Below are 46,300 nucleotides of genomic sequence, written 5' to 3' on the forward strand. Positions count from 1 at the left end.
CCGGGCAAAGCCGACCGGGGCGGACAGGCGCAGCTCGCCGCTGGGCTGCTGGCGTTCGGCCACTAGCTCGGCCCGGGCGCGCTGCGCGGCATCGGCCAGGGTGGCGCACTGCACGTAAAAGCGCTGGCCGGCATCGCTCAGGGCGATCTGGCGGGTGGAGCGGTGCAGCAAGGTGACGCCGGCCTGCCGCTCGAGCTGGCGGATGTGCTGGCTCACGGCCGAGGGCGTCATGCCCAGTTGCTGGGCGGCGGCCGTCATGCTGCCCGCCTGCACCACGGCGGCGAACACGGCCATGCGTTTGAGGTCTTCCATGCCGCTATTGTGAAGCTGTGCTTCAAAGTGTTGGTGCAATCTGCGTGGTTTTTGCCGGTTTCAGGCCTTTAAGCTTTAGCCATTGTTCAATTGCTAGGAGATAGCACATGCAAGTTGCTCTGATTGGTGCCACCGGTTTCGTGGGCTCGGCCCTGCTGGAAGAATTGCTGCAGCGCGGCCACGACGTGGTGGCCCTGGTGCGTGACCCCGCCAAGCTGGCACCGCGCCCGCACCTGAAGGTGGTGCAGGCCGATGTGCTGGACGCCGCCGCCGTGCGCGAGGCCGTGCGTGGCACGCAGGCCGTGCTCAGCGCGTACAACGCGGGCTGGACCAACCCGAACATCTACGAGGATTTCATGCGCGCCAGCCGTGCCACGCTGCAGGGCGTCAAGGACGCGGGCGTGTCGCGCTTTCTGGTCGTGGGCGGCGCGGGCAGCCTGTTTGTGGCGCCTGGCGTGCAACTGGTCGATACGCCGGAATTCCCCGCCCCCATCAAGGCCGGTGCCACGGCGGCCCGCGATGTGCTGACCCTGCTGCAGACCCAGGACACGGGCCTGGACTGGAGCTTCCTGAGCCCCCCCATCGGCTTCCACGGTGGCTCGGCCGCCCAGTCCCAGGGCCGCACCGGCCAGTACCGCACTGGCCAGGATGCCCCGCTGATGCAGGCCGATGGCACACCGGGCGACATCTCGGCCGCCGACCTGGCCGTGGCCCTGGTGGATGCGCTGGAGCAGCAGGCGCATGTGCGCCAGCGCTTCACCGTGGCCTATTGATGATTGCTGCCGGCCACCGCGCGGGCCGGTCCCTGTGTTTGGCGCACCGCAGCGGCCCGCACCCTGTGGCCGTGTGCGGGTGCGCGTCCCCTGTTTGAACCCATGAATCTCTCCATGATGCAACGTCGCCATTTCCTGCAAATGACCGCTGTGGGCCTGGCGGCCCCGTCGCTGGCGGTGCAGGCGGCCCAGCCGGCTGCCCTGCAGTGGACCCACTTCCCCGCCGATGAACACGGCTTCTCGCGGGCGCCCGTGCTGCTCAGCGGGGCCCGGGACGCCATCCTGGTGGACGGTGGCTTCACCCTGTCCGATGGCCGGGCCGTGGCCCAGGCCATCGCGGCGACGGGCAAGACGCTCCAGGCCATCTACATCAGCCAGAGCGATCCCGACTATTACTTTGGTCTGGCGCCCATCCGCGACGCCTTTCCCCAGGCACGGATTCTGGCGGCCTCCGAGACCATCGCGGCGATTGCGGCGAATGTCGATAAGAAGCTGGCCATCTGGGGGCCGCAGCTCAAGGACAACGGCCCGCAGACCCGCGCCGATGTGGTCTTTGCCCAGCCGTTCGATGAGTCGGTGCTGATGCTGGAAGGCCAGCGCATCGAGATCGTGGCCGCGCAGGGCCTGGCCAACCGGCGCTACCTGTGGGTGCCGTCGCTGCAGGCCATCGTGGGTGGGGTGCTGGTGTTTTCGGACCTGCATGTCTGGACGGCCGACACCCCCAGCGCTGCGGCACGCCGGGCCTGGCGTGACAACCTGGACGCCATGCTGGCGCGCCAGCCGCAACGGGTGGTGCCCGGCCACATGGGGCCCCAAGGCGTACTGGATGCCGGGGCCCTGCGCTTCACGCGGGACTATCTGCTGGCGTTCGAAGAAGCGCTGGCCCAGTCCTCCGGCAGTGCCCAGTTGATCGCCTACATGCTGCAGCGCTACCCGCACCTGCAGGGCAAGGTCTCGCTGGAAATCGGCGCCAAGGTGGCCCTGGGGGAAATGGCCTGGGGCTGAACAGGGGGTGCGCAGGCCAGCACACCCGGCGCCCGGCACAATGGCTAGACTGCGGGACCGGGCGCCTTGTGGACAAGGCCGCTACGTGTTGACCATCAAGCACCCTGCGGGGTGCGTTTTCATTTCTGTCCTGCGCATGTCTTCCCCTGTTTCCCCCGCTTCCAACCTGCGCGCCTGGCTGAGCGTGTGCGCGCTGGCCTTGGGCGCCTTCATTTTCAACACCAGCGAGTTTGTGCCGGTCGGCATGCTCGGCGACATTGGCGCCAGCTTTGGCATGCCGGCCGAGCACGTGGGCCTGATGCTGACCATCTATGCCTGGATCGTGGCCCTGGCCTCGCTGCCCTGCATGCTGCTGACGCGGCACATGGAGCGGCGCAAGCTGCTGATGGGGGTGTTCGCTGTGTTCATCGCCAGCCATGTAGTGTCGGGGCTGGCGAACAGCTTTGCCATGCTGGTTCTCAGCCGCGCGGGCGTGGCCTTCTCGCACGCGGTGTTCTGGTCGATCACGGCGGCCCTGGCGGTGCGCGTGGCCCCGCCGGGCAAAAAGGCCCAGGCCCTGGGCCTGCTGGCCACGGGCACCACGCTGGCCATGGTCATGGGCATTCCGCTGGGGCGCGTGGTGGGGGATTGGCTGGGCTGGCGCACCACCTTCTGGGCGATTGGCGCACTGGCGGTGGTCGTCATGCTGGCGCTGGCGCGCAACCTGCCGCAGCTGCCCAGTGAGAACGCAGGCTCGGCCTCCAGCATTCCGGTGCTGCTGCGCCGCCCTGCGCTGATGGCCCTGTACCTGCTGCTGGTGTGTGTGGTGACGGCGCAGTTCACGGTCTACAGCTACATCGAGCCTTTTGTGCAGGTCGTGGCAGGCCTGGACGCGCATGTGACCACGGTGGTGCTGCTGCTGTTTGGCGGCATGGGCATTGTCGGCAGCCTGCTGTTCAGTGCCTACGGCCTGCGCTTGGCGCGCAGCTTCCTGCCGCTGGCGATTGCCGGCATGGCGCTCAGCCTGGGCCTGCTGGGTCCTGCCAGCGCCCACGTGCCGCTGCTGTACGCGGTCTGCGTGGTCTGGGGCATCGCCATGATGTGCATGGCCCTGGCCATGCAGGCCAAGGTGCTGAGCCTGGCCCACGATGCCACGGACGTGGGCATGTCGCTGTTCTCGGGCATCTTCAACATCGGCATCGGCGCCGGGGCGCTGCTGGGCAGCCAGGTGAGCCTACATGCCGGCATGCAGCACATCGGCTGGGTCGGCGGTGCACTGGCCACGCTGGCGCTGGTGTGGTGTGTCTGGTCGCAGCGGCGCTGGTCGGGCAGGTCTTAATCCTTAATCCGGTCCAAGGGACCAGCGGTTGCTTTGCGTCAACTAATGAGAATTATTCTCATATAATGCGCGCACAGCCAGCCACCCCCAGGTCGTTTCGTTCTTCCGAGGTTCGCCAGCGTTTGGACATCACCAAATGAAGGAAGAGAGAACGAGCTATGACACAGTTGTGGGGAGGCCTGCGCCCAGTGGCGTGCGCGGCCATGTGGGCCGGGGTGTGTGCAGCGGCGCAGGCGGCCGAGCCGCAGTTGCCGACGACGGTGGTGACCGAGCAAGCCTCGGAGCTGTCCACCACCTATGGGGTGGAGTCCCTGAACCAGGCCGATCTGGAGCGCCAGCAAGTACTGGACATCCGCGATGCGACCCGGGACATGGTGAACGTGGAGGTGCCACGCCAGCCCAAGCGCGGCACCGGCATCTCGGGCACCACCGGGCGCGAGGGCAATACCGGGTTTGAAATCCGCGGCCTGGGTGGCAACCGGGTGCAGATGCTGATCGACGGCATTGCCCAGCCAGAGGCCGACAGTTTCATGAACAGCCACAGCTTCGGCCGCGACCATGTCGACCCGCTGACCCTGTCGGCCATCGAGGTGCACAAGGGCGTGTCGCCGGTCAGCCTGCCGGCCGGCGGGATTGCCGGGGTGGTCCATATGCGCACCCTGCTGCCGGCCGACCTGCTCAAGGACGGTAAGACCCTGGGCGGACGGGCCCTGCTGGGCTGGCGCAGCGAAAACCAGGGCCTGACCGCTGGCGCCGCGCTGGCGGGCAGGGCCTCGGCGCAATGGCAGTGGCTGCTGTCCGTCAACGGCGAGTGGAGCGATGAGATCGACAACATGGGCACCGTGGGCGGCACGGGCCTGCAGCGCACCCAGCCCAATCCGGAAGACAACCGCCGCCAGTCGGTGCTGGCCAAGCTGGTCTTCCAGCCCGATGCCGACCAGACCCATGTCCTCACGGCCGAACACCGCCGCCAGGACGTGCATGTCAACAACCTGCACGACTTTGCCAACGGCACCACCCGCAGCCACATTGACGACAACGACAGCACGCGCAGCCGGGTGTCGCTGAAGTCGGACTTCCGGGTGCGCAGCGCGGCCGCCGACCTGCTGAGCAGCTACCTGGCCTGGCAGGACAGCAGCAGCCGCCAGCAGCTGCGGCTGGACACCAGCACGGCGAATGGCATGCGTGTGCGCGACCACCATTACGACGAACGCATGCTGCAGGCCGGCGTGCAGGCGCGCAAACAGCTGGGGGTGCATGCGCTGCACTATGGGCTGGACCTGAGCCGCCTGGACAACGATTTCGACAGCCTGTCCACCGACAACGGCGTGACCACCTCGGTGCCCAAGGGGCCGGACACCCGCACCACGCGCTGGGGCGCCTTCGTGCAGGACAACATCGAGCTGGGCGCCTTCTTGGTCAAGCCGGGCCTGCGCTACGAATCGGTCGATATCGACGCCGACGCCGGCAGCATCCACATGGGGGCCTCTGGGGCCACGCCGGTGTCCAGGCGCTTCGATGCCTGGCTGCCGCAGCTGGGCACGCAGTGGAACCTGGTCGGGGGCCTGCAGCTGTATGCCAACTATGCGCGCGGCTTTCGTGCACCCACGGCGGGTGAGCTGAACAACTTCTTTGGCAATGTGACGCCGTTCTATGGCTACTACATCCTGCCGAATCCCAACCTCCAGGCGGAAACCAGCAACAACTTCGACCTGGGCCTGCGCCAGACCGAGGGCGCCTTCCAGTGGGAGGCCGCGGCGTTCTACGGGCGCTACCGCAACTTCATCGAACGCTATGCCAACGCCGGCTCGGTGGGCACCGCCCCGGTGATCAGCCTGCAACAGTCGCGCAACCAGGCGCAGGCCACGATCAAGGGCGTGGAGCTGAAGGCCAAGGCCGAGCTGGGCCAGGCCTGGGGCGGGGCCTGGCATCTGCGCGGTGGCTATGGCTACACCAAGGGCACGGGCGAGGACGGCCAGGGTCTGGAAAGCATCTCGCCCCACCAGCTGAAGCTGGGCCTGGGCCAGAAGGCGGCGCGCTGGAACTGGGAACTGGCGGCCACCTACACCGCGGCCAAGAAGCCGCGCGATGTGCCGTCCAGCAGCACGGCCCTGTTCCTGAGCCCTGCGTCCACGGTGCTGGACCTGAGCGGCCAGGTCGAGCTGCGCAAGGGCGTGCGCCTGAACCTGGGCCTGTTCAACCTCACCGACAAGAAGTACTGGAACTGGTCCGATGTGCGCGGCGTGACGACGGCCACCGAGCGTGCCGCCATCGACGCCTACAGCAACCCGGGGCGCAACCTGCGCGTCTCGCTGGTCGCCGACTTCTAAGGCCGGTTCGGCCAGCACCCCTCGCCATGCCGCACGGTCGGCATGGCGCCCGTTTTTTCCAAACCAGGAGCAACACCATGAACGCCGTAGTGGAACAACCGTTGGCCGATCACGCCGCGATACGCCAGGCCTTTGCCCAGGCGCGCGCCCAGGGGCTGCGCGCCAAGGATGCCGCCCAATCCGTGGGCCTGAGTGAGGGGGCGGTGGTCGCCGCCCACGTGGGGACGCATGCGCAGCCCCTCAAGGCCCTGGCGCTGGCGCCGCAGTGGTTCGAGATCCTGTCGGCGCTGGCGCCTTGCGGCACGCTGATGGCCTTGACGCGCAACGAGTCCGTCGTCCACGAGAAGGATGGCATCTACCAGGGCTTCAGCCGCGAGGGGCAGGTGGCCCTGTGCAACAACGACGACATCGATCTGCGGCTCTTCTTCTTCCAGTGGCATGCCGGTTTTGCCGTGACCGAGCCGGGCCAAGGCGGGGCAGTGCAGCGCAGTCTGCAGTTCTTCAACCAGCACGGCGTGGCGGTGCACAAGATCTATGTGCGCCCCAGCACCGACCTGCAGGCCTGGGAGGCTGTGGTGCAGCGTTTTGCCGATGCGCAGCAGGACTATAGCTTTGTGTCGGCCAAGCCGCGGGCCGTGGTCAAGGACGATGCCAGCATCGACGCTGCGGGCCTGCGCCAGGCCTGGGCGAACATGCAGGACACGCACGAGTTCTTCGGCATGTTGCGCCACTTCGAGTGCGAGCGCCAGCAGAGCTTTCGCCTGACCCGGGGGGAGTTCTGCGAACCGCTGCACCTGGGGGCCGTGACCCCGCTGCTGCAGCAGGCCGCGGCGGCGGCCGTGCCCATCATGGTGTTCGTCGGCAGCAAGGGCTGCATCCAGATCCACTCCGGGCCCGTGTACCACATCAAGCCCATGCAGACGCCCGGGGGCGCGGACTGGATCAATGTGCTGGACCCCGGCTTCAACCTGCACTTGCGCCGCGACCTGATCACGGCGGCCTGGCTGGTGCGCAAGCCCACCAGCGACGGCGTGGTGACCTCGGTGGAACTGTTTGATGCGTCCGGCGATGTGGTGGCCATGTTCTTCGGGGTGCGCAAGCCGGGTGAGCTGGAGCTGCCCGCCTGGCGTGATCTGGCCGAAAGCCTGCCACGTGCCTGAGGGGAGACGGGAAATGCACCCACAGTTCGCACCGCAGACCTGGCCGCGCCGCCAGTGGCTGGCGGCCCTGGCCGCCTCGGGCATGGCGGCGGCCTGGCCGGCGTGGGCGCAGCAGCGTGGCCGGCCCGTGCGCCGTCTGATCAGCGTGGGCGGCGCTCTGACCGAAGTGGTCTACGCCCTGGGGGCGCAATCGCTGCTGGTGGCCACGGACACCACCAGCCTGTACCCCGAGGCCGCCACCCGCACGCCCAAGGTGGGGTATTTGCGCCAGCTGTCCGCCGAGGGGCTGCTGTCCCTGCAGCCGGACGCCCTGGTGGGCGCGGCCGATGCCGGGCCGGCCGTGGTGCTGGAGCAGGTGCGCGCGGCCGGGGTGCGGGTGGAACTGGTGCCTGCGCAGCACAGCTTCGAGGAAGTGCTGCGCAAGGTCGAGACTGTTGGCCGGGTGACCGGGCGCGAGGCCCAGGCTGCGCAACTGGCCCAGCGCCTGCAGCAGGAATGGGCCCAGGTGAGCCGGCAGGTGGCCCAGGCCACGCGGCGTCCGCGCGCCCTGTTCATCCTTTCGCACAATGGATCGCCCATGGTGGCGGGCACGGACACCGCCGCCCATGCCCTGCTGACACTGGCCGGCGCCGACAACGTGGTGACGGCATTCGCCGGCTACCGGCCCCTGACGGCCGAGGCCATGGCCGCAGCGGCGCCGCAGGTGATCATCAACAGCACCCAGGGGATTGAAGCCCTGGGCGGGGTGGTGGTGTTCTGGCAGCGGCCGGAGCTGGCCCTGACCCCGGCGTTTGCCCGCAAGGCCCTGGTGACGATGGAGGCCAGCCATCTGCTGGGCTTCGGTCCGCGCCTGCCTTCGGCCGTGCAGGCCCTGCACCGCCAGATGCTGCAGGTGACGGCATGAGGCCGCATGCGGGCGTGGCCGGGCGCCTGCCGCCCGCGCTGGCGGTGGGCGGTGGCGTGGTGCTGGCCTTGCTGGCCTTGCTGTGGGGCGGCGCGCAGGGGGCGTATGCCATCAGCCCACTGCAGATTCTGGTGGTGTTGCGCGATGCCCTGGGTGGGCACGCCGCGCAGGGGCCGGAGCACCTGGTGTTCCTGAACATCCGCCTGCCCCGCTTGCTGCTGGGCGCGGCCGCTGGCGCAGGCCTGGGGGTGGCCGGCGCGCTGATGCAGGGCCTGTTTCGCAACCCGCTGGCCGACCCCGGCCTGATCGGCGTGAGCAGCGGCGCGGCCTTGGCGGCGGCCGGGGCCATCGTGCTGGGGCCGCAATGGTGGCCCGACCTGGGGTTCAAGCTGGGCAGCTGGACCCTGGCATGCAGCGCCTTTGCGGGCGGCATGCTGGTCACCGGGCTGATCTATGGGCTGGCGCAGACCCAGGGCAGCACGCGCATTGCGCTGATGCTGCTGGCCGGGATTGCCATCAACGCCCTGGCCGGGGCGGGCCTGGGGTGGCTGAGCTATGTCTCCAACGATGAGCAGTTGCGCAATGTGCAGCTGTGGCTGATGGGCAGCCTGGGCCAGTCGCGCTGGCCCACGGTGCTGCTGGTCGGTGCTGCCGTGGCGGTGTGCCTGGCGGCAGCGCTGCTGCTGGCCCGGGCGCTCAATGCCCTGGCGCTGGGCGAGGCGCAGGCCCAGCTGATGGGCGTGGCGGTGGAGCGCACCAAGCGCTGGGCCATCGTGGTCGCGGCGCTGGCCGTGGGCGTGGTGACCTCGGCGACCGGCGTGATCGGTTTCATCGGCCTGGTGGCCCCACACGGGGTGCGGCTGCTGGCCGGGCCGGACCACCGGGTGGTGCTGCCGTGTTCGGCCTTGCTGGGGGCGGCCCTGGTGCTGGCGGCCGATGCCCTGGCGCGCACCCTGGTGCAGCCGGCCGAGATGCCGCTGGGCGTGCTGACGGCCTGCATCGGCGTGCCGCTGTTCCTGTGGATGCTGCGCCAGTTCCGGGGGCGGGTATGAGCGGGCCGGTGGCATCGCAGGCGCTGGTGTGCGCCGGACTGCAGGTGCGGGCCTCGGCCCACGGGCCGCTGCTGGCGACCGTGCAGGCCGCGCTGGCACCGGGGCGGCTGACGGCCATCGTCGGGCCGAATGGGGCCGGCAAAAGCACCCTGATGGCCGTGATGGCGGGTTTGCGCCCGCCGGCGGCGGGCCGGGTGTGCCTGGGAGCGGAGCCCTTGCACCGGCTGCCGGCGGCCCAGCTGGCGCGGCGCATGGCCTTCATGGCCCAGGAAACCCAGGTGGCCTTTGCCTTTTCCGCCCAGGAAGTGGTGGAGATGGGGCGCTATCCGCACCGCCAGCAGCCTTCGCACCAGGAGGCGCAGATCGTGCAGTCCGCCATGGACAGCATGGGCGTGGCCCACCTGGCACGGCGCGAAGTCACCACCTTGTCCGGCGGCGAGCGCGCGCGCGTGCAGCTGGCGCGGGTGCTGGCCCAGCTGTGGCAACCCCACGACCTGGGCAGCCAGTGGCTGCTGCTGGATGAACCGACCGCCGCGCTGGACCTGCAGCACCAGCACCAGGTGATGGCCTTGCTGCGCATCCGGGCGCAGACCCAGGGCCTGGGGGTGGTGGCGGTGCTGCACGACCTGAACCTGGCGCTGCGCTATGCGCACGAGGTGCTGCTGGTGCCCGGCCAGGGCCGTGCGGCCGAGCTGGGCGCCGTGGCCGACATCCTGACGCCGGACTGCATGGCCCGGGTCTGGGGCATCCACAGCGAAGCGGTGCGCATGCAGGATGGAGCACTGCAGTACCTGTTTGCCCCGGCGCCACGTCCCGGGGCCGAGGTCTGCTTGTAAAAAAATAGCTGCCAGTGCTTGCTGTATGAGCGCTGGCAGATTTTTTCATGCGAAATGTGAAGGCGGCGGGGCCGGGCAGGGCGCCGCCTGCGGGCCTCAGCCGTGGCCGTGTCCCATGCCCAGGCGGTGGGGCAGCACTTCCTGCAGGATGGTGGTCGAGATTTCCTCGATCGACTTGGTGGTGGTCGACAGCCAGCTCACGCCGGCGCGGCGCATCATGGCCTCGGCCTCGTGCACTTCGTGGCGGCAGTTCTCCAGGCTGGCATAGCGCGAATTGGGGCGGCGCTCGTTGCGAATGCTGGACAGGCGCACGGGGTCGATCGTCAGGCCGAACAGCTTCTTGCGGATGGGCTCCAGCGCCGGGGGCAGCTTCTTGCGCTCGAAGTCCTCGGGGATCAGCGGGTAGTTGGCCACCTTCAGGCCGAACTGCATGGCCAGGTACAGGCTGGTCGGGGTCTTACCCGAGCGGCTCACGCCCACCAGCACCACGTCGGCGCCGCTGAGGTCGTGGTTGGTCTGGCCGTCGTCGTGGGCCAGCGTGTAGTTGATGGCCTCCATCCGGTCCAGGTATTCCTTGCTCTGGCTGATGTCCGAGAAGCGGCCCACGCGGTGCTGGCTCTTCATGCCCAGCTCGTCTTCGAGCGGCTGCACAAAGGTACCGAACATGTCCATCAGCAGGCCCTTGCAATGGGCGTTGATGATGGTGACCACCTCCTGGTTGACCAGGGTGCTGAACACGATCGGCTTCTTGCCTTCCACATCCCCTGTGTGGTTGATCTGGCGCACCGCCTGGTGGGCCTTGTCCACGGTGTCGACAAAGGGGATGCGCACGATGCGGGGCTTGATGTCGAACTGGGTCATCAGGGCGGTGCCAAAGGTCTCGGCAGTGATCCCTGTGCCATCCGAAATAACGAATACGGTGCGCGTGTGCATGGGCAGGCTTATCCAATCAGATCAAACACCCGGGGTCACGGCGGAAATCGTGCCCCGGGCCTACAATGGCGCCCATTATTCCCAAATTTCGCTCGCATGCAGGTCGACCGCCGACAACCAGAACATCCAAGATGTGGTGGGCAGGCATGCGGGACATACCGGTTTTTAACTTTGGAGCCTCCCCATGTCTAACCGTTTCGAAGCGACCGCTCTGGTCGTGCCTTTCGAACAACTGCGTATGAGCGACGTCGAAGTCGTAGGCGGCAAGAACGCCTCGCTCGGCGAAATGATTTCCCAGCTGCCCCAGGGCGTGCGCGTGCCCACGGGCTTTGCCACCACGGCCCACGCCTTCCGCGAATTCCTGGCCTACGAAGGCCTGGCCGACAAGATTTCCGCCAAGCTGGCGGCGCTGGACGTGGAAGACGTGCGCGCCCTGGCCCAGGTGGGTGCCGAAATCCGTGCCCTGGTGGAAGCCCAGCCTTTCCCAGCCGACCTGGAAGCCGCCATCCGCGCAGCCTTCATCACGCTGCAAGGTGGTAACGACGCCGCTTCGTTCGCCGTGCGCTCTTCCGCCACCGCGGAAGACCTGCCCGACGCCTCGTTCGCCGGCCAGCAGGAAACCTTCCTGAACGTGGTGGGCATCGACGACGTGCTGCACAAGATGAAGGAAGTGTTCGCGTCGCTGTACAACGACCGCGCCATCTCCTACCGCGTGCACAAGGGCTTTGCCCACGACGTGGTGGCCTTGTCCGCCGGCGTGCAGCGCATGGTGCGCTCCGACCTGGGCGCGGCCGGCGTGATGTTCACCATCGACACCGAGTCCGGCTTTGAAGAAGTGGTGTTCATCACCTCCAGCTATGGCCTGGGCGAAACCGTGGTGCAAGGCGCCGTGAACCCCGACGAGTTCTACGTGCACAAGCCCATGCTCAAGGCTGGCAAGAGCGCGCTGATCCGCCGCAACCTGGGCTCCAAGCTGATTCAGATGGTGTTCTCCTCGCCCGAAGAGAAGGCCGCCTCCGGCAAGCTGGTCAAAACCACCGACGTGGCCCCCGAGCTGCGCAACCGCTACTCGCTGACCGACACCGAAGTGCAGGAACTGGCCAAGTACGCGCTGGTGATCGAGCAGCACTATGGCCGCCCCATGGACATCGAATGGGGCAAGGACGGCACCGACGGCCAGCTGTACATCCTGCAGGCACGTCCCGAAACCGTGAAGAGCCAGTCCAAGGGCCAGGCCGAACTGCGCTACAAGCTCAAGGGCACCGGCAATGTGCTTGCCGAAGGCCGCGCCATTGGCCAGAAGATCGGTACCGGTCCCGTGCGTCTGGTGTCCGACATTTCGCAGATGGACCAGGTCCAGCCCGGTGACGTGCTGGTGACCGACATGACCGACCCCAACTGGGAACCCGTCATGAAGCGCGCCTCCGCCATCGTGACCAACCGTGGTGGCCGTACCTGCCACGCCGCCATCATCGCGCGTGAACTGGGCATTCCTGCCGTGGTCGGCTGCGGCGATGCCACCGCCCGCCTGAAGGACGGCACCCTGGTGACCGTGTCCTGCTCGGAAGGCGACACCGGCAAGATCTATGACGGCCTGATCGAGACCGAAGTGACCGAAGTCACCCGCGGCGAAATGCCCGAGATCAAGACCAAGATCATGATGAACGTGGGCAACCCCCAGCTGGCCTTTGACTTCGCCCAACTGCCCAACGGCGGCGTGGGTCTGGCCCGCCTGGAATTCATCATCAACAACAACATCGGCGTGCACCCCAAGGCCATCCTGGACTACCCCGCCGTGGACCCCGACCTGAAGAAGGCCGTGGAATCCGTGGCGCGTGGCCATGCCTCGCCCCGCGCCTTCTACGTCGACAAGGTCGCCGAAGGCGTGGCCACGATTGCCGCCGCCTTCTGGCCCAAGCCCGTGATCGTGCGCATGTCGGACTTCAAGTCCAACGAATACCGCAAGCTGATCGGTGGCAGCCGCTACGAGCCCGAGGAAGAGAACCCGATGCTGGGCTTCCGCGGTGCCGCGCGTTACATCTCCGAAGACTTCGGCGAAGCCTTCAAGATGGAATGCGAAGCCCTGCGCCGCGTGCGTGAGGACATGGGCCTGACCAACGTGCAGATCATGATCCCCTTCGTGCGCACCCTGAAGCAGGCCGAGCGCGTGACCACCATGCTGGGCGACAACGGCCTCAAGCGCGGTGAGAACGATCTCAAGCTGATCATGATGTGCGAGGTGCCTTCCAACGCCATCCTGGCCGAGGAATTCCTGGAGTACTTCGACGGCTTCTCCATCGGTTCGAACGACCTGACCCAGCTGACCCTGGGCCTGGACCGCGACTCCGGCCTGGAGCTGCTGGCCGCCGACTTCGACGAACGCGACCCCGCTGTCAAGAAGATGCTGGAGCGCGCCATCGACGCCTGCCTGAAGCAGGGCAAGTACGTCGGCATCTGCGGTCAGGGCCCTTCGGACCACCCCGACTTCGCCCAGTGGCTGGCGGACAAGGGCATCGTCTCGATCTCGTTGAACCCCGACACCGTGATCGACACCTGGCAGCAACTGGCGGGCTAAGACCGCGAAAGGCCTGTGATGCAGTTTTCTCACGACGATGTGCATGACAGGCCGGCGGCAGGCGGGGGGCAGATGCCGCCCGACCTGCACGACACCCACCACCTGTGGCTCAAGGCAATCTTGCTGGCGGTCTGGGTGGTGTTTTCGTTTGGCGTGTGCTTTTTTGCGCGGGACTTGCAGGCATGGGTGCAAGGCTGGCAGCTGGGCTACTGGATGGCCGCCCAAGGGGCTGTCCTGATGTTCATGCTGATCGCGCTGGTTTACTGTGTGGTCATGGACAGGTTCGAGAGCCACAGCGCCTCGGCACCTGATGCCACCTTGCCAGTTGCCCGTACCACCCATGCCCACCCCCTCCGGCGTTAGCGCCACTTCCTCCTCCTCGCGTGCCCGTGCCTACCGGTGGCGTGTCCACCGTTGGGTCGCACTGTACAGCCTGGCCGTGATCGGTTTTCTGCTGCTGATGGCCTGGGCCGAAGAGCACGGCCTGTCGCGCCACTGGATCGGCCCCATCTTCCTGTTCGTCCCGGTCATGGTGTATGCCGCCATCGGCATCTGGGGGCGCACCAGCGATGCCGACGAATACTATGTCGCCGGCCGCCGCATTCCCCCGGTCTACAACGGCATGGCCGCCGCCGCCGACTGGATGAGCGCCGCCTCCTTCATCAGCCTGTCGGGCGCGCTGTACCTGCAGGGCTTTGGCGGCAACGCCGGCCAGCCGGGCGGCCTGGCCTATCTGCTGGGCTGGACCGGGGGCTTTTGCCTGGTGGCCATGCTGGTGGCCCCGCACCTGCGCGCCATGCAGCTGTACACCCTGCCGGATTTCTTCCAGGCCCGCTTCGGTGGCCGCTGGCCGCGCACGGTGGCGGCCCTGGCGTCGGTGCTGTGCGTGTTCACCTATGTGGTGGCGCAGATTTACGGGGTGGGGCTGATTGCCTCGCGCCTGACCGGGGTGCAGTTCGAGATCGGCATCATGCTGGGCCTGGGCGGGGTGCTGCTGTGCTCGTTCCTGGGCGGCATGCGCGCCGTGACCTGGACCCAGGTCGCGCAGTACGTGGTGATCCTGCTGGCCTTCCTGATACCCGTGTCCTGGTTGGCGTACAAGCAGCTGGGCAATCCGGTGGCGGCCGTGGCCTATGCCAGCCAGCTGCAGAAGATCACCGAGCTGGAGGATGCCCTGCTGCAGTCGCCGCAGGAGCTGGCGGTGCGCCAGGCCTACCAGGCGCGGGTCGAGGCCCTGGAGGCCAAGCTGGTGGATGTGCCGCTGTCGCTGGAGCGCGACCGGCTGGTGCTGCACGAACGCATCCGCTACCTGCGCTCGGTCAACAGCGATGTGGGCCAGATCGTGGCCACCAGCCGCGAATACGCCAACCTGCCGCGCAACGCCCAGGAGGCCGAGCTGCGCTGGCGCCAGCAGCTGGAGGAGTACCGCGAACGCGCGCGGCCGCTGTCCGGCCTGCCGCGGCACAGCCAGCCCTTCGGGGGCGATCCGGACGGCACGCCCGAGGAGCGCGCGCAGTTCAACGACGAGCGCAACAACTTCCTGGCGCTGATGTTCTGCCTGATGGTGGGCACGCCGGCCTGCCCCACCTGCTGGTGCGCTACTACACCGTGCCCTCGGTGTCGGCGGCGCGCACCTCGGTGGCGTGGACGTTGTTCTTCATCGCCCTGCTGTACCTGACGGCGCCGGCACTGGCGGCGCTGATCAAGCTGGAGGTGATGAACAACCTGGTGGGCGTGCGCTTTGACGAGCTGCCGAACTGGATCGCGCAGTGGGCGCGGGTCGACGCCTCGCTGCTGTCGGTGGAGGATGTCAATGGCGACGGGGTGCTGCAGTTTGGCGAGCTGCGCCTGGGCGCCGACCTGATCATGCTGGCGACACCGGAAATCGGCGGCCTGCCGTATGTGGTGGCGGGCCTGGTGGCCGCCGGCGGGCTGGCGGCGGCGTTGTCCACGGCCGACGGCCTGCTGCTGACCATCAGCAACGCCCTGGTGCGCGACCTGTACTTCCAGGACCGGCCACGCAAGACCTCGCCCGAGCAGCGGGTCATCGTCTCCAAGTTCGTGCTGATGGCGGTGGCGCTGCTGGCGGCGCTGGTGGCGGGGCAGCGGCCGTCCGACATCCTGCCCATGGTGGCGGCCTCGTTCTCGCTGGCGGCCTCGGCCTTCGTGCCGGCTATGGTGCTGGGCATCTTCTGGCGCGGCGTCACCCGCTATGCGGCGCTGGCCGGTATGCTGGCCGGGCTGGGCGTGGCGCTGTACTACATGCTGTCGCACACCGCCATGGTCCAGCACTGGCTGCCGTCCGTGCTGCTGGCCGATGGCCTGTGGTGGGGCATTCAGCCGGTGTCCTCCGGCGTGTTCGGCGTGGCGGCCGGCATGGCCGTGACCCTGCTGTGGAGCTGGGTGGGGCCGCGCGAATCGCTGCAACGATAGCTGCTGGCGCTTGCCTGGTGCGGTTTTCGGAATAAAAACGGCTGAAAACCAAGAGCTGTCGCGCGCAGCACGCTCATGTTTCCATGAGCACCTGCTGTGCCCAGTCCCTGGATTGCCCCAATGGGGCCCGCTGCGGGCCTGTGCCATGCTGTCTCCCACAAGGGCAACGGAGGGATGCGCGATGGGGCGGCGTTTGATCAAGACCGAGGCAGGCCAGCAGGCGTTCAAGGCGCGCAGCGCACAGCTGGCCGGCAAGCTGCGCTCGGCCTTTTTGCTGTTCGATGGATTGCGCACGGTCGACGAGGTGCTGCAGGCCACGCAAGGCCTGGGCCTGGGCCTGGCGGACATCGACACCCTGGTGCAGGCCGGCCTGCTGGCCGATGCCCCGGACAGTTCGCCGGCAGCAGCGCCTGCCGCCAGCCCTTCGGCGCGTTCTGCCCAGGAGCGCTACCGCGACGCCTACCCGGTGGCCGTGGCGCTGACGGGCAAGCTGGGCCTGTCGGGCTTTCGTCTGAACCTGTCGGTGGAGGCCGCCACCAGCTTTGACCAGCTGGCCGCTGTGGCCCCCAAGATCCGCGACGCGGTCGGCCCCCAGGCCTATGTGCCGCTGGAGCAGGCGTTGTTTGCCTGAGGCCGTGGCGGCCACGGCATCCCTCTCTGGGACATAAAAAACGCCTGTCGATGACAGGCCGTGTTGTGCGGGGTGTGTGCGGGCTCAGACGGCCAGCAGTTCCACGTCAAACTTCAGTGTGGCGTTGGGCGGGATCACGCCGCCGGCGCCGCGGGCGCCATAGCCCATTTCCGGGGGGATGATCAGCGTGCGCTTGCCGCCGACCTTCATGCCTTCCACGCCCTTGTCCCAGCCCTTGATGACCATGCCCGCGCCCAGTTGGAACACGAAGGGGTCGTTGCGGTCCTTGCTGGAGTCGAACTTGGCGCCTTGCTGGCCGTCCTTGTACAGCCAGCCGGTGTAGTGCACGGTCACACGCTTACCGCGGGTGGCTTCGGCACCTTCGCCGACCACGGTGTCCTCGATCTGCAGCACGGGGGCCGCCTTGGTGGACAGCAGCTCGACCTCGAACTTCAGCGTGGCGTGGGGCGGGATCACACCGCCCGCGCCATGCGCGCCATAGCCCAGTTCGGCGGGGATGATCAGGGTGCGCTTGCCGCCCACCTTCATGCCTTGCACGCCTTCGTCCCAGCCACGGATCACCATGCCGTCGTCCAGGGTGAACTCGAAAGGCTCGCGGCGGTCCTTGCTGGAGTCGAACTTGGCACCTTGCTCACCATCCAGGTACAGCCAGCCGGTGTAATGCACCTTGACGTTAGCGCCGCTGATGGCTTCGGCGCCCTGACCGACAACGGTGTCTTCGTATTGCAGGCCAGAGGCAGTGGTGGTCAGTGCCATGAAAAATTCCTTGTGTGGACGAAACAGAAAAACAAAAGGCACCGGCGGTCCAAAACCTCGGGTGCCTGTCGCGGTTGCCGCAGCGGCAGCGCGTAGATTACTTCTTCGCGCGTGCGGCTGCCCAGCGTGTGGCAAAAGCCTGCAGATCGCTCAGGCGCTTGAGCAGGTCCTGGCCCGACGCGGTGACGGTATAGCCGTCGTTGCCATGCTCCATCAAGCCTTCTTCGCGCAGTTCCTTGATGCGGGTGTTCAAGGTGTTGGGCGTAATGCCGCCCACGCTGTCCTGCAGCAAACGGAAGGTTTGCGGATGCCCATCACGCAGTGCCCACAGCACGCGCAATGCGTAGCGGCGCTCGAGTTTTTCGAGCAACTGGTTGATGGCGGCGTTTTCCTTAGAGCTCATGGACGCTTCTCCTTGCGCTGAGATGGGGGATGGGCCGGGCGGTAGGCTGGCCCCGAACCAACGTGAATCGACTATAGCTGTGAATGCTGTCTGCTACAAGTTTAGTAGCTCGGGACAAAGAATCGCTAGGCTGTAAAGCCCGAAAGTGCGCAAAAACGCTGCTTTTGTTGTAGCGCTGCCACGTTCCCACACCGGGGGAATCACGTTCCGGGATGCCCGGATTGCCCAAAACATGGGTGAAGGGCCCAGGGGGCTTTCTAGAATGCCCGGATTCCAGGGGAAACCCTAGGCGCGGCCGTACTGCGTCCATCTCTGCTATTTTTTGTGAACATGACCGACACCACCCCCTCCGACCTAGCGCCCCACGGCACCACCTCCACCCCTTCGAAGCCGCTGCCGTTGCAAGGCATTCGCGTGGTGGAGTTCAGCCATATGGTGATGGGACCGGCGTGCGGCATGGTGCTGGCGGATCTGGGGGCCGAGGTGATCAAGGTAGAGCCGGTGGACGGCGACCGCACGCGCCACCTGCTGGGCGCCGGAGCGGGATTCTTTCCCATGTTCAACCGCAACAAGAAGAGCGTGGCCATCGACCTGCGCCAGCCCGAGGGCGTGCAGGCCGCCATCCGGCTGGCCGCGAGCGCCGACGTGGTGCTGCAGAACTTCAAGCCCGGGGTGATGAAGAAGTACGGCCTGGACCATGCCAGCTTGTCGCGGCTCAACCCGGGCCTGATCTATGTGAACCACACCGGCTTTCTGCCTGGCCCCTACGAGCACCGCACCGCGCTGGACGAGGTGGTGCAGATGATGGGCGGGCTGGCCTACATGACCGGTCGCCCGGGCGATCCGCTGCGCGCGGGCAGCAGCGTGAACGACATCATGGGTGGCATGTTCGGCGCCATCGGCGCCATGGCTGCGCTGATGCAGCGCGCGCAAACCGGCCAGGGTCAGGAGATCGATGCGGCGCTGTTCGAGAACAACGTCTTCCTGGTCGGACAGCACATGATGCAGTACGCGGTGACCGGCCAGCCGGCAGCGCCCATGCCCGAGCGCATCTCGTCCTGGGGCCTGTACGACGTGTTCAGCGTCCAGGACGGGGCGCAGATCTTCCTGGCGGCCGTGAGCGATGCGCAGTGGCGCACTTTCTGCACGGCCATGGGCTTTGACGACCTGCTGGCCGATCCGGCGCTGCAGACCAACAACGACCGCGTGCGTGCACGTGCGACGCTGATGCCCGATTTGCGCCAACGCCTGGCGCAGCACAGCGCGGCGCACCTGGCCCAGGTGTTTGAAGACCACCAACTGCCCTATGCCCCCATCTCGCGGCCCGAGCAGTTGTTTGACGACCCGCACCTGCTGGCCACGGGTGGCCTGGCCGAGGTGGTGCTCAGCGATGGTGACAAGGCGGGCCAGACGGCCAAGACCACCTTGCTGCCGCTGCGCATGGATGGCGAGCGCCTGCCGGTGCGCAGCAACCCGCCCAAGGCGGGCGAGCACACGGCCGAGCTGCTGGCCAGCCTGGGTTACAGCGCAGTAGAGATCGAGGTGATGCGCCAGCAGCAGGCCGTGGCCTGATGCCCGTGTTGGGCATGTGAACGAAATCGGCCTGCAGCGCCGATGCAGCCAGCGCCGACTGCTATGGTTTGAGTTAGTAGGCATGAAAAAAGGAGACCCGCGGGTCTCCTTTGGTTTGGGCGCCACCTGCCGCGAGGACAGGTGGGTTGCGCCGTTTGGGCCGTACGCGCTTACAGCGAATCGATGAAGCTGCGCAGCTTGTCCGAACGGCTGGGGTGCTTGAGCTTGCGCAGCGCCTTGGCCTCGATCTGGCGGATGCGTTCACGCGTCACGTCGAACTGCTTGCCCACTTCTTCCAGCGTGTGGTCGGTGGACATCTCGATGCCGAAGCGCATGCGCAGCACCTTGGCTTCGCGCGGGGTCAGGCCATCCAGGATGTCCTTGACCACGTCGCGCAGGCCGGCCTGCATGGCCGCGTCGATCGGCGCGGTGTTGGCCTGGTCTTCGATGAAGTCGCCCAGGTGGCTGTCGTCGTCGTCGCCGATGGGGGTTTCCATCGAGATAGGTTCCTTGGCGATCTTCATGATCTTGCGGATCTTGTCCTCGGGAATCTCCATCTTCTCGGCCAGGATGGACGCATCGGGCTCAAAACCAAACTCTTGCAAGTGTTGGCGGCTGATGCGGTTCATCTTGTTGATGGTCTCGATCATGTGCACCGGGATACGGATCGTACGCGCCTGGTCGGCGATCGAGCGTGTGATGGCCTGGCGGATCCACCAGGTGGCGTAGGTCGAGAACTTGTAGCCGCGGCGGTATTCGAACTTGTCCACGGCCTTCATCAGACCGATGTTGCCTTCCTGGATCAGGTCCAGGAACTGCAGACCGCGGTTGGTGTACTTCTTGGCAATCGAGATCACCAGACGCAGGTTGGCCTCGATCATCTCCTTCTTGGCGAAGCGGCTGTTGCGCTCGCCTTCGTTCATGCGCTTGTTGATGCTCTTGAGCTCTTCCAGCGGCACGACCACGCGGGCCTGCAGATCGATCAGGTTCTGCTGCAGCTCCTGCACGGGCGGGATGTTGCGCGACAGCACATTGCTCCAGGCCTTGCCGGCAGACGCGTGCTCTTCCACCCACTTCAGGTTCAGCAGGTTGGGCGGGAATTCCTTGATGAAGATTTCCTGTGGCATGCGGCACTTGTCGACGATGATCTTGCGCAGCTCGCGTTCCTTCTTGCGCACATCGTCCACCTGGGCGCGCACCAGGTCGCACAGCTTCTCGATGGTCTTGGCCGTGAAGCGGATGGTCATCAGCTCGTCGGTGATGGCCTTCTGCACCTTGTTGTACGCGGGCGAACCCCAGCCGTCCTTATCGTAGGCCTTGCGCAGCTTCTCGAAATGCTCGGCGATCTTGTCGAAACGCGACAGGGCTTCGTTCTTCAGCTCTTCGAGGCGGCGGGTCATGGCCTTGGAGCCACCCTTGCCGTCGTCGTCGTCCTCTTCGTCGTATTCGTCGAAGTCTTCTTCGGCCACGTAGTCGTCGTTTTCGTCGGCGTTCACGAAGCCGTCAACGATGGCCGAGATCACGACCTTGCCTTCGCGGATTTCGGCGGCCATGCCCAGCACTTCGGCGATGGTGGCGGGGGAGGCGGAGATCGCCTCCATCATGTCCATCAGACCGCCTTCGATGCGCTTGGCGATTTCAATTTCGCCTTCGCGGGTCAGCAGTTCCACCGTGCCCATTTCACGCATGTACATGCGCACGGGGTCGGTGGTGCGGCCGAATTCCGAGTCCACGGTGGACAGGGCGGCTTCGGCTTCCTCTTCCGCTTCCTCTTCGGTGGTGGCGGACTGGCCGGTGTTGTTCAGCAGCAGGGTTTCGGCGTCGGGCGTCTGCTCGTACACCGCCACACCCATGTCGTTGAGCATGGAGACCACGACTTCCAGCGTTTCCGCATCGACCAGCTTGTCGGGCAGGTGGTCGTTGATTTCGGCGTGGGTCAGGTAGCCGCGGGTCTTGCCCAGCTTGATCAGCATCTTCAGACGCTGGCGGCGGGTGTTCATTTCCTCTTCGGTCAGGACGGTTTCGTCCAGGCCGAATTCCTTCATCAAGGCGCGTTCCTTTGCCTTGCTGATCTTCATGCGCAGGGGCTTGGCCTTCTCGGTGGTGCCGGTCTCGGCCACTTCGGCCTCGACTTCCACTTCGGTCTCGGCATCCGCTTCGATGTCGGCATCGGCGTCGAAGTCACCCAGATCTTCGTCGATTTCGGACTCTTCCTTGGCCTTGGGCTTGCGGCCGCGCTTGGCGGGCACCTTGGCTTCGGCGGGGGCCTTGGCTGCCTTGGCCGGGGCCTTCTTGGCGGCTGCGGGCTTGGCTTCTACGGCCTCGGCTTTGGGGGCTGCCGCTTTCTTGGCCGCAGGTTTCTTGGCGGCGGGGGCCTCGTCGCCTTCAGCCGCTTTCTTGCGGCCGCGTTTTGGAGTGCTTTCGGCCAGCAGGGCGTCGGCCATGGCTTTCAGTTCAGCTTGGGACAAAGTCGCCATATCGGAATCTTTCTTGGAAGCGGCTGCCTGGGTGGAGGTGGCAGCAGACTTCTTCACGGTGGCTGCCGTGCTGGCAGCGGCCGTGGTTTTGGAAGTTTTGGGCTTCGCGGTAGCGTCGGGCGCCTGCTTGGACATCTTCGCGGACTTTGCAACGGGCATGAAAACCTCTTGGTGAAAAGCGGACACACAAAGGAAAAATGCAAGCGCCACCTAACCCGGCGCACAAGCATGCCTGGGGCATGCCGGGAGCGAACAGCTCCCAAGGCAAGATGTCTGGGCGATCATTTGGTGTGCAGTCCTTGCGGGAATTGGGCCATGCAGTTGCTGCTGACACGTGACGTCTATCACGGGGCCCGGACCGGAGGTGCTGCTGTCGCTCTTGCCGATGAATGCCTAATTATAGCGTTTGCGCCAAATTGCAAGAGGTTGGCGCGTATTTTCTGTAAATATTTTTCGCGCCCCGGCCAAAGTGGTGGCTGTCAGAGGGAGATGTAGGAAAAACAAAGACTACTTTTCAAAAATAAGAGCTGCCAGCGCTTGTCAATTCATCGTTTCCTTATGAAATCAATTGGAAGTGAAGCTTTCACAAGCGCTAACAGCTCTGCTTTTGGAAGTCAGAAGGACCGAGTGCCCTTACTCAGGTCTGGAAGTGACACGATCCCGCAGCAGCTTGCGGCGTTCCACCAGGGCCAGGTAATGGGCCTTGATGGCGCTGTCCGACGGGTTGGCGGCGTAGGCTTTCAGGGCTTCGGTCTCCAGGATTTCGATGCGCTTGGCCAGCAGCGGTGCCAGGATGTTGCGCAGCTCCTGCAGTTGTTCCGCTTCCTCGCCCTCGGGGTGGCCGTGCGGACCTTCCATCAGTTGCAGCGCGAAGGTGCCATGCACGCTGTCGCGCAGGCGCTCCTGCAGCACGGCCCAGGGCTGGGGGCCATGTTCCTGGAACTGGCTTTCGATCCAGGCAAACAGCGGGCCGTGCGGTGCCGGCTGGTGGGCCAGGGTGTCCAGGTCGTCGTTGTCCAGCTGTTCGAGGAATTTCATCTGCGACAGCAGCAGGCGCACCGCCTGGTCGGGGGCGGTGGACGGTGCCACGCGCGGCCCCAGGGAGGGCGCGGGCCAGCTGTCCTGGGGGCGGCCAAATTTGCTGCCACGCTTCCATTCGCCGTTGCGGTTGCCATTGCCCGTGCCGCGCCAGCGGTCGCCGTAGGGGTTTACATGGCCGCTGGGGGCGAATTCCTGCACCCAGTCGGGCGCGGCCGGGGCATGGGGCGGTGCGTCGTACGGGCTGTGGCTGGGTGTGGGCCGGGCGCCGCCGCGCTGGAAGCGTTTGTCCTGGGCTTCGGCCTGGGCCCACAGCTCCGACAGCTCGCGCGTGTCGATCTGGATCTTGGCGGCCAGCTCGCCCAACACCAGGCGCTTGAAGGCGCCGTCGGGCAGCAAATTCCACAGCGGACGGGCCTGGCTGGACAGCTTGGCGCGGCCCTGGGCCTGGCCCAGGTCGCACTCGGCACTGGCCGCCTCGAGCAGGAACTGGCTCAGTGGCAGGGCATTGGCGACATGGCGGGCGAAGGCGTCGCTGCCGTGCTCGCGGATGAAGCTGTCGGGATCGTGCTCGGCCGGCAGGAACAGGAATTTCACGCTGCGCGTGTCGTTGGCGTAGGGCAGGGCGGCCTCCAGCGCCTTGTGCGCGGCGCGGCGGCCGGCGGCATCGCCGTCAAAGCTGAAGACCACGGAGTCGGTGAAGCGAAACAGTTTCTGCACATGGTCGTTGGTGCAGGCCGTGCCCAGGGTGGCCACGGCATTCGGAAAGCCCAGCTGCGCCAGGGCGACCACGTCCATGTAGCCTTCGGTGACCAGTACGTAGCCCATGCTGCGCAGGGCATCGCGCGCCTCGAACAGGCCGTACAGCTCGCGCCCCTTGTGGAACAGCGGGGTTTCGGGCGAGTTCAGGTATTTGGGTTTTTCGTCACCCAGCACGCGCCCGCCAAAGCCGATGCATTCGCCCTTGACGTTGCGGATGGGGAACATGATGCGGTCGCGGAAGCGGTCGTAGCGCTTGTCGTCATCCTCGCCGACGATGACCAGGCCGCTTTCCTGCAACTGCGGGTCGTCATATTCCGGGAACACGCTGGCCAGGTTGCGCCAGCCCGGCGGGGCATAGCCCAGTCCGTACTTGCTGGAGATGGCGCCCGAGACCCCGCGCTGCTTGAGGTACTGCACCGCGTGCGCGTGCTCCTTGAGCTGGTGGCGGTAGGCATTGCCGGCGCGTTCCAGTACGTCGTTCAGGGTGGCTTGCTTGAGCTTGGCGGCGGCCTGGCGCTCGCGCTCCTGTGGGCTGATGTCCTCCTGCGGCACGACCATGCCGACCTGGCTGGCCAGGTCGTTCACGGCTTCCACGAAGCCCATGCCCGCATGCTCCATCAGAAAGCCGATGGCATTCCCGTTCTTGCCGCAGCCGAAGCAGTGGTAGAACTGCTTGGACGGGCTGACGCTGAAGGAGGGGGACTTTTCGCCGTGGAAGGGGCACAGCCCCATGAAGTTGGCGCCGCCTTTTTTGAGTTGCACGTAGCGGCCCACCACGTCGACGACGTCGACGCGGGACAACAGCTCTTGGATGAAGGATTGGGGAATGGACACGGGCGCTATTGTCCCGTATGCGCCTGGCGCGCGTGACGGGCGGCGGGCATGCCCACGCAACAAGCCGACAGCCTGCGGGGGCGATGGCGCAAAAAAAGCCCGGCATGGCCGGGCTGTCAAAGAAGGGGAAAGGATTGCGGCTGCGGATCAGTGCAGCATCAGGGCGCCTGCGCTCTTGCTCTTGCCAGCGCGGGCTGGTGGGTTGCACAGGCCACACTCGAAATGGCGGGCGTTTTCATACAGTTCGGAGACAAACATGCCACCGCACTTGCTGCACTTGGTGCGGGTCAGCATGTTGGCGTCCACGAACTTCACCAGGCGCCAGGCGCGGGTGAAAGACAGCAGGCAGTCCAGTTGCGAGGCCGTGACCTGCTCGGTGTACAGGCGGTAGGCCTTGGTCAGCACCTCGACAGGGTCGGCATCCACGCCCTTGGACAGGTATTCATAGATGTTCAGGAACAGCGAGCTGTGGATGTTCTCCTGCCAGGTCAGGAACCAGTCGGTCGAGAAAGGCAGCTGGCCTTTGGAGGGCGACTTGCCGGCGATCTCCTTGTACAGGCGGATCAGGCGTTCGTAGGACAGCGTGGTTTCCGACTCCAGCACCTGCATGCGGGCACCCATCTGGATGAGCATGGCAGCACGTTCGATTTGCTTGGATTCGTTCAGAACACTTTTGGCGGGCGCGGACATGGCGTGACTCCGTAGGCGGTGATCGGTCGAAGCGGCTTACAGCACTTCGGAGACGCGGCTGGCCATCAGGATGTTGGCGTGCAGGGCGTTGGTGGCTTCGTTGCCGATCTTGTTGCTGCTGTGGTTGGTCAGCAGGTTCCAGACTATTTCATCGTCAACGCGGAAGCTGCACAGCAAGGTGTTGCGGGAGGCAATCTTCAGCACTTGGGCTGCGGACAGGGTGCCCAGAATGTCACAGGCTTCTTCGCTCAGACCCAGGCGGAACACGGCCTCGGCCTTGTCCTTGCGGATCATTGTCTGCGCCAGCATCAGGTAGGTGAGGTTGGCTTCGCGGATCTCAGCGAGCAGTTGTTCGTCATTCATGGCTACATCCTTTTCCAGTTCCCAGCTTCAAATGGGCCTCGAGGGGCTGCCGCCTGTGCTTGCAAGCAAGTGGCGATCTGATGGAATGAATTCTGCGGCCGGGCCTGCAGGAAATGGAGTCGGGGTGCGCCGGTGCGCAGTGTCTGGTTGGCATCCAGGCCATGTCTGGTTGTTGCCAACAGGATGTAGGATTTTTTCTTACACAAAACCCTGCACATGGCGTGCAGTGCAGTAAATGTAACTGTTTTGTGACACTTTTGAAGTGGCAATCAAGCGGGGAAAAAGCAGCTTTCCAAACGCTTCAATTGTTAACCACGTTTAATCAGTGCATATGTGTATGGTGCCCTATTTTGCAGGGGGTGATGCTCCTGAAAAAGGTGCAAACACCCCCCTGTTCCACAGGGAAAAAGTTGTTAACCTTTGGCGACCGGTCGCGCAGGATGGCTGCACCATTCGCTCCAGCTGCCGGCAAACAGCCGTGTCGGTGGAAATCCGGCAATCTCCATCGCCAGCAGGTTGGGCAGGGCGCTGACACCGCTGCCGCACTGGTGGACCACCGTGGCCGGGTCACGGCCTTGCAGCAGGGCATCGAACTCGGCCTTGAGCAGTGCCTGGGGCTTGAAGCGGCCATCCAGGGCGATGTTCTCGGAGAAGGGGCGGTTCAGCGCGCCGGGAATGTGGCCGGCGACAGGGTCCAGGGGCTCGACCTCGCCACGGTAACGGGCCGGGGCGCGCGCATCGATCAGGGTCTGGCACTCGGGCTGCTGTAGGTGGGCTTCGACCTCGTCGGCCGTCACCAGCTGGCGCAGGCTGTCGTGCAGGGCAAAGTTGGACTGGAAGTGCGAGGGCTCGTCGCCCTGGCTGGTGGCGCCGCCTGCAGCGGTCCAGGCGGGTAGGCCGCCATCCAGCACGGCCACGGCGTCATGGCCGGCCCATTTGAGCATCCACCACAGACGGCCACAGAAGTTGCAGCCTTGGCGGTCATAGACCACGGCCTGCATGTCGTTGCGAAAGCCGATGGACGACAGCCATTGGGCGAAGCGCTCGCGGCTGGGCAGGGGGTGGCGACCGCCGGAGGCGGGCTGGTCGGTGGCCGCCGTGTGCACCTGCCCGTCCTTGCCGGGGGCGCCGTGGCGGGCGCTCAGGTGCTGGTCCAGATCGGCGTGCACGGCGCCCGGGATGTGGGCCTGCAGGTATTGCTGCCGGCCGGCTGGCGGGTTGCCCAGATCAAAGCTGCAATCGAACACCATGTGGGGTTGATCGCTGGCTGCCAGGGCTTGCAGTTGGGCCGGGGTGATCAGGGTGGTATAGGTCATGAGCGTGTTCTCAAAGTTCTGCCAGCGCACATTGTGAGACGGAATCGGGCCAGCGGCACAGGCCTTGGGTTCACCGGCCTGCGGCCTTGGCTGGCGCTGCTGCGCCGCGTGCGCGGAAGATGGTGGCGGCGATGCCGCTGGCCACAATCAGCAGCATGCCCAGCCAGCCTTCCCAGCCCAGGCTGTCGTGGAACCAGAACAGGCTGTACAGGCCGGCAAACACAATGCCGGAGTACTGCAGGTTGGCCACCACCAGGGTGCCACGTGCGGTCTTGGCCTGGGCATAGGCGCGCGTCATGCACAGCTGGCCGCCGGCGGCCAGCAGGCCGATGGGCAGCAGCCACAGGCTGGCCTGCCAGCCGGGCCAGGCGGAAAAACCGGTGATGCCACTGGCGACCAGGCCCAGCAGGGTGCAGCCCAGGCCAAAGAAGAACACGGTGCGCGATTCGGGCTCGCCCATGCGCGACAGCGCCACGACCTGCATATAGGCCATGGCCGACAGCACCCCGGAGCCCAGGCCGATCAGCGCGGCAGTGGTCTGCTCCTGGGCAAAGCTGGGCTGCAGCATCAGCACCACGCCCACAAAACCCGCCACGATGGTCAGCAGCAGCGGCACATTCAGCGGTTGCGGTGTGCGGCCGCTGCGCGGGTGCAGCGACCACAGGGCACCGGCCAGCAGGAACACGGCAATCCAGATGCTGCTCATGTAGTTGAGGGTCATGGCGCTGGCCAGCGGCATCTGGGTGATGGCGTAGAACCAGCAGCCCATGGCCGTGACGCCGATCAGGCTGCGCCAGGCGTGCATCCAGGGGTGGCGGGTTTTCAGGGATACGCCTTGGGAGGCGCTGAGCAGCCACATGGCGAGCATGCCGATCAGGCCACGGTAGAACACGATTTCTGCGGTGTGGAAATGCACCGCCGCGTACTTGATGCAGACCCCCATGGTGGCGAACAGAAACGCCCCCACCACCATCCATAGCACTTGCATGAGCGCCGTCCCTGACTGTTGTGTTGTGCAGAACGGCCCGCCGTTCTTGCCTATGAAAAAAGCTGCCAGCGCCCGGTTGGCGGGCGTTGGCAGCTCTGGAGAGCGTAGCAAAAAAGCTCAGCGCTGTGGCAGGTGCGCGCCCATTGTTTGGCGATACCACTCATGGAAATGCTGCATGCCATCTTCCATGGGGCTTTGGTAGGGGCCGACCTCGTTGTCGCCCCGTTCCATCAGGGCGCGGCGCCCGGCGTCCATGCGCTCGCCGATCTCATCGTCCTCGATGGCGGTTTCCATGTAGGCCGCCTTCTGCGCTGCGATGAATTCGGGCTCGAAGGCCGCGATTTCCTCGGGGTAGTAGAACTCCACCACGTTCATGGTCTTGGTGGGGCTGAGGGGGTGCAGGGTGGAGACCGTCAGCACGTGCGGATACCACTCCACCATGATGTGCGGGTAGTAGGTCAGCCAGATCGCGCCGCGCTCGGGCAGCTCCCCGTTGCGGTACTGCAGCAGCACGTCGTGCCACTTCTTGTACACCGCAGAGCCGGGCTTGCCGAAGGTCGGGGCCACGCCCACGGTCTGTACCGAGTACTCCTTGGCGAACTCCCACTGGAGGTCGTCGCAGGTCACGAAATTGCCCAGGCCGGGGTGGAAGGGGCCGACGTGGTAGTCCTCCAGATAGACCTCGATGAAGGTCTTCCAGTTGTAGTGGCACTCGTGCATTTCCACGTGGTGCAGCACCAGCCCGTCAAAGCTCAGCTGCTCGCGCAGTGCCATGCCGGCCAGGTCGGCGGCCACGTCGCGGCCGTTGTCCTCGAACAGCATGCCGTTCCACTCGCGCAGCTTGTAGTTGTTCAGGTGCAGGCAGGGATCGTGGCTGAAATGCGGCGCACCCAGCAGCTCGCCGCTGGTGCTGTAGGTCCAGCGGTGCAGCGGGCAGACGATGTTGCCGCCGGCGTGGCCCTTGCCTTCGGTTTTCAGGTTGCCCCGGCCCTTGAGCATGACCGCCTGGCGATGGCGGCAGATGTTGGAGATCAGCTCGATTTGGCCCTGGTCGTTGCGGACCAGGGCGCGGCCTTCGTGTTCCTGCGGCAGGGCGTAGTAGTCGCCGATCTCCGGCACCGACACACTGCTGCCGACGTAGCGGGGCCCTTGCTGGAAGATGGTTTCCATCTCGCGCTGGAACAGCGCGGCATCGAAATAGCTTGAAACTGGTAGTTGGCTTGCGGCCTGCTGCAGTTGAAGACTTAAATCAGACATGGGTGACCTGACCTAAAGACTCCCCACAGGGAGGTGCATCGTGCACGGGTGAAAAAATAAAACCGGCCATGCCACAGCGCAACAGGACAGATGCATGAAGCTTTGTCCGTCAATGCACAAGGCGGAGGGCCGGTTGGACGGGAATGGGATTGTAAGCGGTGGGGTTATTCCCGCCGATCGGTTATGTGTATTTATATCAACCGCTTGGGCCGTGGCACGGTCAAATTTCGCTCCCGCTGGCTGGGGTGTATGTTCCCCGGGGTGGTCGCACGCCTTGGCAGCCTAAAATCAAAGGCTTTCCAATCCCGCGAACATCCCCATGCCCAAGGCGAAGACCAAAGCCGTCTCCGAGATATCCACGCCACCTGAAAGCTACGAGCTGGCGCTGGCGGAGCTTGAAGAACTGGCCGTGGCCATGGAGTCCGGTCAACTGCCCCTGGGGGAGATGATGCAGGGCTATCGCCGCGCCTCTTTCCTGCTGGAGTTCTGCCGGCAGCAACTCGATACCGTGGAGGCGCAGATCCGTGCCCTGGACGAGGGGCAGATCAAGCAATGGTCGCATGATTGACGGCCAGACATGGAACCACAGATTTTGACTACTTCCCCTCGCTTTTCCCCCGCGGCTTCCGAGTTCGACTTCACGTCCTGGATGGAGGTGCAGCTGCACCATGTGGAGCAGGCACTGTCCCAGTGGGTGGGCGTGGATACCCCGGCAGATTTGGGCGATGCCATGCGCTATGCCGTGCTGGATGGTGGCAAGCGCCTGCGCCCTCTGCTGGTGCTGGCCGCCGCCCAGGCGGTGCAAGGGCTGCCGCAGGCCGCCACCCGTGCGGCCTGCGCGGTGGAGTTGATCCACGCCTATTCCCTGGTGCATGACGACATGCCCTGCATGGACAACGATGTGCTGCGCCGTGGCAAGCCCACGGTGCACGTGCAGTTCGGTGAAGCCCGGGCCCTGCTGGCCGGCGACGCCCTGCAGGTGCTGGCATTTGAGTTGCTGACGCCCGCCGATGCGCAGGTGCCCGCCAGCATGCAGGCCCAGTTGTGCCGTTTGCTGGCCCGTGCTGCCGGGGCGCATGGGATGGCGGGGGGGCAGGCCATCGACCTGGCCAGCGTTGGCCAGTCGCTGACGGAGGCGCAGTTGCGCCGCATGCACAGCCTCAAGACCGGCGCCTTGCTGGAGGCCAGCGTGGCCATGGGCATGGCCTGTGGATCGGTCTCTGATGCGGCCCAGCAAGCCTTGATGCGCTACGCCCAGTTGCTGGGCCTGGCCTTCCAGGTGGTCGATGATGTGCTGGACGTGGTGGCAGATGCCGCCACGCTGGGCAAGACCCCGGGCAAGGATGCCGACAACGACAAACCGACCTATGTCTCTCTGATGGGGCTGGAGCCTGCTCGGGCCTACGCGCAGTCCTTGTACCAGCAGTCCTTGCAGGCCCTGGCGGACAGTGGCCTGCAGAATGTGCAGGCCTTGAGTGCCCTGGCCCACATGGTGGTGGGGCGCTCGCATTGAGTGCGTGCCTGCGAACGTCGAATTTTTCCTATTGATTGGTGGCGCAGGTCTGCACACACTGTGCGCCATGCCCTCCGCCGCCTACCCCTGATGAGCCGATGACCACAAACGCTTACCCTTTGCTGCAGAAAGTGAATGCACCGTCTGACCTGCGGACCCTGTCCCGTAGCGAGCTCAAGGCGCTGTCCGAGGAACTGCGGGCCTATGTGCTGGACAGCGTGTCCAAGACCGGTGGGCACCTCAGCTCCAACCTCGGCACGGTCGAGCTGACGGTGGCCCTGCACTATGTGTTCGACACCCCGCACGACCGCGTGGTGTGGGATGTGGGCCACCAGACCTACCCCCACAAGATCCTGACCGGTCGCCGTGACCGCATGTCCACACTGCGCCAACTGGGCGGTATTTCCGGATTCCCGCTGCGCAGTGAAAGCGAGTACGACACCTTTGGCACGGCGCATTCGTCGACCAGCATTTCTGCGGCCCTGGGCATGGCCATGGCCGCCAAGCGCAAGGGCGAAGATCGCCGGGCGATTGCCGTGATCGGCGATGGGGCGATGACCGCGGGCATGGCGTTCGAGGCCATGAACAACGCCGGGGTGCTGGATGGCAACCTGCTGGTCATCCTGAACGACAACGACATGAGCATCAGCCCGCCGGTGGGTGCGCTGAACCGCTATCTGGCGCAGCTCATGAGCGGCCAGTTCTACGCAGCAGCCCGCAATGTCGGCAAGAACGTGCTCAAGCAGGTGCCCCCGCTGCTGGAGCTGGCCAAGCGGCTGGAGCAGCATGCCAAGGGCATGGTGGTGCCGGCCACCATGTTCGAGAACTTCGGCTTCAACTACATCGGTCCGATCGACGGCCACGACCTCGATTCTCTGATCCCCACGCTGGAAAACATCCGCAGCCTGGACGGTCCGCAATTCCTGCATGTGGTGACCAAGAAGGGCCATGGCTACAAGCTGGCCGAAGCCGATCCAGTCACCTACCACGGCCCCGGCAAGTTCGACCCCAAGGTGGGCATCGTCAAGAGCGGCGCACCGGCCAAGCCCACCTTCACCCAGATCTTCGGCCAGTGGCTGTGCGACATGGCGGCCCAGGACGAGCGCCTGGTCGGCATCACCCCCGCCATGCGCGAAGGCTCGGGCATGGTGGAGTTTGAAAAGCGCTTTCCCAGTCGCTACTACGACGTCGGGATTGCCGAGCAGCACGCCGTGACCTTTGCGGCCGGCATGGCCTGCGAAGGCGTGAAGCCCGTGGTGGCGATCTACTCCACTTTCCTGCAGCGGGCCTACGACCAGATGATCCATGACGTGGCTCTGCAGAACCTGCCCATGGTGTTTGCGCTGGACCGCGCCGGTCTGGTGGGTGCCGATGGGGCCACGCACGCCGGGGCCTACGACATCGCCTTTGTGCGCTGCATCCCGAACATGAGCATGGCCTGCCCCGCCGATGAACGCGAGTGCCGCCAGTTGCTGACCACGGCGTATGAGCAGGACCACCCGGTGTGCGTGCGTTATCCGCGTGGCGCCGGCGTGGGCGTGGAACCTTTGCCGGATCTGTCCGCTCTGCCGTTCGGCAAGGGTGAGGTGCGCCGCCACAGTGCGGCACCGCGCCAGACCGAGCCGGGCATGGCACCCCGCATTGCCATCCTGGCGTTTGGTACCCTGCTGTACCCGGCCCTGGAGGCTGGTCAGTCGCTGGATGCGACGGTGGCCAACATGCGCTGGGCCAAGCCGCTGGACGAGGCGCTGGTGCGGGAGCTGGCACAGGGCCACGATGTGCTGGTGACCGTGGAGGAGGGCTGTATCCCCGGCGGTGCGGGCGCGGCGGTGTCCGAGGCCCTGGCGGCCGCCGGCATCACCCTGCCGGTGCTGCACCTGGGCCTGCCGGATCGCTTCATCGAGCACGGGGATCCCGCCAAGCTGCTGGCCTTGCAAGGGCTGGATGCCGCGGGGATCGAGCGGGCCATCCGCCAGCGCTTTTTGCAGACCCAAGCCTAAGGTGTCCGGAGGGCCGCGCGGGTCCATGCCTGTCTGACATTTGGCTGAAGACTCGCCGGTTTCGGGGGTTTACCCCCAACGGTTTTCTCCTTTTCCCTTCCTAGAATTTTGCACACCCCCTGGGCCGTTTGCGCACAGGGGGCAGCTTTGCCTGCGGCAGCTGTGTTTGCGTATCTAAGGAGAAAAAATGGACCGTCGTTCCCTCATCAAAAATGCTGGCATTGCTGGTGTCCTGGCTGCCGCTGCAGCACCAGCCGTGCATGCGCAACAAGCCGTGCGCTGGCGTCTGGCATCGAGCTTTCCCAAGTCGCTGGACACCATCTTCGGCAGTGCTGAAAAATTTGCCCAAACCGTCAAGGCCTTGTCCGGTGGCAAGTTCGAAGTGTCGTTGCACGCAGCTGGTGAGTTGATGCCCGCCTTTGGCGTGGTGGACGCGCTGGAAAACAGCACCATTGAAATGGCGCAGACCGCTCCTTACTACTTCACCGGCAAGAACTCGATCTTCGCGTTTGGCTGCGCCGTGCCTTTCGGCCTGACCGCCCGCCAGATGGATGCCTGGATGGAGCACGGCAACGGCCGCAAGCTGTTCGATGCCTTCTGCGCCAACTACAACATCAAGAGCTACAGCGCCGGCAACACCGGCACGCAGATGGGCGGCTGGTACCGCAAGGAAATGAAGTCCGTGGCTGACCTCAAGGGCCTGAAGATGCGCCTGGGCGGCGGCCTGTTCGGCGAAGCCATGGCCAAGCTGGGTGTGGTGTCGCAGAACATGCCGGCCGGCGATGTGTACCAGGCACTGGAAAAGGGCACGCTGGACGCCACCGAGTTCGTCGGCCCGCACGATGACCAGAAGCTGGGCTTCAACAAGGTCGCGCCTTACTACTACTATCCCGGCTGGTGGGAAGGTGGCGCCGAGCTGGAGTTCTTCGTCAATGCCAAGGCCTATGCCGCGCTGTCGCCCGAGTTCAAGGAAATCGTCGATGTCGCCACCCGCGTGGCTGCGCGCGACATGACCGCCAAGTACGACGCGTTCAACCCGATCGCGATCAAGAAGCTGGTGGCCGACAAGACCCAGCTCAAGGCTTTCCCCAAGGACGTCATGGACGCCGGCTTCAAGGCCTCGATGGAAGTGTTTGCCGAGCACGAGGCCAAGTCGCCCGAGTTCAAGAAGATCCACCAGGACATGCGCGCCTTCCAGCGCGATCAGCTGTTGTGGGAGCGCTTCTCGGAGCTGCGCTACAACCAGTACATGACCTCGGTCAAGCTCTAAGCCTGTGATATCCGCTGCCAAGCTATGAATACCCTCATGCATTGGCAGCCTTCCCGGAACCGGCGGATATGCGCGCCCTGGCGCGACAGCACCGGTTTTTTTTCGCCTGTACATCGCCAAAGAAGCGATGCAGGAGGGAGAGGTTCGTTTTACAACCCCTAAGGAGACCCCGAATGGATCGTCGTTCCATGCTCAAAAATGCCGGTATCGCCGGTGTTCTGGCTGCCGCCGCAGCCCCAGCCGTGCACGCACAACCTGCACTGCGCTGGCGCATTGCCTCCAGTTTCCCCAAGTCGCTGGACACCATTTATGGTGCGGCCGATGTGTTTGCACAATCGGTCAAGGCGCAAACCGGCGGTAAGTTTGAAATCTCTGTCCACCAGGCTGGCGAGCTGATGCCCGCGTTCAACGTGGTGGATGGCGTGCAAAACGGTTCCGTGGAAGCGGCGCACACAGCGCCTTACTACTTCTTCGGCAAGAACGAAGTGTTTGCGATTGGCGGTGCGATTCCCTTCGGCATGAACTCGCGCCAGCTGACCTCGTGGATGGTCGATGGCAACGGCGGCAAGCTGATGCAGGAGTTCTACGCCAAGTACAACATCGTGCCTCTGCCATGCGGTAACACGGGCGCGCAGATGGGCGGCTGGTTCCGCAAGGAAGTCAAGTCCACCGAGGACATCAAGGGCCTGAAGTTCCGCGTGGGCGGCTTTGCCGGCAAGGTGATCGAGCGCATGGGCGGCGTGCCCCAGAACATTCCGGCCGGTGAAATCTACCAGTCGCTGGAAAAGGGCACCATCGATGCGGCCGAGTGGATCGGTCCTTACGACGACCTGAAGCTGGGTCTGAACAAGGTAGCTCCTTTCTACTACTACCCCGGCTGGTGGGAAGGTTCGCTGAACCTGTCGCTGTACATCAACGACAAGGCCTTCAACAGCCTGAGCAACGAGTACAAGGCCATCGTGCGCGCGGCCGCCATGGAGGCGCACGTAACTTGCCAGGCGCGTTACGACTCGCGCAACCCCGGCGCGCTCAAGCAACTGGTGGCGGCCAAGGCCAAGGTGCTGCCTTTCCCACAGCAGGTGCTGGAAGCCTCGTTCAAGAGCGCCATGGACCTGTACGCCGACCTGGACAACAGCAACCCCGACTGGAAGAAGATCTACGCCGACTACCGCAACTTCCAGCGCGACCAGGTGCTGTGGTTCCGCTTTGCCGAAGGCCGCTTCGACAACTTCATGTCCACCCAGAAGCTGTAATGGCGACGGGATCCGGCATACAAAAAGGCAGCCATCTGGCTGCCTTTTTTTGACCCTGCTGTTTTAAAAAAGAAGCAGTCAGCGCTTGTCAATAAACACTTTCAGCTTCAAAACAGCGGGAAAGCATCGAATAACAAGCGTAGCGTGCTCATGATTGTGGAGCGTCCTGGGCGGCGGCGCTGCGCTGGGACCACCACCACACCAGCATGCCGCACACCACGGTGATGCATTGCCCCAGCGCCAGGGCCAGGCCGCTGTGGAACAGCTGGGGCACCACGGCCCCGGCCATGATGGCGAACACGCTCATCTGCGTGAAGCCCTGCAGCGACGAAGCCAGGCCGCGCATGTCGGGGAACAGGGCCATCACCTGCAGCGACAGGATGGGCATCAGCAGCGCCAGCCCCAGGGTGTAGCAGGCGATGGGCAGCACCGCCCAGGGCACGACCGGCATGTCGGTCAGCAGGTGGTAGAGCACATTGCTGGCGCAGCCCAGCAGCAGTGCGCCGTAGCCGATGCGCTGCTGCACCCGGGGCGCGATCTGCTTGGCCAGCACGCCGGAGATGGCTGAGCCCAGCATGGAGCCACCGATCAGCGGGATGAACAGCCAGCCGAAGGAGGTTTCCTCCAGCCGGAGGATGCCCATCACGAACTCGGCAGCCGCGCTGATGTAGATGGCGTTGGCCCCGGCCATCAGGGCCAGGCCGGCCACCATGCGGCGGAACTGGCGGTGCCGCAGTGCGGTGAGGTAGTTGCCGGCGATCACCCGCAGGTGCAGCGGCACGCGCTTGTCGGGGGGCAGGGTCTCGGGCAGCACGCGCCAGCACAGCAGTGTCAGCAGCAGGCCAAAACCGGTCAGGAAGAAGAAGGCTGCGCGCCAGCCGCCGTGGGCCTGCAGCCAGCCGCCAAACACCGGTGCAATCGCCGGCGCCAGGCCAAAGCAGAACATCACCATGCTCATCATGCGTTGCGCGTCGGCGCCGTGGAAACGGTCCTGCACGATGGCGCGCGCAATCACCATGCCGGCGCCGGCCATGGCCCCCTGGGCGCAGCGCACGGCGATCAGGGCCTCGATGCTCTGCACCAGGGCCGCTACGGTGGAGGTGATGGCAAACCCCAGGCTGGCGAAGACCAGCACGCGGCGGCGGCCGAAGGTGTCGCTGAGCGTGCCGTAGAACAGCATGGTGATGGCCATGGCCAGCACGTACACGCTCAGGGTCTGCTGGACGGCCGCGGGGCCGACGGCAAACTCTTGCGCGATGGCGTGGAAGGAGGGCAGATAGGTGTCGATGCCCAGGGCACCCATCATGGTACACAGCGCGAGAACAAAGGTCAGAGAGAGGTTACGTGGCATGCAGAGCGGTTGGCGGTGGCCCCGCGATTGACGGGCCCCAAGAAAAAAGGCACATGCGCCGCATGTGCCTGGGGGGCAGGTGCTGGGTCGCAGTTTACGACGGGCGCACGCGCTGGGCGCTTTTGGGGCGGAAGGCTTTGCACACGGTGTCCTGGGTTTCCAGGTAGGGCCCGCCGATCAGATCGATGCAGTAGGGCACGGCGGCAAAGATGCCGGGCACCAGCTGCTGGCCGCTGCTGTCCTTGAGGCCTTCCAGCGTTTCGGCAATCGCCTTGGGCTGGCCGGGCAGGTTGATGATCAGGCTGCGGCCGCGGACCACCGCCACCTGGCGCGACAGGATGGCCGTGGGCACGAACTTCAGGCTGATCTGGCGCATCTGCTCGCCAAAGCCGGGCATTTCCTTGTCGGCAATTGCCAGCGTGGCTTCGGGCGTCACATCGCGCAGGGCCGGGCCCGTGCCGCCGGTGGTCAGCACCAGGCTGCAACCGGCATCCACCAGCTCCACCAGCGTCTGGCTGATGGTGGCCTGCTCGTCGGGAATCAGGCGCGCATCGAAGGTGATCGGGTTGTGCAGTGCGCGTGCCAGCCAGTCCTGCAGCGCGGGCAGGCCCTGGTCGGCGTACACGCCGCTGCTGGCACGGTCGCTGATCGAGACGATGCCGATCTTCACTGCGTCGTGCAGGCTCATGCCTCGTCCTCGTCGTCCAGCAAGTCGTCGTCCACGGCGGGCTCTGCGGCGCCGGCCGTGCCGTTGATGTGCGCCAGCAGCAGCTGGAACAGTTCGCGGTAGGCCTTGCCCTTCTTGGCCGGCGGCAGGATGTGGCCCTTGGCTTCGGCCTCCTTGGCCTTGGCGATGGCGGTGGCATCGTCCTTGCGCACCTGGCGCATCAGCGTGCGCAGCTGCTGCACATCGGTGGCGGGGAACTGGTCCAGCCAGACGCCCAGGTGGTCGTCGCTGACGATCAGGCGGTCGCGCCACTGCTCGGCCACCAGGATGTGGGTCTGCTCGCGGCTGACGCCGGTGCGCTGCTCTTCCAGCGCGGCCTTGGCGGCTTCGACCTGGGATTCGTCCAGCTTGCGCATCAGCTTGCCGATGAACTGCATCTGGCGGCGCTTGGCTTCAAAGTTGGTCAGGCGCTTTTGTTCGGCCAGGGCATCCACCAGCTTTTCCGGCAGTTGCAGGCGCTCCAGCAGCTTGGGGCGCAGGCCCAGCAGGGCTTCGCCCAGGTCTTGCAGGGCGTCGCTTTCTTTCTTCAGGTCGGTACGGGTCGCGTCCCATGTGCCTTTGAGTTCGGCCTTCAGTTCCAGGTCGCGGTCGCTGCCTTCGGCAACGAAAACGCCTTTGACGTAATAGCCTTTTTTGGGTTTGCGTGACATGTTGTGTCTGGGGGAATGAGGGTGGCAGCGCAGGGTGCGCCGCAGTGCTGGGTATCATATCCGCCGCTATGAATAAACCTCGCTCCCGCGCCACAAGCACCACCGCCGCACAGGCCGATTCCGGCTTCAGCTACAGCCGTTCGTTTTTGAGGGTCTGGTGGACCAGGCCCTGGCCCATGCCAAGAAGCTGGGCGCCACCGATGCCGGGGCCGATGCCTCGGAAGGCTGTGGCCTGAGCGTGAGCGTGCGCAAGGGCGAGCTGGAGACCGTGGAGCGCAACCGCGACAAGTCGCTGGGCGTGACGGTCTACATCGGCCAGCGCCGCGGCAATGCCAGCACCTCGGACTTTTCGGAAGCCGCCATCCAGCAGACGGTGCAGGCGGCGTATGACATCGCTCGCTTCACGGCCGAGGACCCCACGGCCGGCCTGCCCGACGCGGACGACATCGCCCCACGCGCCACGCACCGGGAGCTGGACCTGTTCCACCCCTGGGACGTGAGCAGCGAAGAGGCGGCGCGCATCGCGGTGGAGTGTGAGGCCGCCGCCATGGCCACGCACAAGCGCATCACCAACAGCGAGGGGGCCAGTGTCTCGGCCCAGCAAAGCCATTTCTTCAGCGCCCACACCCGGGGCTTTGCTGGCGGCTACGCCAGCTCGCGCCACAGCGTGTCGGTGGCGCCGATCGCCTCGCTGCCCGGCCGCCATGGCGAGATGCAGCGTGACTTCTGGTACAGCTCCATGCGCAATGCGCAGGACCTGGCCTCGCCCGAGGCGATTGGCCGCTACGCCGCGCAGCGCGCCCTGAGCCGCCTGGGCAGCCGCAAGATTCCCACCACCGAATGCGCAGTGCTGTTCGAGTCGCCCCTGGCTGCGGGCCTGCTGGGCGGTTTTGTGCAGGCAGTCAGCGGTGGTTCGCTCTACCGCAAGAGCTCCTTCCTGCTGAACTCCCTGGGCAAGCAGATCTTCCCCAAGCACATCCAGATCGAGGAAGACCCCTTCATCCTCGGCGGCAAGGGCAGCTCGCCCTTCGACGACGAAGGCGTCAAGGTGCAGCAGCGCATGGTAGTGGAAGACGGCCGCGTGCAGGGCTACTTCCTGTCGAGCTATTCGGCGCGCAAGCTGGGCATGAAGACCACGGGTAACGCCGGTGGCTCGCACAACCTGATGCTGACGTCCACGCGCACCAAGCCGGGCGACGACCTGGACGCCATGCTGAAGAAGCTGGGCACCGGCCTGCTGGTGGTCGAGCTGATGGGCCAGGGCGTGAACTATGTGACCGGCGACTACTCGCGCGGTGCCTCGGGCTTCTGGGTGGAGAACGGCGAGATCGCCTTCCCCGTGCAGGAGATCACCATCGCCGGCAACCTCAAGGACATGTACAAGGGCATCCAGGCCGTGGGGGCCGATGCCTACAACTACGGCGCCAAGACCGTGGGTTCCATCCTGATCAACCGCATGAAGGTGGCTGGCAGCTGATTCGGCAGGCCTGCCTCTCACCCAGCAGCCTGCGGGCTGCTTTTTTCATGCCGGCCGTGGGCTGGCACACCCTCCAAGCCTGTGTGAAAAGAGGAGCTGCTGGCGCTGACCCAGCAAGCGCTGGAGGCTGTTTTGATCAAAATTTATGCCCGGCCCTGCCAGCCCCGCTGCCGGGTGGGCGCCGGACGGGCGCCACCTGGGTGACTGCGGCTGCGGCCGGGCAGGGCCTGGCCGGGTGATACTCACGCCTTGGTTTTTGCGTGCGTGCACAGGTGTCCTCTCTATGTCTTTGGCTTCCCCCCTTCCTTCTGCCGGCATGAGCCAGCGTGACTGGCTCAGCGCCCTGGTCGTCATCGTCGTCTGGGGGCTGAACTTCGTCGTCATGAAGTGGGGCCTGGCCACGCTGTCGCCCCTGCTGCTGTGCGCGCTGCGCTTTGTGGCGGCGTCCTTGCCATTTGTCTGGTTCGTGCGGCGCCCGCAGGCGCTGCCGTGGTGGCTGCTGGCCGCCTATGGGCTGGTGCAGGGGGTGGGCCAGTTCGGCCTGCTGTTCACTGGCATGAAGCTGGGCATGCCGGCGGGCATGGCCTCGGTGGTGCTGCAGGTGCAGGCCTTCATCACCATGCTGCTGGCGGCCGCCTTCATGGGCGAAAAGCCGCAGCGCTGGCAGTGGTGGGGCCTGGTGTGCGCGATCGCCGGGCTGGCGCTGATCGGTGCCGCCCACGGCGACAGCCCAACCGAGATGACACTGGCCGGTTTTCTGATCACCGTCGGGGCCGCCGCCATGTGGGCCAGCTCCAACCTGCTGACGCGCAAGGCCGCGCAATACGGGGCCTACACCCCGGTGGGCTTCATCGTCTGGACCAGCCTGTTCCCCATCGTGCCGCTGCTGGCACTGTCGGTGGGGGTGGACGGGGTGGAGGCCGTGGCGCAGCAGCTGCAGGGCATCGGCTGGCGCGAACTGGGCGTCATCGCCTATCTGGCGCTGCTGTCCACCTTGTTGGGCTATGGGCTGTGGACGCAGTTGTTGCAGCGCTATGCGGCCAGCACCGTGGCCCCGCTGTCCTTGCTGGTGCCAGTCATCGGCCTGCTGTCGGCTTTGCTGCTGCTGGGCGAGCGTCCCACCATGTGGCAATGGGTGGGCACGCTGGGGGTGCTGGTCGGCATGGTGGTGAACCAGTTTGGCGGCCGCTGGCTGCGGCGCTGACCCCCGGCGCGCGCTGCCGCATTCACCCTTCCAGCCCGGCGGCCCGCATGCCCCGGGCTTTTTTTGTCCCCATCAGGCACGTTGTGGGCCGATGCCCGAGCGGCAAATCCGACTGTTTCATACTGTTGCTCACAGGTGGTTCATCCTTATTATGGAATCCTCAATCGGGGAGGCCGCTACGGGCACCTGCACGCAGGGGTGTGGTGACAGGGCTCGCAACAAAGACAAAAAACCAAAGAACTCAAGGAATTGGCGATGCGAGAAGAATCGAACGACGGTCTGCCCGAAGCAGTGCAGCGCACCCAGTTCCAGGCCCTGGACCGGGTCATGGCGATGGCCAGCTTCGACCTGGACGGGGTGCTGCGCCATGCCAATCGCAATTACCTGCAGTTGCTGGGCCTGACGCTGGAGCAGGCCCTGGGTCGTAGCCACCAGAGCTTTTGCACGGCCGCACAGGTGCACAGCGGCGCCCATGCCGCGCTATGGAGCCAGCTGCGCGCTGGCCAGGCCCATTCGGGCGTGGTGGAACGGGTGCGCAGCGATGGCAGCAGTTGCTGGCTGGAAGCCACCTACACGCCCGTGTGCGATGCCCAGGGTCAGCTCACGCAGATCTTGAAGGTGGCCACCGACGTCACGCAGCGCCACCTGCAGGAACAGGCCCACCAGCAGCACCTGGAGCGCCTGTCGCTGGTGGCCGATGCCAGCGATGCGGCGGTCATCATCAGCGACAGCCAGTCGCGCATCGTCTATGTGAATGGTGGCTTCAGCCGCATGTTCGGCTGGACCCAGGAGGAGGTGCTGGGCCAGGCACCAATCGCCTTGCTGGCCCCGCAGATGCAGGAAACCTTCACCGAACAATACCGCTCGGAGCTGCGGGGCGGCAAGCCGGTGTGGAGCGAGGAGATCGTGGTGGGCAAGCAGGGCCAGCGCTACTGGGCCAAGGTCACCAGCAACCCCGTCATCAACGACCAGGGCGTCTGGAGCTGCACGGTGTCCGTGCTGACGGACATCACACGCTCCAAGATGCACGAGGCCCTGCAGCACCGTGTGCTCGAGGCCATGGCGCGCGAGCAGCCGCTGTCCGAAGTGCTGGACATGGTGTGCCTGGAGGTCGAGCGCATCGCGCCGGAGGTCACGGCCTCCATCCTGGAAGTCGATGCGCAAGGCCTGCTGCACCCCCTGGCCAGCCCCAGCCTGCCAAGCTCATATTCCGCGCTGCTGGATGGCGTCGCAATCGGGCCCGAGGTCGGCTCCTGCGGTACGGCGGCGTGGCGCAATGCCCCGGTGCTGGTGACCGACATCGCGAACGATCCGCTGTGGAGGGATTACAAGCATCTGATCCTGCCGCTGGGCTACCAGGCCTGCTGGTCCACGCCGATTTGCGGCACCGCGGGCAAGCCCATCGGCACGTTCGCGTTTTACTACCGCGATCCGACGGCGGGCGTGGCCTCGGCCTACCACCAGCAACTGGTCGATGCCTGCACCCATTTGTGCGCCCTGGCCCTGGAGCGCGAGCACATCCGGGCGCGCATTCGCCAGCTGGCGTTCTACGACGGCCTGACCGGCCTGCCCAACCGCAGCCTGCTGCAGGCCAATGCCGACCAGGCCATGGCCGCCGCGGCGCGCAACGACGAGCAACTGGCCGTGCTGTTCATCGACCTGGACCGCTTCAAGCAGGTCAACGACTCCATGGGTCACCCGGCCGGTGATGAGCTGCTGCGCGTGGTGGCGGCGCGCCTGCAGAAAGTGCTGGGCCCTGGCGATATCGCCGGCCGCCTGTCCGGCGATGAGTTTGTGGCGGTGCTGCCGCAGTGCGATGCCGAGCGTGTCACGAACACCATCGAGCGCCTGCAGGAGCAGCTGGCCGAGCCCCTGGTGCTGGCCGACAACGCGCTGGCCATCTCCGCCAGCATCGGGATTGCCATGTTCCCCGCCGATGGCCGCGACATGGAGACCCTGCTGCACCGTGCCGACATGGCCATGTACCAGGCCAAGAGCAGTGGCCGCGGGCGCTTCAGCTTCTTCAGCAGCGAGATGAACCGCTTGGCGCAGGAACGCCTGGCGCTGGAAAACGCCTTGCGCAAGGCGCTGCAGGGCGGTGAGCTGCGCCTGCACTACCAGCCGCAGGTGGACCTGGCGACGGGCCAGCTGTATGGGGTCGAGGCGCTGGCGCGCTGGACGCACCCGCAGTTGGGGGAAATCCCCCCGGCGCGCTTCATCCCGCTGGCCGAGGAGTGCGGCCTGATTGCCGATCTGGGCCGCTGGGCCGTGGGCGAGGCCTGCCGCCAGCTGGCTGCGTGGCGCACCCAAGGGCTGGCGGTGCCGGCTGTGTCGGTCAACCTGTCGCCGTCCAGCTTCCACAACCTGGACCTGCCGCGCATGATTGCCGACACCCTGGACCGCCACGCGCTGGCGCCCAAGGACCTGACGCTGGAGCTGACCGAAAGCATCCTGCTGGACACCAACCCCAGCACCATGAAGACCATCGAAGAGGTCCATGCCCATGGCGTGCGCCTGTCCATGGACGACTTCGGTACGGGCTACTCCAGCCTGAGCTACCTGCGCCGCTTGCCGGTCAGCGAACTCAAGCTGGACCGCAGCTTCGTGGCCGACCTGGAGCACGACGAGGCCGCACGCGCACTGAGCAGCGCGATTCTGGGCATCGGCCAGAGCCTGCGCCTCACCGTGGTCGCCGAAGGCGTGGAAACCCCGGTGCAGAACATCATGCTGCGCGAGCAGGGCTACCCCGTGGCCCAGGGCTTTCTGTTCGCCCGGCCGCTGGCCCCGCAGGATCTGGAGCGCTGGCTGGTGGCCCGCATGGCCCCCGCGCAAGCCAGCGCCGACCAGCCGGTGCACGGCGAGGAATCGGCATAAAAATAGCTGTTGGCGCAGGTGTGGACTGCGCCAACAGCTATGAAATTCGGGGCATTCCCGGTGGGTTCTATTCACCTGCAGGGTGCCGTCCAGCCGTCCAGACGCCCGGTCTCAGTAGGCCGCGCCGGGCGTGGCCGGGGCCACCACCGTGGCGCCAGCAAACTGGGTGCGCAGCTTGCGCGCAGCGTTCACGAACATCAGCACGTCCACGCCCACGGCCACAAAGCTGCAGCCGAGTTGAAGATAGCGCTGCGCCAGTACCGGGTCCGAGGTCAGCGTGCCCGCGGCCTTGCCGCTGGCGATGATGGTTTGCATCGCGCCTTCGATGGCGGCCTGGACCTCGGGGTTGCCGCGGTGGCCCATGGAGGCGGCCAGATCGGCCGGGCCGATGAACACGCCGTGCACACCGTCCACGGCGCAGATCGCTTCCAGGTTGGCCAGGGCCGTGGTGGTTTCGGCCTGCACCAGCAGGCACCGCATCCTTCCTGTCGCAGCTGACCTTTGTGCACCAGCGCGGTGCCGTGGCCTTCATGGCGCGCAGCGTGGCCCGCCACCACGCGGCCCTGGGCACGCTGGCCGTGCTGGACCTGGCCGTGCCGATCGAGTTGCCCCCCGTCGGCCTGATCACGCTGCGCGGCCAGCCGCCGACCCCCACCACCGGGCTGCTGCTGGAGTGCCTGCGCGAGGTGGCCGCAACGCTGCGCGCCGGCGATTGAGCGCCTGGCGGCACCGGCCAGCCGGGCATCTGCGCCACAATGGCTGCGGTGCACAATGCGCACCCACACGCGTTTTCCATGACACCCAGCCTTCCACCTCCGAAGAAAAGCGAGGGCCCTCTCCTGTGGGGGCCCGAATCGGCCTCGCCCCTGGTCAGCGAGGCAGCGCATTTCGAGCGCTGGCGCCGTCGCACCTGGCAGTTGCACCTGTCGGTGGCGCTGAGCCACCTGTATGCGCTGGCGCTGTTCCTGGGCCATGCCTGGGCCGGCTATGCGCCGCTGCGTGCCGTGCTGTGGTACGGCCTGTGGATTGCCGTGGGCATGGCCTTCATCACCTGGGCCTATGCCAGCGGCTGGAGCCAGAAGCGGCGCGATCCGGGCTTGTTCCTGGAGCACCAGCTGATGTCGATTTCCGGGGTGCTGGGGCTGCTGGTGGTGGCCCCGCAGGTGGCGTTCCAGGCCCTGGTGATGCTGCTGGTGTTCAGTGCCGACGGTTTTCTGGCACGGCGGCGCACCAGCTTCTGGCTGACCTGGGGCCTGACCCTGGCCCTGGTGGCCGTGGTCATCTGCTGGCGTGGGCCACAGATGCGCATGGTCACCGATACCCTGGCCGGCCAGCTGCTGACGGCCGCCGTGATGCTGGGTGCGGTGGTGCGCTGCAGCATGCTGGTGACCTATTTCCGAGGCATGCAGTACCGGCTGAGTGCCAGCAACCAGAAGCTGGCGGCGGCCCTGGCCCACATCGAACAACTGGCGCGCTACGACGAGCTGACCGGCGTGGCCAACCGCCGTGGCGTGCTGGAGCGGCTGCACCTGGCGCTGGAGGGCGTGCAGCGCCACGGCACGCCATTGAGCATTGCCCTGCTCGATATCGACCACTTCAAGAGCATCAACGACCAGTACGGACATGGCTGTGGCGATGCGGTGCTGCGCGCCTTCGGCAGCTTGCTGTCGACCGAGATGCGTGCCATCGACGTGGCCGGGCGCTACGGTGGCGAGGAGTTCCTGCTGGTGCTGCCGGAGACCGACATTCCCCAGGCCCTGGTGCTGCTGGAACGCCTGCGCCAGCGCACGCAGGACATGCCCTGGGACCGCCTGGTGGACCAGCCCGTGACCGTGACCTGCACCGTGGGGGCCACCCAGTACCAGCCCGGCGAGCCGGTCGAGGCCGCCATCGCCCGCGCCGATGCCGCCATGTACAGCGGCAAGGCCCTGGGGCGCAACCGCGTGATCATCGACGGCATGGGCGGCTGAGCCCGGTGGCCAGCACTGGCGCGCGCCAGTACCGGTTCAGCGTCGGGTTAGGGGGCCGTGCAGGCGGCGTCCAGCCCTGCCATGCCGGCCAGCTTTTGCAGGCGTGAGCGCTGATCCAGGCAGGCCTGGCGCTGGGCCGCGGCGGCCTGCTGCTGCGCGGTGTGTGCGGCCTGGTCGCGCTCGGCCTGCAACTGGGCGATGCGCTGGCGGATCTGCGGCATAGCCGCCAGGGCGGCCTTCTCGCCTTCCAGGATGGCGCTGGCACGCTGGCTGAAGTCGGCCGCGCCGATGTCCAGCACCTGGGGGCGGATGACCACGTCGGCGCGCTCCAGTTCGGCCTGGCCCAGCTTCTGGCCCATGATGGCGATGGACTGGTTCAGGGTGCCCAGCATGTCGCCTGGCGTCTTGCCGCGGGCCTTGCTGGAGATGTCCACGGCGATCACCACATCGGCGCCCAGCTGGCGTGCGGCATCGACCGGCACGGGGCTGACGACGCCGCCGTCCACATAGTGGTGCTTGCCGATGCGCACGGGCTGGAACACGCCCGGCACGCTGCTGGATGCACGCACGGCCTGGCCGGTGTTGCCGCGGGCGAACACGGTGCGCGCGCCATCCTCCAGCCGCGTGGCCACGGCCACGAAGGGCTTGGACAGCTGCTCCAGCGGTTTGCGCTGCACCTGCTGGTTCACATAGTCCTCCAGTTTCTGGCCCTGCACTAGGCCGCCGGACGACAGCTGCAGGTCGCGGATCTTGGCCTCGTCCAGGGACACGGCCTTTTCCTGCAGCTCAAAGGCATGCATGCCACTGGCATACAGCGCACCCACCACGCTGCCGGCGCTGGTGCCGGAGACGACGGCCGGGGCGAAGCCATTGGCCTCCAGCATCTTGATCACGCCGATGTGGGCAAAGCCCTTGGCGGCGCCGCCGCCCAGCGCGATGCCGATTTTGAGCGGCGCCGAGGGCGGGGCGGAGGTGGTGGTGGCGGGGGTGTCCGCAGTGCGGGGGGGAAGGCTGCCGCAGGCCGTGAGGGCGGTGAGGCCCAGAATGACACAGGGGCGCAACAGGGCGGTCAGGCGCATGCCGGAAAGTGGGGTGGTTGCTGAAGCGCAAAGTGTATCGACCCGCGTGGCGCAGGGGGGCGGTATGGCCTTAGAACGTGTTTACGATCTCCTGAGCAGTAGGGCCAGGAAAGCCAAGTGGACGAACTGCAGGCTGGTGTTCAAGAGCCGCTCGCAGTTCTTCCATAGCCTCCTGTTCTTGTCCAGCCACGCA

Annotated in this window: 36 protein-coding genes and 6 pseudogenes; 24 read left to right on the forward strand and 18 right to left on the reverse strand. The window is 65.8% G+C overall.

Annotation, left to right across the window (positions count from 1 at the left end):
* The coding region (locus SJH88_RS07760; protein ID WP_274754089.1) for a LysR family transcriptional regulator at nucleotides 1-312 on the reverse strand (312 nt) is incomplete at its 3' end.
* A gap of 107 nt (nucleotides 313-419) precedes the next feature.
* Between SJH88_RS07760 and SJH88_RS07765 the strand changes: the two genes are divergently transcribed.
* The 8 genes from SJH88_RS07765 (at nucleotide 420) to SJH88_RS07800 (ending at nucleotide 9,690) form a co-directional block, all read left to right on the forward strand.
* Nucleotides 420-1,085, forward strand: coding sequence for an NAD(P)-dependent oxidoreductase (locus SJH88_RS07765; RefSeq protein WP_042415466.1), 666 nt, complete (start codon nucleotides 420-422; stop codon nucleotides 1,083-1,085).
* 114 nt (nucleotides 1,086-1,199) lie between these two features.
* On the forward strand, nucleotides 1,200-2,090 hold the full coding sequence (locus SJH88_RS07770) for an MBL fold metallo-hydrolase (RefSeq protein WP_274754090.1): 891 nt from the start codon (nucleotides 1,200-1,202) through the stop codon (nucleotides 2,088-2,090).
* A gap of 136 nt (nucleotides 2,091-2,226) precedes the next feature.
* On the forward strand, nucleotides 2,227-3,408 hold the full coding sequence (locus SJH88_RS07775) for a sugar transporter (protein ID WP_274754091.1): 1,182 nt from the start codon (nucleotides 2,227-2,229) through the stop codon (nucleotides 3,406-3,408).
* A gap of 158 nt (nucleotides 3,409-3,566) precedes the next feature.
* A complete protein-coding gene (locus SJH88_RS07780) occupies nucleotides 3,567-5,738 on the forward strand; it encodes a TonB-dependent hemoglobin/transferrin/lactoferrin family receptor (protein WP_274754092.1) in 2,172 nt (723 codons plus the stop codon).
* A 77-nt stretch (nucleotides 5,739-5,815) separates the two neighbouring features.
* On the forward strand, nucleotides 5,816-6,898 hold the full coding sequence (locus SJH88_RS07785; RefSeq protein WP_274754093.1) for a hemin-degrading factor: 1,083 nt from the start codon (nucleotides 5,816-5,818) through the stop codon (nucleotides 6,896-6,898).
* Between the two features lie 13 nt (nucleotides 6,899-6,911).
* Nucleotides 6,912-7,802: a heme/hemin ABC transporter substrate-binding protein gene (locus tag SJH88_RS07790; protein ID WP_409820572.1), complete on the forward strand. Its 891-nt coding sequence runs from the start codon at nucleotides 6,912-6,914 to the stop codon at nucleotides 7,800-7,802.
* Nucleotides 7,799-8,854 carry a FecCD family ABC transporter permease gene (locus tag SJH88_RS07795; RefSeq protein WP_234687915.1) on the forward strand — a complete coding sequence of 352 codons (1,056 nt, stop codon included), beginning with the start codon at nucleotides 7,799-7,801 and terminating at the stop codon, nucleotides 8,852-8,854. The genes SJH88_RS07790 and SJH88_RS07795 overlap by 4 nt, the downstream gene beginning before the upstream one ends.
* A complete protein-coding gene (locus SJH88_RS07800; RefSeq protein WP_274754094.1) occupies nucleotides 8,851-9,690 on the forward strand; it encodes a heme ABC transporter ATP-binding protein in 840 nt (279 codons plus the stop codon). Before SJH88_RS07795 ends, SJH88_RS07800 begins: the two co-directional genes overlap by 4 nt.
* A 96-nt stretch (nucleotides 9,691-9,786) precedes the next feature.
* On the opposite strand, the gene ppsR is transcribed toward SJH88_RS07800, so the two are convergent.
* Nucleotides 9,787-10,623, reverse strand: a complete 837-nt coding sequence (gene ppsR / locus SJH88_RS07805) for a posphoenolpyruvate synthetase regulatory kinase/phosphorylase PpsR (protein WP_042415487.1) — start codon at nucleotides 10,621-10,623, stop codon at nucleotides 9,787-9,789.
* A 184-nt stretch (nucleotides 10,624-10,807) separates the two neighbouring features.
* Between ppsR and ppsA the strand changes: the two genes are divergently transcribed.
* The 4 genes and pseudogenes from ppsA to SJH88_RS07825 all read left to right on the forward strand — a co-directional run bounded on the left by ppsA (nucleotide 10,808) and on the right by SJH88_RS07825 (nucleotide 16,262).
* On the forward strand, nucleotides 10,808-13,198 hold the full coding sequence (gene ppsA, locus SJH88_RS07810; protein ID WP_210930451.1) for a phosphoenolpyruvate synthase: 2,391 nt from the start codon (nucleotides 10,808-10,810) through the stop codon (nucleotides 13,196-13,198).
* Nucleotides 13,199-13,216: 18 nt separating this feature from the next.
* Entirely contained in the window at nucleotides 13,217-13,561 is a 345-nt protein-coding gene (locus SJH88_RS07815; protein WP_274754095.1) for a DUF4212 domain-containing protein, read from the forward strand.
* Nucleotides 13,539-15,631, forward strand: a pseudogene (locus SJH88_RS07820) (VC_2705 family sodium/solute symporter). Before SJH88_RS07815 ends, SJH88_RS07820 begins: the two are co-directional and overlap by 23 nt.
* A 181-nt stretch (nucleotides 15,632-15,812) precedes the next feature.
* On the forward strand, nucleotides 15,813-16,262 hold the full coding sequence (locus SJH88_RS07825; RefSeq protein WP_274754096.1) for a hypothetical protein: 450 nt from the start codon (nucleotides 15,813-15,815) through the stop codon (nucleotides 16,260-16,262).
* An 84-nt stretch (nucleotides 16,263-16,346) separates the two neighbouring features.
* On the opposite strand, the gene SJH88_RS07830 is transcribed toward SJH88_RS07825, so the two are convergent.
* The 3 genes and pseudogenes from SJH88_RS07830 to SJH88_RS07840 form a co-directional block, all read right to left on the reverse strand.
* Complete coding sequence (locus SJH88_RS07830; protein WP_225890510.1) at nucleotides 16,347-16,700, reverse strand: FKBP-type peptidyl-prolyl cis-trans isomerase; 354 nt, start codon at nucleotides 16,698-16,700, stop codon at nucleotides 16,347-16,349.
* Nucleotides 16,695-17,039, reverse strand: a pseudogene (locus SJH88_RS07835) (FKBP-type peptidyl-prolyl cis-trans isomerase); the annotation flags it as partial. The pseudogene SJH88_RS07835 and the gene SJH88_RS07830, both read right to left, overlap by 6 nt.
* Nucleotides 17,040-17,136: 97 nt before the next feature.
* Nucleotides 17,137-17,442 carry a winged helix-turn-helix transcriptional regulator gene (locus SJH88_RS07840; RefSeq protein ID WP_042415506.1) on the reverse strand — a complete coding sequence of 102 codons (306 nt, stop codon included), beginning with the start codon at nucleotides 17,440-17,442 and terminating at the stop codon, nucleotides 17,137-17,139.
* A gap of 330 nt (nucleotides 17,443-17,772) precedes the next feature.
* Between SJH88_RS07840 and SJH88_RS07845 the strand changes: the two genes are divergently transcribed.
* Nucleotides 17,773-19,014 (forward strand): CaiB/BaiF CoA transferase family protein, encoded by a 1,242-nt coding sequence (locus SJH88_RS07845; protein ID WP_274754097.1) that lies wholly within the window; start codon nucleotides 17,773-17,775, stop codon nucleotides 19,012-19,014.
* A gap of 170 nt (nucleotides 19,015-19,184) precedes the next feature.
* Here the strand turns inward: SJH88_RS07845 and rpoD are convergent, their stop codons facing one another.
* A complete protein-coding gene (rpoD, locus tag SJH88_RS07850) occupies nucleotides 19,185-21,491 on the reverse strand; it encodes an RNA polymerase sigma factor RpoD (protein WP_274754098.1) in 2,307 nt (768 codons plus the stop codon).
* Nucleotides 21,492-21,504: 13 nt separating this feature from the next.
* On the opposite strand from rpoD, the gene SJH88_RS07855 reads away from it, so the two are divergent.
* Nucleotides 21,505-21,666, forward strand: coding sequence for a hypothetical protein (locus SJH88_RS07855; protein ID WP_225890490.1), 162 nt, complete (start codon nucleotides 21,505-21,507; stop codon nucleotides 21,664-21,666).
* A 458-nt stretch (nucleotides 21,667-22,124) separates the two neighbouring features.
* Here SJH88_RS07855 and dnaG read toward each other — a convergent pair whose 3' ends face one another.
* The 6 genes from dnaG to SJH88_RS07885 all read right to left on the reverse strand — a co-directional run bounded on the left by dnaG (nucleotide 22,125) and on the right by SJH88_RS07885 (nucleotide 28,739).
* A complete protein-coding gene (gene dnaG / locus SJH88_RS07860; RefSeq protein ID WP_274754099.1) occupies nucleotides 22,125-24,125 on the reverse strand; it encodes a DNA primase in 2,001 nt (666 codons plus the stop codon).
* Between the two features lie 147 nt (nucleotides 24,126-24,272).
* The gene (gene flhC / locus SJH88_RS07865; RefSeq protein WP_042415514.1) at nucleotides 24,273-24,815 is read right to left on the reverse strand and encodes a flagellar transcriptional regulator FlhC; all 543 of its coding nucleotides are present in this window, start codon (nucleotides 24,813-24,815) and stop codon (nucleotides 24,273-24,275) included.
* A gap of 36 nt (nucleotides 24,816-24,851) precedes the next feature.
* Nucleotides 24,852-25,178: a flagellar transcriptional regulator FlhD gene (gene flhD / locus SJH88_RS07870; protein ID WP_274754100.1), complete on the reverse strand. Its 327-nt coding sequence runs from the start codon at nucleotides 25,176-25,178 to the stop codon at nucleotides 24,852-24,854.
* A 413-nt stretch (nucleotides 25,179-25,591) separates the two neighbouring features.
* Entirely contained in the window at nucleotides 25,592-26,494 is a 903-nt protein-coding gene (locus SJH88_RS07875; protein WP_274754101.1) for a sulfurtransferase, read from the reverse strand.
* A 70-nt stretch (nucleotides 26,495-26,564) separates the two neighbouring features.
* On the reverse strand, nucleotides 26,565-27,482 hold the full coding sequence (locus SJH88_RS07880) for a DMT family transporter (protein ID WP_274754102.1): 918 nt from the start codon (nucleotides 27,480-27,482) through the stop codon (nucleotides 26,565-26,567).
* A gap of 117 nt (nucleotides 27,483-27,599) precedes the next feature.
* Nucleotides 27,600-28,739, reverse strand: a complete 1,140-nt coding sequence (locus SJH88_RS07885; RefSeq protein ID WP_154164278.1) for an aromatic ring-hydroxylating oxygenase subunit alpha — start codon at nucleotides 28,737-28,739, stop codon at nucleotides 27,600-27,602.
* 319 nt (nucleotides 28,740-29,058) lie between these two features.
* Here SJH88_RS07885 and xseB point away from each other — a divergent pair, with 319 nt between their 5' ends.
* From xseB to SJH88_RS07910, 5 genes are all read left to right on the forward strand, one after another.
* Nucleotides 29,059-29,307 (forward strand): exodeoxyribonuclease VII small subunit, encoded by a 249-nt coding sequence (gene xseB, locus SJH88_RS07890; RefSeq protein ID WP_274754103.1) that lies wholly within the window; start codon nucleotides 29,059-29,061, stop codon nucleotides 29,305-29,307.
* Nucleotides 29,308-29,316: 9 nt separating this feature from the next.
* Nucleotides 29,317-30,252 carry a polyprenyl synthetase family protein gene (locus SJH88_RS07895; RefSeq protein ID WP_420921727.1) on the forward strand — a complete coding sequence of 312 codons (936 nt, stop codon included), beginning with the start codon at nucleotides 29,317-29,319 and terminating at the stop codon, nucleotides 30,250-30,252.
* A 98-nt stretch (nucleotides 30,253-30,350) separates the two neighbouring features.
* A complete protein-coding gene (dxs, locus tag SJH88_RS07900; protein WP_274754104.1) occupies nucleotides 30,351-32,252 on the forward strand; it encodes a 1-deoxy-D-xylulose-5-phosphate synthase in 1,902 nt (633 codons plus the stop codon).
* A gap of 187 nt (nucleotides 32,253-32,439) precedes the next feature.
* Nucleotides 32,440-33,522 (forward strand): TRAP transporter substrate-binding protein, encoded by a 1,083-nt coding sequence (locus tag SJH88_RS07905; protein ID WP_042412474.1) that lies wholly within the window; start codon nucleotides 32,440-32,442, stop codon nucleotides 33,520-33,522.
* Between the two features lie 173 nt (nucleotides 33,523-33,695).
* On the forward strand, nucleotides 33,696-34,775 hold the full coding sequence (locus SJH88_RS07910; RefSeq protein WP_042412472.1) for a TRAP transporter substrate-binding protein: 1,080 nt from the start codon (nucleotides 33,696-33,698) through the stop codon (nucleotides 34,773-34,775).
* 148 nt (nucleotides 34,776-34,923) lie between these two features.
* Here SJH88_RS07910 and SJH88_RS07915 read toward each other — a convergent pair whose 3' ends face one another.
* From SJH88_RS07915 to yjgA, 3 genes are all read right to left on the reverse strand, one after another.
* A complete protein-coding gene (locus tag SJH88_RS07915) occupies nucleotides 34,924-36,126 on the reverse strand; it encodes a multidrug effflux MFS transporter (RefSeq protein ID WP_274754105.1) in 1,203 nt (400 codons plus the stop codon).
* A 94-nt stretch (nucleotides 36,127-36,220) separates the two neighbouring features.
* Entirely contained in the window at nucleotides 36,221-36,814 is a 594-nt protein-coding gene (mog, locus tag SJH88_RS07920) for a molybdopterin adenylyltransferase (RefSeq protein WP_274754106.1), read from the reverse strand.
* Nucleotides 36,811-37,503, reverse strand: a complete 693-nt coding sequence (gene yjgA, locus SJH88_RS07925) for a ribosome biogenesis factor YjgA (RefSeq protein WP_274754107.1) — start codon at nucleotides 37,501-37,503, stop codon at nucleotides 36,811-36,813. The genes mog and yjgA overlap by 4 nt, the downstream gene beginning before the upstream one ends.
* Before the next feature lie 68 nt (nucleotides 37,504-37,571).
* Between yjgA and pmbA the strand changes: the two are divergent.
* From pmbA to SJH88_RS07940, 3 genes and pseudogenes are all read left to right on the forward strand, one after another.
* Nucleotides 37,572-38,980 (forward strand): annotated as a pseudogene (gene pmbA, locus SJH88_RS07930) (metalloprotease PmbA).
* A 316-nt stretch (nucleotides 38,981-39,296) separates the two neighbouring features.
* Entirely contained in the window at nucleotides 39,297-40,184 is an 888-nt protein-coding gene (locus SJH88_RS07935) for an EamA family transporter (RefSeq protein WP_420921728.1), read from the forward strand.
* A gap of 255 nt (nucleotides 40,185-40,439) precedes the next feature.
* Nucleotides 40,440-43,058 carry a bifunctional diguanylate cyclase/phosphodiesterase gene (locus tag SJH88_RS07940; RefSeq protein WP_274754109.1) on the forward strand — a complete coding sequence of 873 codons (2,619 nt, stop codon included), beginning with the start codon at nucleotides 40,440-40,442 and terminating at the stop codon, nucleotides 43,056-43,058.
* A gap of 111 nt (nucleotides 43,059-43,169) precedes the next feature.
* On the opposite strand, the pseudogene SJH88_RS07945 reads toward SJH88_RS07940, so the two are convergent.
* Nucleotides 43,170-43,532: pseudogene (locus SJH88_RS07945) on the reverse strand (aldolase/citrate lyase family protein); the annotation flags it as partial.
* On the opposite strand from SJH88_RS07945, the pseudogene SJH88_RS07950 reads away from it, so the two are divergent.
* Together SJH88_RS07950 and SJH88_RS07955 are read left to right on the forward strand one after the other, a co-directional pair.
* Nucleotides 43,532-43,774, forward strand: a pseudogene (locus tag SJH88_RS07950) (LysR substrate-binding domain-containing protein); the annotation flags it as partial. The pseudogenes SJH88_RS07945 and SJH88_RS07950 overlap by 1 nt on opposite strands.
* 78 nt (nucleotides 43,775-43,852) lie before the next feature.
* Entirely contained in the window at nucleotides 43,853-45,028 is a 1,176-nt protein-coding gene (locus SJH88_RS07955) for a GGDEF domain-containing protein (protein WP_244982967.1), read from the forward strand.
* A 47-nt stretch (nucleotides 45,029-45,075) separates the two neighbouring features.
* On the opposite strand, the gene SJH88_RS07960 is transcribed toward SJH88_RS07955, so the two are convergent.
* Nucleotides 45,076-46,107, reverse strand: a complete 1,032-nt coding sequence (locus SJH88_RS07960) for a patatin-like phospholipase family protein (RefSeq protein ID WP_274754110.1) — start codon at nucleotides 46,105-46,107, stop codon at nucleotides 45,076-45,078.
* Between the two features lie 81 nt (nucleotides 46,108-46,188).
* A pseudogene (locus SJH88_RS07965) lies at nucleotides 46,189-46,300 on the reverse strand (IS5/IS1182 family transposase); the annotation flags it as partial.

The sequence above is a fragment of the Comamonas sp. GCA5 genome (assembly GCF_036541385.1).
GTDB classification, from domain to species: domain Bacteria; phylum Pseudomonadota; class Gammaproteobacteria; order Burkholderiales; family Burkholderiaceae_C; genus Comamonas; species Comamonas aquatica.

Bases quoted from the DNA above. Each gene is read 5' to 3' on its own strand.
- SJH88_RS07765 (WP_042415466.1), top strand. From the start codon at position 420: ATGCAAGTTGCTCTGATTGGTGCCACCGGTTTCGTGGGCTCGGCCCTG.
- SJH88_RS07770 (WP_274754090.1), top strand. From the start codon at position 1,200: ATGATGCAACGTCGCCATTTCCTGCAAATGACCGCTGTGGGCCTGGCG.
- SJH88_RS07775 (WP_274754091.1), top strand. From the start codon at position 2,227: ATGTCTTCCCCTGTTTCCCCCGCTTCCAACCTGCGCGCCTGGCTGAGC.
- SJH88_RS07780 (WP_274754092.1), top strand. From the start codon at position 3,567: ATGACACAGTTGTGGGGAGGCCTGCGCCCAGTGGCGTGCGCGGCCATG.
- SJH88_RS07785 (WP_274754093.1), top strand. From the start codon at position 5,816: ATGAACGCCGTAGTGGAACAACCGTTGGCCGATCACGCCGCGATACGC.
- SJH88_RS07790 (WP_409820572.1), top strand. From the start codon at position 6,912: ATGCACCCACAGTTCGCACCGCAGACCTGGCCGCGCCGCCAGTGGCTG.
- SJH88_RS07795 (WP_234687915.1), top strand. From the start codon at position 7,799: ATGAGGCCGCATGCGGGCGTGGCCGGGCGCCTGCCGCCCGCGCTGGCG.
- SJH88_RS07800 (WP_274754094.1), top strand. From the start codon at position 8,851: ATGAGCGGGCCGGTGGCATCGCAGGCGCTGGTGTGCGCCGGACTGCAG.
- ppsR (WP_042415487.1), bottom strand. From the start codon at position 10,623: ATGCACACGCGCACCGTATTCGTTATTTCGGATGGCACAGGGATCACT.
- ppsA (WP_210930451.1), top strand. From the start codon at position 10,808: ATGTCTAACCGTTTCGAAGCGACCGCTCTGGTCGTGCCTTTCGAACAA.
- SJH88_RS07815 (WP_274754095.1), top strand. From the start codon at position 13,217: ATGCAGTTTTCTCACGACGATGTGCATGACAGGCCGGCGGCAGGCGGG.
- SJH88_RS07825 (WP_274754096.1), top strand. From the start codon at position 15,813: ATGGGGCGGCGTTTGATCAAGACCGAGGCAGGCCAGCAGGCGTTCAAG.
- SJH88_RS07840 (WP_042415506.1), bottom strand. From the start codon at position 17,442: ATGAGCTCTAAGGAAAACGCCGCCATCAACCAGTTGCTCGAAAAACTC.
- SJH88_RS07845 (WP_274754097.1), top strand. From the start codon at position 17,773: ATGACCGACACCACCCCCTCCGACCTAGCGCCCCACGGCACCACCTCC.
- rpoD (WP_274754098.1), bottom strand. From the start codon at position 21,491: ATGGCGACTTTGTCCCAAGCTGAACTGAAAGCCATGGCCGACGCCCTG.
- flhC (WP_042415514.1), bottom strand. From the start codon at position 24,815: ATGTCCGCGCCCGCCAAAAGTGTTCTGAACGAATCCAAGCAAATCGAA.
- flhD (WP_274754100.1), bottom strand. From the start codon at position 25,178: ATGAATGACGAACAACTGCTCGCTGAGATCCGCGAAGCCAACCTCACC.
- SJH88_RS07875 (WP_274754101.1), bottom strand. From the start codon at position 26,494: ATGACCTATACCACCCTGATCACCCCGGCCCAACTGCAAGCCCTGGCA.
- SJH88_RS07880 (WP_274754102.1), bottom strand. From the start codon at position 27,482: ATGCAAGTGCTATGGATGGTGGTGGGGGCGTTTCTGTTCGCCACCATG.
- SJH88_RS07885 (WP_154164278.1), bottom strand. From the start codon at position 28,739: ATGTCTGATTTAAGTCTTCAACTGCAGCAGGCCGCAAGCCAACTACCA.
- xseB (WP_274754103.1), top strand. From the start codon at position 29,059: ATGCCCAAGGCGAAGACCAAAGCCGTCTCCGAGATATCCACGCCACCT.
- SJH88_RS07895 (WP_420921727.1), top strand. From the start codon at position 29,317: ATGGAACCACAGATTTTGACTACTTCCCCTCGCTTTTCCCCCGCGGCT.
- dxs (WP_274754104.1), top strand. From the start codon at position 30,351: ATGACCACAAACGCTTACCCTTTGCTGCAGAAAGTGAATGCACCGTCT.
- SJH88_RS07905 (WP_042412474.1), top strand. From the start codon at position 32,440: ATGGACCGTCGTTCCCTCATCAAAAATGCTGGCATTGCTGGTGTCCTG.
- SJH88_RS07910 (WP_042412472.1), top strand. From the start codon at position 33,696: ATGGATCGTCGTTCCATGCTCAAAAATGCCGGTATCGCCGGTGTTCTG.
- SJH88_RS07915 (WP_274754105.1), bottom strand. From the start codon at position 36,126: ATGCCACGTAACCTCTCTCTGACCTTTGTTCTCGCGCTGTGTACCATG.
- mog (WP_274754106.1), bottom strand. From the start codon at position 36,814: ATGAGCCTGCACGACGCAGTGAAGATCGGCATCGTCTCGATCAGCGAC.
- yjgA (WP_274754107.1), bottom strand. From the start codon at position 37,503: ATGTCACGCAAACCCAAAAAAGGCTATTACGTCAAAGGCGTTTTCGTT.
- SJH88_RS07935 (WP_420921728.1), top strand. From the start codon at position 39,297: ATGAGCCAGCGTGACTGGCTCAGCGCCCTGGTCGTCATCGTCGTCTGG.
- SJH88_RS07940 (WP_274754109.1), top strand. From the start codon at position 40,440: ATGCGAGAAGAATCGAACGACGGTCTGCCCGAAGCAGTGCAGCGCACC.
- SJH88_RS07955 (WP_244982967.1), top strand. From the start codon at position 43,853: ATGACACCCAGCCTTCCACCTCCGAAGAAAAGCGAGGGCCCTCTCCTG.
- SJH88_RS07960 (WP_274754110.1), bottom strand. From the start codon at position 46,107: ATGCGCCTGACCGCCCTGTTGCGCCCCTGTGTCATTCTGGGCCTCACC.